General features: G+C 58.6%; 49 protein-coding genes and 1 pseudogene (1 of these 50 cut by a window edge). 24 read left to right on the top strand and 26 right to left on the bottom strand.

Annotated elements, in window-relative coordinates; all coding sequences use genetic code 11:
• From BN1129_RS15865 to BN1129_RS15875, 3 genes and pseudogenes are all read right to left on the bottom strand, one after another.
• Window positions 1-1403 (bottom strand): annotated as a pseudogene (locus BN1129_RS15865) (PqiB family protein); the annotation flags it as partial.
• A 146-nt stretch (window positions 1404-1549) separates the two neighbouring features.
• Window positions 1550-2158, bottom strand: a complete 609-nt coding sequence (locus BN1129_RS15870; RefSeq protein ID WP_042037763.1) for a paraquat-inducible protein A — start codon at window positions 2156-2158, stop codon at window positions 1550-1552.
• Window positions 2136-2768 (bottom strand): paraquat-inducible protein A, encoded by a 633-nt coding sequence (locus BN1129_RS15875; protein WP_042037764.1) that lies wholly within the window; start codon window positions 2766-2768, stop codon window positions 2136-2138. The genes BN1129_RS15870 and BN1129_RS15875 overlap by 23 nt, the downstream gene beginning before the upstream one ends.
• A 148-nt stretch (window positions 2769-2916) precedes the next feature.
• On the opposite strand from BN1129_RS15875, the gene prpB reads away from it, so the two are divergent.
• The 3 genes from prpB to BN1129_RS15890 are packed head-to-tail and all read left to right on the top strand — an operon-like array spanning window position 2917 to window position 6399.
• The gene (gene prpB, locus BN1129_RS15880) at window positions 2917-3804 is read left to right on the top strand and encodes a methylisocitrate lyase (protein WP_042037765.1); all 888 of its coding nucleotides are present in this window, start codon (window positions 2917-2919) and stop codon (window positions 3802-3804) included.
• An 11-nt stretch (window positions 3805-3815) separates the two neighbouring features.
• Window positions 3816-4943 (top strand): bifunctional 2-methylcitrate synthase/citrate synthase, encoded by a 1128-nt coding sequence (gene prpC / locus BN1129_RS15885; protein WP_042037766.1) that lies wholly within the window; start codon window positions 3816-3818, stop codon window positions 4941-4943.
• A 10-nt stretch (window positions 4944-4953) separates the two neighbouring features.
• Window positions 4954-6399, top strand: coding sequence for a bifunctional 2-methylcitrate dehydratase/aconitate hydratase (locus BN1129_RS15890; RefSeq protein WP_042037768.1), 1446 nt, complete (start codon window positions 4954-4956; stop codon window positions 6397-6399).
• Between the two features lie 74 nt (window positions 6400-6473).
• Here BN1129_RS15890 and BN1129_RS15895 read toward each other — a convergent pair whose 3' ends face one another.
• Complete coding sequence (locus tag BN1129_RS15895; protein ID WP_042037770.1) at window positions 6474-7214, bottom strand: DUF8198 family protein; 741 nt, start codon at window positions 7212-7214, stop codon at window positions 6474-6476.
• A 214-nt stretch (window positions 7215-7428) separates the two neighbouring features.
• On the opposite strand from BN1129_RS15895, the gene BN1129_RS15900 reads away from it, so the two are divergent.
• Window positions 7429-7806 (top strand): polyhydroxyalkanoic acid system family protein, encoded by a 378-nt coding sequence (locus BN1129_RS15900; protein WP_108535639.1) that lies wholly within the window; start codon window positions 7429-7431, stop codon window positions 7804-7806.
• Window positions 7807-8110: 304 nt separating this feature from the next.
• Entirely contained in the window at window positions 8111-9541 is a 1431-nt protein-coding gene (locus tag BN1129_RS15905) for a wax ester/triacylglycerol synthase family O-acyltransferase (RefSeq protein WP_042037772.1), read from the top strand.
• Window positions 9542-9621: 80 nt separating this feature from the next.
• Here BN1129_RS15905 and BN1129_RS15910 read toward each other — a convergent pair whose 3' ends face one another.
• The 4 genes from BN1129_RS15910 to BN1129_RS15925 form a co-directional block, all read right to left on the bottom strand.
• Complete coding sequence (locus BN1129_RS15910) at window positions 9622-10422, bottom strand: tetratricopeptide repeat protein (protein WP_042037774.1); 801 nt, start codon at window positions 10420-10422, stop codon at window positions 9622-9624.
• 13 nt (window positions 10423-10435) lie between these two features.
• Window positions 10436-11104 (bottom strand): TetR/AcrR family transcriptional regulator, encoded by a 669-nt coding sequence (locus BN1129_RS15915; protein WP_042037776.1) that lies wholly within the window; start codon window positions 11102-11104, stop codon window positions 10436-10438.
• Between the two features lies 1 nt (window position 11105).
• Window positions 11106-12290 carry a patatin-like phospholipase family protein gene (locus tag BN1129_RS15920; protein ID WP_042037777.1) on the bottom strand — a complete coding sequence of 395 codons (1185 nt, stop codon included), beginning with the start codon at window positions 12288-12290 and terminating at the stop codon, window positions 11106-11108.
• Between the two features lie 93 nt (window positions 12291-12383).
• Window positions 12384-12965 (bottom strand): phasin family protein, encoded by a 582-nt coding sequence (locus BN1129_RS15925; RefSeq protein ID WP_042037778.1) that lies wholly within the window; start codon window positions 12963-12965, stop codon window positions 12384-12386.
• A gap of 247 nt (window positions 12966-13212) precedes the next feature.
• On the opposite strand from BN1129_RS15925, the gene BN1129_RS15930 reads away from it, so the two are divergent.
• Window positions 13213-15183 (top strand): SDR family oxidoreductase, encoded by a 1971-nt coding sequence (locus BN1129_RS15930; RefSeq protein ID WP_042037779.1) that lies wholly within the window; start codon window positions 13213-13215, stop codon window positions 15181-15183.
• Between the two features lie 36 nt (window positions 15184-15219).
• Here BN1129_RS15930 and BN1129_RS15935 read toward each other — a convergent pair whose 3' ends face one another.
• On the bottom strand, window positions 15220-16116 hold the full coding sequence (locus BN1129_RS15935) for an esterase/lipase family protein (RefSeq protein ID WP_042037780.1): 897 nt from the start codon (window positions 16114-16116) through the stop codon (window positions 15220-15222).
• A 172-nt stretch (window positions 16117-16288) separates the two neighbouring features.
• Here BN1129_RS15935 and BN1129_RS15940 point away from each other — a divergent pair, with 172 nt between their 5' ends.
• The 4 genes from BN1129_RS15940 to fabA all read left to right on the top strand — a co-directional run bounded on the left by BN1129_RS15940 (window position 16289) and on the right by fabA (window position 21024).
• Entirely contained in the window at window positions 16289-16609 is a 321-nt protein-coding gene (locus BN1129_RS15940; protein ID WP_042037781.1) for a YebG family protein, read from the top strand.
• A 292-nt stretch (window positions 16610-16901) separates the two neighbouring features.
• Entirely contained in the window at window positions 16902-18179 is a 1278-nt protein-coding gene (locus tag BN1129_RS15945) for a tyrosine-type recombinase/integrase (protein WP_042037856.1), read from the top strand.
• Window positions 18180-18405: 226 nt separating this feature from the next.
• On the top strand, window positions 18406-20382 hold the full coding sequence (locus BN1129_RS15950; RefSeq protein ID WP_042037784.1) for a Lon protease family protein: 1977 nt from the start codon (window positions 18406-18408) through the stop codon (window positions 20380-20382).
• 81 nt (window positions 20383-20463) lie between these two features.
• Window positions 20464-21024 (top strand): 3-hydroxyacyl-[acyl-carrier-protein] dehydratase FabA, encoded by a 561-nt coding sequence (fabA, locus tag BN1129_RS15955; protein ID WP_042037785.1) that lies wholly within the window; start codon window positions 20464-20466, stop codon window positions 21022-21024.
• 84 nt (window positions 21025-21108) lie between these two features.
• Here the strand turns inward: fabA and rmf are convergent, their stop codons facing one another.
• The 15 genes from rmf to BN1129_RS16025 form a co-directional block, all read right to left on the bottom strand.
• Window positions 21109-21288 carry a ribosome modulation factor gene (gene rmf, locus BN1129_RS22720; RefSeq protein ID WP_005315693.1) on the bottom strand — a complete coding sequence of 60 codons (180 nt, stop codon included), beginning with the start codon at window positions 21286-21288 and terminating at the stop codon, window positions 21109-21111.
• A gap of 159 nt (window positions 21289-21447) precedes the next feature.
• The gene (locus BN1129_RS15960; RefSeq protein WP_042037786.1) at window positions 21448-23082 is read right to left on the bottom strand and encodes a DUF3466 family protein; all 1635 of its coding nucleotides are present in this window, start codon (window positions 23080-23082) and stop codon (window positions 21448-21450) included.
• Between the two features lie 8 nt (window positions 23083-23090).
• Window positions 23091-25001, bottom strand: coding sequence for an ATP-binding cassette ATPase Uup (gene uup, locus BN1129_RS15965; protein ID WP_042037787.1), 1911 nt, complete (start codon window positions 24999-25001; stop codon window positions 23091-23093).
• Window positions 25002-25073: 72 nt separating this feature from the next.
• Window positions 25074-25304 (bottom strand): glutaredoxin family protein, encoded by a 231-nt coding sequence (locus BN1129_RS15970; protein ID WP_042037790.1) that lies wholly within the window; start codon window positions 25302-25304, stop codon window positions 25074-25076.
• Window positions 25304-27481 carry a bifunctional 23S rRNA (guanine(2069)-N(7))-methyltransferase RlmK/23S rRNA (guanine(2445)-N(2))-methyltransferase RlmL gene (gene rlmKL, locus BN1129_RS15975; protein WP_042037791.1) on the bottom strand — a complete coding sequence of 726 codons (2178 nt, stop codon included), beginning with the start codon at window positions 27479-27481 and terminating at the stop codon, window positions 25304-25306. The genes BN1129_RS15970 and rlmKL overlap by 1 nt, the downstream gene beginning before the upstream one ends.
• A 727-nt stretch (window positions 27482-28208) precedes the next feature.
• Window positions 28209-28712: a hypothetical protein gene (locus BN1129_RS15980; RefSeq protein WP_042037792.1), complete on the bottom strand. Its 504-nt coding sequence runs from the start codon at window positions 28710-28712 to the stop codon at window positions 28209-28211.
• A 262-nt stretch (window positions 28713-28974) separates the two neighbouring features.
• Window positions 28975-29511 (bottom strand): cell division protein ZapC, encoded by a 537-nt coding sequence (locus BN1129_RS15985; RefSeq protein ID WP_042037794.1) that lies wholly within the window; start codon window positions 29509-29511, stop codon window positions 28975-28977.
• Window positions 29512-29598: 87 nt separating this feature from the next.
• Entirely contained in the window at window positions 29599-30609 is a 1011-nt protein-coding gene (gene pyrD / locus BN1129_RS15990; protein ID WP_042037796.1) for a quinone-dependent dihydroorotate dehydrogenase, read from the bottom strand.
• A gap of 46 nt (window positions 30610-30655) precedes the next feature.
• The gene (locus tag BN1129_RS15995) at window positions 30656-35497 is read right to left on the bottom strand and encodes an NAD-glutamate dehydrogenase (protein ID WP_042037797.1); all 4842 of its coding nucleotides are present in this window, start codon (window positions 35495-35497) and stop codon (window positions 30656-30658) included.
• Window positions 35498-35775: 278 nt separating this feature from the next.
• Window positions 35776-35997 carry a DUF2835 family protein gene (locus BN1129_RS16000; protein ID WP_042037798.1) on the bottom strand — a complete coding sequence of 74 codons (222 nt, stop codon included), beginning with the start codon at window positions 35995-35997 and terminating at the stop codon, window positions 35776-35778.
• 119 nt (window positions 35998-36116) lie between these two features.
• Window positions 36117-38741, bottom strand: coding sequence for an aminopeptidase N (gene pepN / locus BN1129_RS16005; RefSeq protein WP_042037799.1), 2625 nt, complete (start codon window positions 38739-38741; stop codon window positions 36117-36119).
• Window positions 38742-38878: 137 nt separating this feature from the next.
• Window positions 38879-40894, bottom strand: coding sequence for a carboxy terminal-processing peptidase (gene prc, locus BN1129_RS16010; RefSeq protein ID WP_042037801.1), 2016 nt, complete (start codon window positions 40892-40894; stop codon window positions 38879-38881).
• Window positions 40895-40902: 8 nt separating this feature from the next.
• Entirely contained in the window at window positions 40903-41535 is a 633-nt protein-coding gene (proQ, locus tag BN1129_RS16015) for an RNA chaperone ProQ (RefSeq protein WP_042037804.1), read from the bottom strand.
• Between the two features lie 101 nt (window positions 41536-41636).
• Window positions 41637-42095 (bottom strand): GAF domain-containing protein, encoded by a 459-nt coding sequence (locus BN1129_RS16020; protein ID WP_042037805.1) that lies wholly within the window; start codon window positions 42093-42095, stop codon window positions 41637-41639.
• Between the two features lie 110 nt (window positions 42096-42205).
• On the bottom strand, window positions 42206-42664 hold the full coding sequence (locus BN1129_RS16025) for a hypothetical protein (RefSeq protein WP_042037806.1): 459 nt from the start codon (window positions 42662-42664) through the stop codon (window positions 42206-42208).
• A gap of 282 nt (window positions 42665-42946) precedes the next feature.
• Here BN1129_RS16025 and ccoN point away from each other — a divergent pair, with 282 nt between their 5' ends.
• From ccoN to ttcA, 11 genes are all read left to right on the top strand, one after another.
• Window positions 42947-44371 (top strand): cytochrome-c oxidase, cbb3-type subunit I, encoded by a 1425-nt coding sequence (gene ccoN, locus BN1129_RS16030; protein ID WP_042037808.1) that lies wholly within the window; start codon window positions 42947-42949, stop codon window positions 44369-44371.
• A gap of 16 nt (window positions 44372-44387) precedes the next feature.
• A complete protein-coding gene (ccoO, locus tag BN1129_RS16035) occupies window positions 44388-45002 on the top strand; it encodes a cytochrome-c oxidase, cbb3-type subunit II (RefSeq protein WP_042037809.1) in 615 nt (204 codons plus the stop codon).
• Between the two features lie 12 nt (window positions 45003-45014).
• Window positions 45015-45194 (top strand): CcoQ/FixQ family Cbb3-type cytochrome c oxidase assembly chaperone, encoded by a 180-nt coding sequence (locus BN1129_RS16040; protein WP_042037810.1) that lies wholly within the window; start codon window positions 45015-45017, stop codon window positions 45192-45194.
• Window positions 45194-46171, top strand: coding sequence for a cytochrome-c oxidase, cbb3-type subunit III (gene ccoP, locus BN1129_RS16045; protein WP_042037811.1), 978 nt, complete (start codon window positions 45194-45196; stop codon window positions 46169-46171). The genes BN1129_RS16040 and ccoP overlap by 1 nt, the downstream gene beginning before the upstream one ends.
• A 129-nt stretch (window positions 46172-46300) precedes the next feature.
• A complete protein-coding gene (locus tag BN1129_RS16050; RefSeq protein WP_042037814.1) occupies window positions 46301-46789 on the top strand; it encodes a FixH family protein in 489 nt (162 codons plus the stop codon).
• Window positions 46790-46882: 93 nt separating this feature from the next.
• Complete coding sequence (locus BN1129_RS16055; RefSeq protein WP_042037857.1) at window positions 46883-49279, top strand: heavy metal translocating P-type ATPase; 2397 nt, start codon at window positions 46883-46885, stop codon at window positions 49277-49279.
• 145 nt (window positions 49280-49424) lie between these two features.
• Entirely contained in the window at window positions 49425-49613 is a 189-nt protein-coding gene (gene ccoS / locus BN1129_RS16060) for a cbb3-type cytochrome oxidase assembly protein CcoS (RefSeq protein ID WP_042037815.1), read from the top strand.
• Window positions 49597-50283, top strand: coding sequence for a sulfite exporter TauE/SafE family protein (locus tag BN1129_RS16065; RefSeq protein ID WP_042037816.1), 687 nt, complete (start codon window positions 49597-49599; stop codon window positions 50281-50283). Before ccoS ends, BN1129_RS16065 begins: the two co-directional genes overlap by 17 nt.
• A gap of 68 nt (window positions 50284-50351) precedes the next feature.
• Entirely contained in the window at window positions 50352-51107 is a 756-nt protein-coding gene (locus BN1129_RS16070) for an FNR family transcription factor (protein ID WP_042037817.1), read from the top strand.
• Between the two features lie 130 nt (window positions 51108-51237).
• On the top strand, window positions 51238-52185 hold the full coding sequence (gene uspE / locus BN1129_RS16075; protein ID WP_042037818.1) for a universal stress protein UspE: 948 nt from the start codon (window positions 51238-51240) through the stop codon (window positions 52183-52185).
• Window positions 52186-52267: 82 nt separating this feature from the next.
• A complete protein-coding gene (ttcA, locus tag BN1129_RS16080; protein ID WP_042037821.1) occupies window positions 52268-53176 on the top strand; it encodes a tRNA 2-thiocytidine(32) synthetase TtcA in 909 nt (302 codons plus the stop codon).
• Between the two features lie 79 nt (window positions 53177-53255).
• Here the strand turns inward: ttcA and BN1129_RS16085 are convergent, their stop codons facing one another.
• Window positions 53256-53936: a DUF2987 domain-containing protein gene (locus BN1129_RS16085; protein WP_042037823.1), complete on the bottom strand. Its 681-nt coding sequence runs from the start codon at window positions 53934-53936 to the stop codon at window positions 53256-53258.
• 72 nt (window positions 53937-54008) lie between these two features.
• A complete protein-coding gene (locus BN1129_RS16090) occupies window positions 54009-54746 on the bottom strand; it encodes a DUF2189 domain-containing protein (protein ID WP_042037824.1) in 738 nt (245 codons plus the stop codon).
• Window positions 54747-55337: 591 nt separating this feature from the next.
• Between BN1129_RS16090 and rbsD the strand changes: the two genes are divergently transcribed.
• The 3 genes in view from rbsD to rbsC are tightly spaced (at most 21 nt apart) and all read left to right on the top strand, a layout consistent with a single transcriptional unit that may run on beyond the window.
• Window positions 55338-55757 (top strand): D-ribose pyranase, encoded by a 420-nt coding sequence (rbsD, locus tag BN1129_RS16095; RefSeq protein ID WP_042037825.1) that lies wholly within the window; start codon window positions 55338-55340, stop codon window positions 55755-55757.
• A 21-nt stretch (window positions 55758-55778) separates the two neighbouring features.
• Complete coding sequence (rbsA, locus tag BN1129_RS16100; RefSeq protein WP_042037827.1) at window positions 55779-57314, top strand: ribose ABC transporter ATP-binding protein RbsA; 1536 nt, start codon at window positions 55779-55781, stop codon at window positions 57312-57314.
• A protein-coding gene (rbsC, locus tag BN1129_RS16105) for a ribose ABC transporter permease (RefSeq protein WP_042037828.1) crosses the window boundary here: on the top strand, window positions 57311-57671 show its beginning. 605 nt of this gene lie beyond the right edge of the window; only the first 361 of its 966 coding nucleotides appear in the window; it begins with the start codon at window positions 57311-57313; the stop codon falls past the right edge of the window. Before rbsA ends, rbsC begins: the two co-directional genes overlap by 4 nt.

The raw sequence follows: 57671 nt of genomic DNA on the forward strand, positions 1-57671 counted from the left end.
CCCCCGCCGATCCAGGCGCTGGCCGGACTGGTCTCCACCTTGATACCGCTGAGATCAGCCTCGATCTGCAGCGGCGCCGCCCGATAGAATCGGGCCCGTGCCAGCAGATGTTGATACTGGCTGTTGACCACCAGAGCGACGCTGGCATTGCCCTTGGCATCCAGAGTCAGCTGACTGATCTGGCCTACCGGCAGCCCCTTGTACCAGAGCGGCGCCCCTTCATTGAGCCCCGCCAGATCGTCGGCCTGCAGAGTGACCCGGGTGCCACTGACTTGATCCTTGCTGCTCAAGGTCATGGCCCTGACCCTGTCACCTTCCACGTAGTCAAGGCGAATGGCCGGGCCGGCCAGCAGGCGATCCGCATGTTTGAGGCCGGCGGCACCGAAGGAGACAGTCTCCCAGACGAGGCGACTGTTGCCGGTGATCCGAAATGCCTGTTCAGGGTTGATCAACGCCGTCACCACCCGACCCTTGTCGGTCAGGCGAACGGGGTCAACCCGGCCAATCTCGATCCCTTCGAAAAGGATGGGCATTCCCTCCTTGATGGGCAGATCACCGGCCACTATGTCGATCCGCTCGCCACGGGCCGCTTCGGCCAGCCCCTTGTAGAGGATGAAGGTCTGGCCTTTCTCCGGCTCGGGGGAGGCTTTGGGGGAGTCAAACGCTATGCCGCCGCTCAGTATGGAGGTAAGGCTGCCGGCCTCCACATTGACCCCGGCCAGGCTGAAGGAGCCTTTGATGCCACTGATGTTCCAAAAGCGGGTATCGGCCTTGATGAGGTGTTCGAAACGCGGCTCGATCACCAGATCCAGGATCACGTTCTGGTTGTCCTGGCCGAGACGGGTGTTGATGACACTGCCTACCTCAATACCGCGGAAATAGAGTTTGGCGCCGATCCCGATAGATCCCAGCGAATCGGCGGTCAAGTGCAGCATGCGCCCCTGTGCCTGATAGCCGGGGGGAGGGCCATCCAGCGCATCAAACTCCTCTTCCAGCGGGTTGTTCTCCCGACCGGGTTGCAGATTGATGTAGTTGCCAGAGACCAGGGTATCCAGGCCCGAGATCTCGGTGAGTGATGCCTTGGGGCTCACCAGCCAGAAGTCGGACCCCTTGCGGATAAGCGGCCGGGCACGACTGTCAATCTTGGCCAGCACGGCTATCTTGCGGCCGTCCTCGGCCAGCGCCAGCTCCTGCACCACACCGATAGCCACACCCTGATAGCGCACCTGGGTCTTGCCCGGCAAGATGCCATTGCCCTGGGCAAAGTTGATGCGAATAAGTTGGCCACTGCTCGCAAACTGCTGGTAGACGAAGCCACCTGCCAGCAAGAGGGCAATGGCGGGCAACAACCAGACTGGCGACAACCAGCGACGCTTCTCAATGACGGGTTCAGCCCCGATCATACCGACTCCTTAATTGGCTGACATAAACAGCAGTTCAGATACAAACACATCACCGCCTGCGCGTTGCCTTGCGACAGTGCTGGCGGTTATTCACTATTCGGGGCATCCCCATCCCAGGACAAGCGGGATCTGTGTTCACCAGACCATCAACGGGCCGCCTTGTCCCAGAGCAAGCGGGTATCCAGCATGCGGGCCGACATCATGGTCAGCACCACCACACCGGCAAACGCCGTGGCGCCGGGTCCCGCCCGTACATTGAGCAGCACGCCGCGATCCACCAGCGCCACCATCAGCGAGATGACGAACAAGTCCAGCATGGACCAGCGGCCGATGAAGTCGATGATGCGATACATGATGAGCTGACGCTTGCGCCGCACCGGCGTGGTTCGCTGCAACTGCCAGCAGATCCAGCCCAGCCCCAAAATCTTGCCCACCGGCACTATGATGCTGGCAGTCAGCACTATGGTGGCGATACCCGACATCTTGCTGCGGTAGAGCATCATGATACCGCTGAAGATGGTATCGGACTGCAATAACCCCTTGTTGTAGAAATGGGTGATGGGCAACAGGTTGGCGGGCAGCAACATGAAGGTGGCCAGCGCCAGCAAGCCCCAGGACCAGGCCAGGGAGTGGGGGATACGAACCTGCAACCTGCTGTGACAACGGGGGCAGACGCTGCCCGCCTGATAGCGCACCAGCAGGCCACAGGTGTGGCAGCGGCAAAGCCCCAGCTCACGAGCGCTGGTCTGGGACATGATCCGGCTCCTCCAGTGGTACGCGCTCCCAGTAGGGGGCAGGATCGAACAGGATCAGCAGCGTCATGTTGAGCAGCATCAGGATCCCCAAGCTCAGCAGGCCGCCGCCGAGGCGCACATCGGCGATGTCGATCAGCTTGAACAGGGCGACCAGCAGGCTGACCATGTAGACCTCCAGCATGGCCCAGTGACGAAATACCTCCACGGCTCTTAAGGTCGGCGCCAGTATGTGCCAGCGCTTGGCAAGGCCGGAGGCCAGTGCAAAGATCCCCAGCAGCAAGCCTACCGGCGCCAGTACGGCGCACCAGAATACCAGCCCCGCCACCCAGAATTCGTGCTCGACCATCAGTACCAACATGCCCTTTAACAAGTTTGCGTCCGAGTTCACCCCGGCCAGACGCAGGTAGATGAGCGGTTCGAAGAAGGCAGAGGGCAGCAGCAAGAACCCCGTGATGGTCAGGGCCATCAACTGGGAGGAGCGGAAGGCATAGCGTCCATACAGATGCTGATGACAGCGGGGACAGTGAGCGTGGCGGCGCAGGGGCAATAACTTGCGTTCGATCAGCAAGTCGCAAGCCGGGCAGACGATCACGGGATTGGGATCCGACATTACGATTCAATCTGTTGAAGGAATTGGTGAAATTTACCCTAAAACCCGCGCCCTGTCTTGCCTGACGCCGTTCTGCCACGAAAGTATGATTGACGTTAACGTAAACGTGATATTAGATAGTCAGACCAGACAAATGAAAGGAGTCATGATGTCCAGCCTTACCCCCTCGGCAGGCCTGCGTTTTCGCACCGCCCTTGCCAACGAACGGCCCCTGCAGATCGTCGGCACCATCAATGCCTACATGGCCCTGATGGCCGAGCGTAGCGGCTTTGCGGCCCTCTATCTCTCCGGCGCCGGGGTGGCCAATGCCTCCTATGGCCTGCCGGATCTCGGCATGACCTCCCTCAATGACGTGCTGATCGACGCAGAAAGGATCACCGCTGCGACCAAGGTGCCCCTGCTGGTCGACATCGACACCGGTTGGGGCGGCGCCTTCAATATCGCCCGCACCATTCGCGCCTTTGAACGCGCCGGTGTCGCCGCCGTGCACATGGAAGATCAGGTGGCCCAGAAACGCTGTGGCCACAGGCCCAACAAGGCGGTGGTCTCGCAGGAGGAGATGTGCGATCGCATCAAGGCGGCGGTGGATGCCCGTCAGAACGGGGAGTTCGTCATCATGGCGCGCACAGATGCGCTGGCGGTGGAGGGGATTGGCCCGGCGCTGGAGCGCGCCGCCGCCTACGTGGCCGCCGGGGCAGACATGATCTTCGCCGAGGCGGTGACCGATCTCGGTCAGTATGACCGCTTCAAGCAGGCCGCCGGGGTGCCCATCCTCGCCAACATGACTGAATTCGGCCAGACAGCACTGTTTGACAAGGCCGAGCTCGCCGAGCACGGCGTCGACATGGTGCTCTACCCGTTAAGCGCCAGCCGGGCGGCCAATCAGGCCGCGCTCAACGTCTACCAGCACATTCGCCAGGATGGCCACCAGAGAGCCGTCGTGGACACCATGCAGACCCGGGAATCGTTATATGACTTTCTCGGTTATCACCATTACGAGCAGACACTGGATCGTCTGTTCACATCCAGGGATTAGGAGGCAAGGTTATGGGACAAGAGAAGCCATTGGGCGGCGCCGGCCTGCGGGGTCAGAGCGCGGGGGAAACCAGCATCTGTACCGTGGGCAAGAGCGGCACAGGACTCACCTATCGCGGCTATGACATCAAGGAGCTGGCGGATGGCGCCCAGTTCGAGGAGGTTGCCTATCTGCTGCTCAAGGGCGAGTTGCCCAGTGAACAGCAACTGCTGGACTACAAGCGCGAGCTGCGTCGCCTGCGCATCTTGCCCCGTGCCCTGCTGGAGGTGCTTGAGCTCATTCCCGCCAATGCCCATCCCATGGATGTGCTGCGCACCGGCTGCTCCATGCTCGGCGATCTGGAGCCGGAAGAGGGCTTCGAGCACGAACATGAAGTGGCCGATCGGCTGCTGGCCGCCTTCCCTGGCATCCTTATTTATTGGTACAAGTTCAGTCATGAAGGGGTGCGTATCGCGCTCGATACCGACGAGGAGTGCATCGGTGGCCACTTTCTGGCGCTCTTGCACCAGAAGGCGCCGAGTGAGCTGGAACGCCGGGTGATGCATGTCTCCCTCATTCTCTATGCCGAGCACGAGTTCAACGCCTCCACCTTCGCGGCCCGGGTCTGTGCCTCGACCCTGTCCGATCTCTTCTCCTGCGTGACCGCCGCCATCGGTACCCTGCGCGGCCCGCTGCACGGCGGGGCCAACGAAGCCGCCATGGCGATGATCGCCCCCTGGCAGGATGAGGCTCAGGCCAGGGGCGAGCTGCTGGCAAAACTCGCGGCCAAGGAGAAGATCATGGGCTTTGGCCACGCCGTCTATCGCACCTCGGATCCGCGCAACGTCATCATCAAGGCGTGGTCGGCCAAGCTGGCCGAGGCGGCGGGGGACACACGCCTCTACCGCGTCTCCTGCGAGGCGGAGACGGTGATGTGGGAGGAAAAAGCACTCTTCCCCAACGCCGACTTCTTCCATGCCAGCGCCTATCACTACATGGGGATCCCGACCAAGCTGTTCACCCCCATTTTCGTCTGCTCTCGGGTCACCGGCTGGTGCGCCCACGTGATGGAGCAGCGCGAGCACAACAGGATCATTCGCCCGAGCGCCGATTACGTCGGCCCGGCCCCCCGTCATTTCGTCTCCCTACAACAACGATAAGGAAATCACGATGTCCGCCAACGTCGACGTCAACCACAGACCCGAGCCCGATCAGGTGCTGGTCGATATTGCCGATTATGTCTGCAACCACCCCATCACCAGCCAGGCAGCCCTCGATACCGCCCGCTACTGCCTGATGGACACCCTGGGCTGCGGTCTGCTGGCGCTGCGCTTTCCCGAATGCACCAAGCACCTGGGCCCCATAGTCCCCGGTACCGTCGTGCCCCATGGTGCCCGGGTGCCCGGAACCCAGCTCTGCCTCGATCCGGTCAAGGCGGCCTGGGACATCGGCGCCATCATCCGCTGGCTCGATTACAACGACACCTGGCTTGCCGCCGAATGGGGCCATCCTTCCGACAACCTGGGGGGTATTCTGGCGACCGCCGACTGGCTGTCGCGCACCCGCGTGGCCGAGGGCAAGGCGCCGCTGACCATGGCCGATGTGCTGACGGCCATGATCAAGGCTCACGAAATTCAAGGGGTGCTGGCGCTCGAAAACTCCTTTAATCGGGTTGGCCTCGATCACGTGGTGCTGGTCAAAGTCGCCAGCACCGCCGTGGTGACCCACATGCTGGGAGGGAGTCGGGATCAGGTGATCGATGCGGTCTCCCAAGCCTGGGTTGATGGCCAGAGCCTGCGTACCTACCGCCACGCGCCCAACGCGGGCTCTCGCAAGAGCTGGGCGGCGGGGGATGCCACTTCCCGCGCGGTGCGTCTGGCGCTGATCACCATGAGCGGCGAGATGGGCTATCCCGGCGTATTGAGCGCCCCCAGGTGGGGCTTCTACGACGTGCTGTTCAAGGGCAACCAGTTCGCCTTGCATCAGGGCTACGGCAGCTATGTGATGGAGAACGTGCTGTTCAAGATCGCCTATCCCGCCGAGTTCCACGCCCAGACCGCGGTGGAGTGCGCCATGAAGCTGCATGGTCAGGTGAAGGGACGGCTGGACGAGATCGACCGCATCGAACTCACCACCCATGAATCGGCCATTCGCATCATCAGCAAGGTGGGGACACTCAACAACCCGGCCGATCGGGATCACTGCCTGCAGTACATGGTGGCAGTGCCGCTGATTTTTGGTCGCCTTATCGCCGAGGATTACGAAGATGGCATCGCTGCCGATCCCCGCATCGACGGGCTGCGCGGCAAGATGGTGGTGCAGGAGGACAAGCGCTACAGCCGCGAATATCTGGAGGCGGACAAGCGATCTATTGCCAACGCCATCCAGATCTTCTTCAAGGACGGGTCTCACACTCCTAAGGTAGAGGTGGAGTACCCGGTCGGCCATCGTCGCCGTCGGGAGGAGGGGATCCCGCTGTTGGTAGAAAAATTCCAGCATAACCTGGCCACCCGTTTCCCGGCCAAACGGGTACAGGATATCCTCGCCCTCTGCCAGGATGGCCAGCGGCTGGCCGGCACGCCGGTCCACGCCTTCATGGATCTGCTGGTGATCTGATCCGCAGGTTTCCCCCAGTAACAGAAGCGGGCCACACGGACCCGCTTTTTTATTGCAGTATCCAGCACCACCTGTCAATCCAGCACGCTGGCATCCCCATCAAACAACGCCGCCATGATGGCGCTTTCCCGGCTGGCGATGGTGTCCAGAAACTCATTCGCTTTCCCCATCTGATGGCAGACCCGATAGCCACGGTCGACAAACGAGAAGAGCTCGCCAAGGCCTGCCAGATGGGCCGGTCCCGACATCAGTTTGAGGGTGGTGCCAAGGAAAGGCTTGCGGGCCAGCCTGTCCAGGGTGAGCCCCAGTTCGGTGACCAGGGTTATCTGATGGGCGCGCCGCTCGGGTTCACCCACCTCCCGATAGGCGAGGGCATACGCCTCTGCCGTCAGCTGATGGATGGCACCACTGCGACGTAGCGCCACCACCATCAGGTAGTCGAGCTCCTCGGAGAGGGCATCGAGTTCGATCGCCTGCGCCAGCACCTTGAGCCCGGACTCCGGCAGGAATCGCTCGGCGGTGGGCATCACCCGCATCACGTCCGCATCGCGGCGGGCACAATCGCCAGGACCATAGAGATCCGTCAGGAAAAACGCGGCCGCCGCGCCATAGCGTTTGCTCTTAAGCAGATCGCCGTGGGTGCGGCCCAACCGATCCGCCTGCCACTGGCGCAAGCTGTCCCTGTCTTGTTGGTCTTCCGGGTGGGTGCGCATCTGTTCACGCAGGGAAGCAACCCGGTTGAGCTGGCGATAGAGCCGCCCCAGGGTACTCTCGTCCGCTTGCGGGTCATCGGCTATGTGTGTCTCTTGGGTCATATGCTGCTCTCTGGTGACCTGCACCGAATGGCCTGGCGGCTAGATAAAACGAGGGCATGAACCCTGAAGGGGAGGCGGGGCTGCCACTCAGGTACGCCTTTGCCTGTTAGTGTAACGCGAGCGGGAATGAGGAGAAAAGCATGGAGCATTTACTCAACCGTCTTTGTTAAGTGAGTCCCAATTATGTTGCAAATGGCTTTCACTTGTTTGATTCATGTGTTTAATATCAGTAAATGTTGTCACCGCTCAGAGAGTTAGCATGTTTCTATACGATCCCCTTGTCGGCAGCAGCCTGTCGACCATCAAGGTCAACCGCCAGCATCCCTTGGGATTAGCAGGGGTACGGCTCGCCGCCGAAGCCATCGCACAGGACATGAGCGAAGAGTACGAACTCGACTGTGAGTGGGAAGATGAAGAGGAGACCCGGCTGATGTTTCGCGGCGCCGGGGTCAATGGCTTTCTCTGCCTGACCGACAACAGCCTGCAGCTGGAAGTGCGCCTCGGCCTGATGCTGCTGCCGGTACGCAGCGTGCTGGAACAGGAAATCCTCGAATATGTCGATCATCGCCTGCCTTGTCCCTGTCAGGGATAACCCGGGGCAAGAATTCAAATATTCACTTAATACCGTCGCCGACAATAGCTGCGAATTAGCACCTTTGTATATTAATTGAACGACACATACCCTCCGGATAACAATAAATCGGGAGGGTATGCACGGGCTGATTATGTGTTCTGCGATAAAATATTCATGGCGCTACGTGTCGTTCTGTCCAGACAGAAAGAATTAATCGAAGCGTATTGGCACCAACATATAGGACTCCTGTTTGTTCGCCATCGATAATGTGGTTTTCATAAGAAGGCCGCGGACAAATAAGCGAAACGGTAGGGAAAATACCATGTCACCCTGTGAACTTATCTCCTGTGTCGATACCGCCTGGCTGCGGATGGACAGGCCCAACAATCTGATGCAGATCGTCGGCGTGCTGATGTTTGATGGTCAGTTGGACGAAGCCCAGCTGCGTGCCAGCCTTCTGTACACTCTGAGCGTGCAACCCCGTTTTCACCAAAAAGCCAGCCTGGAGGGGGGAGAGTACTACTGGCGCGACGATCCCGATTTTGATCTTGACCAGCATCTCAAGCGGGTGATCCTGCCGGGCAAGGCAGGCAAGGAGGAGCTGGAGCGGCTGGTGGCCGATTTTGCCTCCACCCCGCTCAACCACCAGCGCCCCCTGTGGGAGATGCACCTGGTGGACACCTCCCTCGGTGGGCAGGCGCTGGTGGTGCGTTTTCATCACGCCATGGGAGATGGCTTCTCCCTGGTGCGCGCCCTGCTTACCATGATGGATGACAGCCCGACCCCGGCGCCACGTCCGCAACCCGAGCCGATTACCGGCGATCATGACGACGACGAGCAGGACATCCATCAAGGCAGCCGTCTGCTGCGGGCCGGGCTCAAGCTGACCGGTACCCTCTGGTCCAAATATGTCGAGGTACTGACCCATCCCACCAAGGCAATGGATTACCTCAAGACAGGCCGGGATGTGACCGCCGAGCTCTACACCATCGCCACCCTCTCCGACGATGCCAAGTCCCGGTTGAAGGGGGAGACAGGCAGCGCCAAACGGGTGGCCTGGTCTGAACAGATCCCGCTACCGGACGTAAAAGCGGTAGGGCGGGTGCTCGGCTGTTCGGTCAACGATCTGTTGATCGCCGCCACCGCCGGGGCATTTCGCCACTATCTGCTGGCACAGGGGGACGAGGTCGATGACATCGAGATCCGCACGCTGGTGCCCGTCAATATGCGCGCGCCCGACGACAAGGGGGCCCTTGGCAACCGCTTCGGGCTGGTGGCCCTGGACTTGCCCATCGACATAGCGCACCCGCTGCAGCGGCTCCATGCGGTGCGGGATCGGATGCAGGCGCTGAAATCCTCCCTGCAACCGGCGGTGGTGCTGAATCTGCTGGAGGTGATGGGCATGGCCCCCAGAGCGGTGCAGCAACAAGCCATCGACATTCTGTCGGCCAAGGCCAGCGCCGTCATCACCAATGTGCCCGGCCCCCAGCAGACCCTCTATCTGGCCGGTGCCCGCCTGCGCCAGCCCCTGTTTTGGGTGCCTCAGGCCGGTGACATTGGCGTCGGCGTCTCTATCCTCTCCTATGACAACAAGGTGCAGCTCGGCCTCATCACCGACAAGAAGCGGGTGCCGGACCCTGAGCTCATTGCCCTGCGCTTCGCTGTGGAGTTCGAGCAGCTGCTGTTGCTGGTGCTGATGGAGCCGGATCTGCTCTACGATCCCGAGATGCTGGATCAGCTGCTGCACGGCTGAGCCGCTCTGGCACGCCACCCGACATGAAACAAAGAGGCCAACCCTGGGGTTGGCCTCTTTCATTGCGCAGCACCGCCGGGCTATTCGTCCTCCAGCTCCTCACGGGCGGCTTCCACATCGAGCCGCTCCATGGCATCCACCGGCGCGCACTCGGCCGCCTCGCCGTAGAGCGCCTCGGCGGCCGCCATCTTGCTCTTGCCATGCATCATCACCATGGCGTTGGCGTACTCCATGCGAGCGATGGCGGAGTGGGGGATGATGGCCAGCGCCGCCTTGAAGTGACGATCGGCCTCCTCCTTCTTGGCGCCATAGGTGATGCTGCCTATCATGGCACCCAGTTTGTCGATGATCTCCGCATGCCAGGCGCCGAAGGCGATGTGTGCTTCCGCATGGTCGGGCGCCAGCGCCAGCGCCTTGTCCAGACTGGTCTTGATCTTGTCACCTATGCCGAGCGAAAGTGCCTTGGAGACCGAGATCACCTGGCTGTAACGACCCAGCGCGAGGGCGTGAAAATACCAGGCGTTGGCATTGTCGGGCTGGCGCTTTTGCAGTCTTTCGGCGTTGCTGGCCGCCAGTTCGAACGCCTCCCGCTTGGCATACTTGTCCTCCAGCAGGTAGCTGGCATGGATCACCAGCGCCTTGTTCACCACGTTGAGGCCAGCGTCACCGGCCTCCAGGCCCAGCGTCACCGCCTGACCAAAATCGCCGGTATGGTAGGCACGCCAGGCAGCCTGCACCTGTTTGTCGGCAGGCCAGGGCTCGGCATCCCCCTGATGCAGGCGGGCCCAATGTTGCTTGAGACCGGCCCCCGCATAGTCATAGGCCGCTTCCGGCCAGGGGAACTGGGTGAAATCGGACAATTTGGGTTGTGAAGTGGTCATGTTGTTCTCCCTGTTAAAAATCGGAATCCTGTTCGCTCGTCGCAAGAGACGGGCGGTAATGAATGGCGATAGCATCCAGATGGGCACGGGCATTGGGATGTAGGCGAGGTGCCACCAGCTGCATCACCTGAAACACCCCGAGGGCAATGTCAGCATCGGCACGCGGGTGCAACGCCCGCTGATAGGAGATCCAGAACGTACCCACCAGCGCGATATTGGCCGCCAAGGCACCGATCTGGGCGTCGCTGCCCAGCAGCAAGCCACTGCCGGCCAGGCTGTGGCAGATGGCGGTGGCGGTCTGTTCCTTGCGCCGTAGCAGGGCCGAGAAGCGCAGCTCCACCTTGTGATTGCCGCTCATCAGGGTGCTGATGTCGTAATAGAAGAAGCGGTACTTCCAGATGAGTTCGAACATCAGGTGCAAAAAGAACCAGATGTCTTCCGTCTCGTCCAGCGGGGGGGTGACTGTGTCGAGCAGATGGGCCATTTCCTGTTCGAACTCGCCGAACAGGGCGTTGACTATCTCTTCCTTGTGATGAAAGTGGTAATAGAGATTACCCGGACTCATCTCCAGCTCGGCCGCGATGGCGGAGGTGGTGACGGTCGGCTCGCCCAACATGTTGAACTGGGCGAGGGCGGTGGCCAGGATCCGCTCCCGCGTCCGCCGCTTTGGTTTGCTGTCCATGCTACTCCTTCGAATGGCGACGACCCTTGCCGCCATAGCGGCGGGTCAGCCAGTGTTGCAACCGGGTCAGTGAGATATCCAGCGCCGCCACAGAGCCGGTGCCCGGAGTCAGCAGGGAGCGCTGCTCATCGGCCAGCGCCCCGAGATCCAGCTCGAGGCCATGTTTGGCGAGAATGGGGCCGAGCTCGGCCCGCCGCTGCCACAGATCCTGACGGGTATGCTGGAAGGCGTGCTCGCACAGATGGCGCCGATCCCGGTAACTGAACACATTGGTAAAGAACATCTCGCCATCGGCCGGGGAGGGCTCAAACAGCAAGGCATCGGCCTGTGGATACTGGTGCTTGTAACGATCCATCCCCACGTGCATGCGCGAATGGATGATGGCGCGAAAGGTCTGGGCCAGCACCACCGGCAAGCCACTCTCCACCAGACTGGCGGGGTATTCACTCGCCATGCCAGCATCAAACGGTACCAGCGGGTTGATGCAGAACACCAGATCGGCCCCTTCCTGCAGCGCCACCGAGGCGTGCAGCGTCTTGATGAGGGCCCCGTCCACGTAGTAGCGGCCATTGATCAGCGACGGCGGAAAAAGACCGGGCAGGGCGGCAGAAGCCTGCACTGCCGCCGAAATGGGCACCTGATCCAGCCCAGGGCTGCCAAAGGCGACCGCATGGCCGGTATCGAGCTCGGTGGCGATGACAAACAGACGGCTCTTGAGTTCACGAAAATCGTTGCTGCGACCCCGGCGAGAGAAGAACTGGGTCAGGATCCGGTCCACCCCGCGACTGTCGAACAAACCGGTCGGGATCGCCTTGGACAAGCCTTGTAAGGAGCCAAGCAGGCTCTTGTGCCAGGGGGCTGAGAGGTAATCGGCCAGACATGCCCAGGCCAGTGGTGGCAAGGAGGAGATCCGCTTCGCGTATTCCCCGAAGGCGGGACGCAGCAGAGTGGAGGGATCAAAAAATTCGCCGCTGTCGTCGCTGAGCAGGATCCGCACCAGCTTGTCGGGGGAGATGCCATTGGCCAACGCCGAGGCGATCACGGCCCCCGAGCTGACCCCCACATAGATGTCAGCCTGTTCGAAACGTAGCCCCTTGATGCTGTCGGCCAGAGCGGCGCAGGCTCCGATCTCGTAAATCCCTCCCAGAGGGCCCCCTCCGGCGAGGGCAATCGCAATCGTGCTCATGACATGGCCTCCCTTCTCAAGCAAAACCGGCCCAGCAAGAGGGCATGGGCCGGTGGGTTATGATGCAAGGCCAATCAGGCGTTGCCAGGCAGATCAGAAGAGGGCTGTCTCGCCTTTCTCCTTGACCTCTTCCACTACGCTCTTGACCTCAGTCGCCAATGCCTTGACCTCTTCTTTCACCTTGGCGATGGGCGCTGCGGCAGCTTTCTGCACCGGAGCTTTCTTGACGACGGGTTTCTTGGCCGCCGCAGCAGCAGCCGGTTTGGGCTCCGCGGCTGGCACGTCCTCTTCATCCTGCGAATCGATGAGTTGTTGCACCACCTCGGTCAGCTCGGCCATGCGCTTGGAGAGCTTGTCGATATCCTTGCGGGTCGGGATACCAAGGCTGGCGACGGCACGGGCCACACGATCTTCGAACACCTGCTCCAAACGGCCCCATGTGCCTGTGGTCTTGTCCGTCATGGCAGCGATCTTCTCGTCTGCGCTCTGACGAGTACGGGTCTGCAATGCCTCGCCTTCCTGTACCAGGGCTTCGAAGATCTTGCCCCCTTCCTCTTGCGCCTTGGCGTAGGCGCCCAAGCCCGCCAGCCAGATCTGCTGGGTGGATTCCTTGATGGTTGAGGTGAGCTGGTTGTCGGTCACCGAGCTTGCCAGCGCTTTCAATTTCTTGGCCATGATTGTTTCCTTACTGGTGAGTGAGATATAGGTAATGACGACAACCTTGGTACATTCGTTGTGGCATTACTGAGCTTTCATCCTCAGTTTATGGCGAAAAAATAGAGGGTTCTACCTAATAACGGAACAGCCAGTCGTGGTAATTTTGGTCTGGGTCACGAAGATGATGTTCAAATGAACATTTCCATTTGAAGCGTGATATATCTAACGACAACTAACAGCCCAATCAGTAAGGGAAATAAATACCATGGACTATTTCATCACGGGGGGCAGCGGTTTTATCGGCCGCCGGCTGATTAAAAAATTGCTGCAGCGCCCAAATAGCCGTGTGCACTTTTTGATGCGCGCAGCCCATCTTGAGCGGATACCCGCTCTGCTGGACTACTGGGGCGTCGACGCGCAGCGCGCCATTCCGGTCGTCGGGGACATGACCCATCCGCAACTCGGCGTGAGCGTGGCCGAGCAGGAGCCGCTCATCGGCCAGATCGATCACTTCCTCCATCTCGCCGCCATCTATGATCTCAACGCCAAGGCGGGCATTCAGCAGCAGGTCAATGCCGAGGGCACCCGTCAAGCCTTGCAACTGGCCGAGCGACTCGGCGCCCGCTGCTTCCATCATTGCAGCTCCATCGCGGTGGCAGGCCTGTTCGACGGCCTGTTTAGGGAAGACATGTTCGATGAGGCCGAGCACCTCGACATGCCCTATTTCCAGACCAAGCACGAGGCCGAAGGCATAGTGCGCAAGGAGAGCACCATCCCCTGGCGCATCTACCGGCCCGGTATAGTGGTGGGGGATGCCAACACCGGCGAGATGGACAAGGTGGATGGCCCCTATTACTTCTTCAAGACCATCCAGAAGTTACGCCGCATGCTGCCGCCCTGGATGCCCGCCATCGGGGTCGAAGGAGGACGCATCAACCTGGTGCCGGTCAACTTCGTGGTGGATGCCATCGATCACATCGCCCACCAGGAGGGAGAGGACAACAAGGCGTTCCACCTGACTGACTCCCATCCGATGCGAGTTGGCGACATGCTGAGCACCTTCGCCCGCGCAGCCCATGCACCCGAGCCCGCCATTCGCATCAATGCGGCCCTGTTCAGCTTCATTCCCCGCCATCTGATGACCATGCTGATGGCGCTGACGCCGGTGCGGCGTATTCGCGATGCGGCGATCGCCGATCTCGGTCTGCCCAAGGATATCTTCCGGCTCATCAACTATCCCACCCGCTTTGACAACCGCGAAGCCCAGCGGGTGTTGAAAGGGACCGGCATCGAAGTGCCCCCACTGCACAGCTATGCCTGGCGGCTGTGGGATTACTGGGAACGTCACCTCGACCCCGAGCTGTTCATCGATCGCACCCTGCGTGGCCGGGTCGAGGGCAAGGTGGTGCTCATCACCGGCGCCACCTCCGGCATCGGCAAGGCCACCGCAAGAAAGCTGGCCGAGGCGGGAGCAACCGTGCTGACCATTGCCCGGGACGAGCACAAGATTGCGCAGACCCAGGCCGAGTTTGCCGAGCTGGGCTTGACCCTGCAGGTCTATCAGGGGGATCTGGCTGATCTCGCGCAGGGGGAGGCGATCACCCGGCAGATAGTGGCCGAGCATGGCGGGGTGGACATCCTCATCAACAATGCTGGCCGCTCCATCCGCCGCGCCATCGAGGACTCTTTCGAGCGCTTCCACGATCTGGAGCGCACCATGCAGCTCAACTACTTCGGCACCCTCAAGGTGATCATGGGGGTGCTGCCCACCATGATCGAGAAGAAGAAGGGCCATATCATCAACATCTCCTCCATCGGGGTGCTGACCAATGCGCCGCGCTTCTCCGCCTACGTGGCGTCCAAGTCGGCGCTCGATGCCTGGGTGCGTACCGCGGCGTCCGAGTTTGCCGACAAGGGAGTCAACTTCTCCATCATCAACATGCCGCTGGTGAAAACCCCCATGGTGGCGCCGACCAAGGTGTATGAGCAGGTGCCCATGATGACGCCGGAAGAGGCCGCCGATCTGGTGTGCGACACTATCATCAACAAGCATGTGCGGCTGGCCACCCGTCTCGGGGTATTTGGTCAGGTGATCCATGCGCTGGCACCACGGGTGGCTCAGGTGATCATGAACACCAGCTTCCGCACCTTCTCGGATCCGAAAGCGGGCGGCGAGTCCAAGGCCTCAGCAGATCAGATGGCAGTATCGACCCTGATCAAGGGCATTCACTTCTGATATCAGAAAGCGTGAAATAAACCGGGGCCTGAGCAATCAGGCCCTTTTTGTTTGTAGCCGGGGGCGAGCGAGCAGGGTCAGCAGCAGGGCCGTGGTGCGGCGCGAGTAGATGAGGGAGAGATGGCCAAGGGCCGAGATCTCGATGTCCTCCATGCCTTCCATGCGCTGACGGGACTGGGGCAGCACAAAGTTGTCATGACTGGTGCGCACCGAAATCCCGGGCACACATAGCGGCACTGCGGCGAAACGCTGCAGCCATCCGGAGCCGGGCTCCATCTCCCGTGCATTGTCTCCAAGACCCATGGCAGCCAGCTGGCTGCCCTGATGCGGGGTCGCCAAGGTGATGAGTTGCGCCACCTTGGCCCCACCGGCCAGGGCCAGGTAATCACGGCACACCAGCCCGCCCATGCTGTGGCCAATCAGCACCAGCTGAGCGGCGCCGGTGGCGGCCAGCACCTCATCGATGCGCCTGGCCAGCAGGGGGACCATGTCATCGAGATGACCGAAGGGAGGGGTCAGGGTCACGGTAGCGACCACGTGACCGGCAGCTTCCAGGCGGGCACGCTGCAGCCGCCAGATCCCGCGACTGCAGCCGTAACCATGTACCAGCAACAGGGGCAGGGGAGAAGGGCGGAGCCTGTCAGGCGCCATCAGCAGCCGCTCAAACGGCAGCAACCCAGTGAAGGTGAGCAGATAGGCGAACATCTCCCTGATCACCATGTGCAGCCAGGCACGCAGACCGATGGCGGGAACAGGGTAGAAACGGGAGAAACCCCAGGTCAGCAATACCACCAGGCAGCGCAGCCCTAATAGCGCCAGCACCACAAACAGCAAGGAGAGCAGGGGAGAGAGACCAATGGCCAGATGAGCGATGCCCCCGAGGAGCGTCACTTCGACCAGCAGCAGTATGAGCAGTTGTCTTGTTATCGTCATGAGCCCATCATCCGACTTGCGTCAAGTGGATGTCAAATGACCCTTTCATCAATGTGATAACGGCCGCGTAATGGGTCAGACCACCATGATAAAAGCCCCTTGGGCAGGGTTATTTGCAATACTGTATATCCATACATATACTTGTGTTCACTATCATGAGGAGGACGCCACTATGGCCGTTGAGATCAAATATGTTGTCGTGCGTGGGGGAGTGGAGAAGATGACCTTTGCCAGCAAGAAAGAGGCAGATGCCTATGACAAACTGCTGGATACCGCCGATGAGTTAATGACCCTGCTGGCGGGGGCACCTGTTACTCTCGAACCCGAACAGCAGGAGAGCCTGGCCTTCTACCTGGCCGAACAGCGTGATGTACTGCAAAACGTGCTGCGCGGTGGCAAGGGGCAGGGGAGCCCCAAAGAGGAGCCACAACAGGCTGCAGAGAAGATCGATGCCGACAAGCCCAAGGGAAAATCGCTTAAGAGCGTGGCCTGAGGGGCGCAGGAGGGATGCCGGGTTAACCTTATCCCAAGGGAGCCCTTGAAAACCATTCACATATGTAGCATTAAAAATCATTTTTACGGCTATTTACCCCGAGAATTTTCCAACAGAGGTGCATATCCATTGAATAGCGTCAGAATGGGGTGCAAACCGGTTGCAACGGACGATCCAGCCTCATACACGTCCTGATTATTCGTCACACAGTGATGCCGATAACCCCATTTATCGGCATCAACTTTTGAGCGAGGCTACCGGCCTCCATCCCATGAACCAAGCAAGCACCACCATGACCTCTATATTACTTCCGCCCGCCATGCCGCTGTTTGATGGCCTGGCTCACCTGGAGGCGGGCAATCCCCAAGTCAATCAGTATCTGGCCAACCTCAGCCTGAACAACGTACCCGATGCGGGGCTCGTCTACGAACTGGCGGTCGACTGGCTGCTGGAACAACGCCACAACGAGAACAACTACAAAACCTACCGCAGCGAGTTGACGACATTTCTGCACTGGTGTTTCAGCGCGCTGGCTATCAGCCCGAAAGATCTGACCCGGCGCATCATGATGCGCTACCTCGACTACTGCCAGGCACCGCCAGAGCAGCTGATTGCCTACCGCAACGTGGCGCAGTTCATTCTCGACAAGGAGTGGGGAGAACGGCTGCCCAACCCCTTGTGGCGACCGTTTCTTGGCAAACGGGAGCTGGGCCGCGAACTGCCATACCGCCTCAGCGAGCAAGCAATGAAAACCAAGCTCGCCATCCTGTCAGCCTTCTTCCAGTTTCTGATCCAGGAAGAGTACATGGACAGAAATCCGGCACTGCTGCTGCAGCGAGTCAAGCGACCGGTCCAGCAGGAGCCCGATGATCAGGGCCAGGCCTTCAGCGAGCTGCAATGGTCTTACGTCATGCAGGCGGCCGACCGACTGGCAACCGGATCACCGGATCAGCACGAGCGCAGCCGCTTCCTGATAAGCCTGATGTACGCCTGTTATCTGCGCATTTCGGAAGTGGCCGCCAGACCAGGCTTCACACCCGTCATGGGCCAGTTTCGCCGCGATGGTAAAACCGGCGTCTGGGGGTATTACATTCCACGCAGCAAGGGTGGCAAGCGGCGCACAGTGGCGGTATCCCATGCCTTGCTGGCGGCCCTAGAGCGCTATCGGATCTTCCTGGGGTTGTCGCCATTGCCGGCACCCAATGAGCAGACGCCGCTCTTTGTGCGCCACAAGGCCGCCGCACACGGCCGGGAACAAGGCGAACTCAATGCCAATCTCGGGATCCGCCAACTGCGTGAACTGGTCATGACGGTCATCCAGACTGCCGCTAACCTGGCTGAGCAAGACGGTTTTGCCCAAGACTCAGCCGAAATGCGCAACCTGACCCCGCATTCCATTCGCCACACCGGCATTACCCACGACATCAATCTCAACGGGCGGCCGCTATCCCATGTGCAGGCCGATGCGGGCCATGACAGCATAGACACCACCTCCAAGTACCTGCACACCGGCAACAGCGAACGCCACGAAAGCGCCAACCACAAACCGCTAGACCGACTGCACGAATGAACAGGCAAAAAATGAGAGATAACAAGTTAAATGGCATGCCAAGTGGCCAACCGAATAGCCAGAATCTGCAGCCTGATAAACCAATATCTGGCACCTCGTTCTGTCCAACAAACTACAACCGCGCATAATGCATATTATGTTAAATATGATATCTTGTTTCCTGTTCCCACTAATTGAACTGTGTATAATGGCAACAATTGATCCTATCTCTGACCGGATGTCTTAAGTGGCTGAATTAACATCAGAACAACTAAAACCCGCTTTTTCGATTGAACAGTTCACTGCCCTCAGCAAGATCGAACCCATACCTTTCGCCGCCTTGCAACCCAGAGCCATTTCTGGCATCAAACGTCTCGCCAGTTTTGATGGCGACTGCCCGGTCATGCTGCTCAACGGCTTCCCCGGTGCGGATTATGAAGGTGTGTGTCAGACGCTGATTGCCGCCTCAAATGGCAGGGATGGTGACCTGTTCGATCTCTGTTACACGGAGAACCTGAACAACCCGTTCAAACCGATCTGGTTGCGTCTGCAGCCCGGTAGCGGCGTCGAGTTTTGTGAAATGGTTGGCGAACTACTCAAGCTGATGAGCCACCATCTGGATGCCGAGCGCCTGGTCACCCGCATCATGCGCAAGCAGAACAACGACCCCAAGATCGATGACTTTCTCTCCGATCTGGCGGCTCATGTTGCCCAGGGACTCGAGTTCCAGCATCCCGTGCTGATCAACCTGCTGATCCATCATGAAGAGCAAGAAGCCCCTGTGATTTATGGCCGGGATCTGAACTGGGATACCCTGTTTGGTTCCATCAACTATCAGACAGAGCAAGGCTCAGTGTATGCCAACCAGCATCTGCTTGAACCTGGCCTGTTACGCCAGGCCAACGGTGGCTATCTTATTCTGCAACTCGACGAGTTGTTGGATCAGCCCCACCTCTGGTTCAAGCTCAAAAATGCCATCCAGAAAGGCGAACTGGACTGGAACGCCTATCAGGAAGGCAAAACCCTGACCCCCTTCTTCACCCCCGAAGCGACCCCTATCCGGCTTAAGCTGATCCTGGTTGGCGATCGCCTAGAGGTATCCGAGTTCCAGATGTTGGACAGGGACATGTCCGAGCGTATCTTTCTGCGCGCGGATCTGGTGTCAGAAGTCAATATTGAGGAAGACTTGCCAGAGTTCCTGCAATACCTCGCCTGGATCCGTGAACGCTGGGCTCTGCTGGACTTCACCCCGGCGGCCCTCGCTGCCCTCTGTCGTCATGCCAGCCGCCTGTGTGACCATCAGGAGTGGCTCTCTCTATCCGAGATCCAGCTTGGTGCCATCATGCGCATGGCTGACAGCCTGGCCCGCGAGATGGAAGCCGACACCGTGACCGATGAGCATATCCGGTTGGCGCAGGAAGAGCAGGACTACCGCCTCAACTACCTGGTGGAGCAATCTGATCAGGGTGTCATTGATGGCCAGATCCTGCTGCAAACCGATGATGAGGAGATTGGTCAGATCAATGGCCTCTCCGTCATTCAAGTCTCGGGCCACCCTTATGATTTTGGCGAACCGGTACGTCTCACCGCGACCGTGCACTTGGGCGATGGCGACATTGCGGATGTCGAACGAAAAGCGGAGCTGGCTGGTCATATCCACGCGAAGGCGATGATGATCATCCACGGTTATCTCTCCAACAAGTTTGGTGCTGAGACCCCCTCGCCGCTCTCTGCCAATCTGGTGTTCGAGCAGTCCTACCACGAAATCGATGGTGATAGTGCCTCTCTGACCGGCCTGTGTGCCCTGCTCTCCGCCCTCGCCCGCCAGCCCATCTATCAGCATTTTGCCGTTACTGGCGCCGTCGATCAGTTCGGCAATGTGCAGGCGGTGGGAGGTGTGAACGAGAAGATTGAAGGCTTCTTCCGGGTATGCAAGATCCACGGCATCACCGGTAAGCAAGGCATCATTCTACCGGGCACCAACATCCAGCAGTTGAACCTCTCCGACGAGGTGATTGCCGCCGTCGAGGCAGGTCAGTTCCACATTCATCCAGTGGATCATGTGGAAGAGGCTATCGAGTTGCTGACCGGCTGCGTGGCGGGTGAACCGGATATGCCGGATACCCTGTTCGGTCGAATTCAGCAGCGCCTGGACGAGCTCAATGGCACGGCGTTCAAGGGGGGCTTGCTCCGTCGCCTGCTGGGCCGGTTGTTCGGCTTATAATAAAAGAAGTGATCGGAGTTGTTTAGCGAACAAGTGTACGCTAAATTGGCTCGGCTTTGACCCATATGAAGGATAAACAGCGTGACCCTAGACAATACCGCCATTGATGCCCGCCTTTCCCTGTGTGAACAAGGTAAAGACTCGTTTACCCGTGAAGAGTTGCTTGCCTGCAGCCGTGGCGAATTATTTGGTGAGGGTAACAGTCAGCTGCCCGCCCCCAACATGTTGATGATGGATCGCATCGTCAAGATCAACGATAACGGTGGCGAGCATGGCAAAGGCGAGATCCTGGCAGAGCTCGATATTACGCCGGACCTCTGGTTCTTCGATTGCCACTTCCCGGGTGATCCCGTGATGCCTGGCTGCCTGGGGCTGGATGCCATGTGGCAACTGGTCGGCTTCTTCCTCGGCTGGAAAGGTGGCCCGGGTAAAGGTCGTGCTCTGGGTGTGGGCGAAGTGAAATTCACTGGCCAGATCCTGCCGACCGCCAAGAAAGTGACCTACAAAATCACCTTCAAGCGTGTGATTAACCGCAAGCTGGTCATGGGGATCGCCGATGGCGTGGTGGAAGTAGATGGCCGCCCCATCTATAGCGCCACCGACCTGAAAGTGGGCCTTTTTAAAGATACCACCGCATTCTGATCAACTGATCCAGTGGTAAGACAGAGATAACGTAAAGGGGCCGCGATGGCCCCTTTCCTTTTGTAATGAGTGATGAAGTACCTACTACTTCATGAAGAGGCCTGAGCCCCGCCCTTCCATGGCGTCACGCCAACCACCAAGCCAATGCCCTCTGGCATCCAGACATTGATACGGACATGCTTCTTTCTGTTTGCCGACAACGCCAGCCTGATAACCACGAGCACGAGCTCTTTCCAGACGGTCCCGTTTCTGTCTCTTCATCATCTACGACCCTCTTCGTGGAACAAAAAAAGCGACCAATTTTTCATCGGTCGCTTTTATCTTTACCCCACAGAGTGGACAGGGTCAAACAAAAAATTCCATGCTATCCGGTCATTGTGACACAAGACACTGAACCACATTAATTTTTAGTGACATGCCTTTTTATCGTTGGTAACGGCGCAGCCAGGTAAACGGCAGAGCCAGCAGAGTCAACCAGAACAGGCTGCCACCACCGCTGCCGCCATCCTGGCCAGTCTGGTTATTGACCGGCGCATTGGCAACCAGGTAGTTGGCAGGTTCATCGTTTTTGAAATCTTTCACAACCGGTGCCAGCTTCACGCTGACCACAGTAGCATTGCTGCGGTTGTTGAGATCGCTCTCGCTGTTGTAGCGATAAGCCGTCGCCGCCACGGTACCATTTGTGCTGATGCCGCTGGCATAAACGATGTGATAGTAGTAGCCGTTCTGGGCACACTGCTTGGCACCGGCATCGTCCAGACCACAGATGAGGTCGTTCAGATACCAGTTGTTGCCGGTCGCCGCGTTGAGCAGGAAACCTTCCTGCATGCGGTTGGTACCATTGACCACGGGTTGGGTCTGGTGACGAGAATCACGCCAGCCAACGACCATATTGTGGTTGTTGATGGCAGCCGCTTCTGAGCCTGCACCGCTGATTGGGCGGTCTTGTAACGGCACACTCGCCGTCTGTTGGGTGTTCAAGTTGAACACAAACATCTCGACCGGGCGGTTCTGGCCCTTGTTGATGCGATAGAGCTGGTTGCCAATCACATAACCGTTGTCATTGACCCCCACAGCCCAGCTGTGTTGCAGCTTGGCGTCATCCTTGCCCGGCTCGCCTTCGGCCAGCGGTATGATTTTGGTGGTGCCCACCTTGCTGTTATCCAGATCCAGCGTCCAGTATGCCGCCAGGTTGCGGCCATCCAGGTAGTTGGTACCTATCTCGCCGGTAGAGGAGTAACCCACCCCGTACAGGCTGCCGTTGAATTCACCAACGGCGAGCGCGGAGGCGGTCTGCACCACCTCGTTGCGACCACGGGCATATTCATTGGCCTGGACCAGCTTGTTGAAGGTGCCGGCGCTGTCGAGCAACCAGAAGCTTGCCTGGGTGTTGAGTCCCGGGCAGTAGCGATAGTCACCATACTGACCATCGTTACCGGCGAAGCACCAGTTATAGGGCTCGGAATTGACGGCGATGTTCTTGCCGGTGGCCGCGGTGCCGGTCACCAGATACTGGCCATTGTCCAGCTTCTTGATGCTGGTCGGCACGCTCAGACTGTGGCTGCTGGCACCATCCTTGAGGTTGACACTGTTGCCGTCATTAACGACGGCAAATGCGGTGCGCAGCTTGCCATTCATCTTGTAACCGACCTGAGTACCAGGCACGTCACCCAGTGCAGTCACCAGACCGTCAACTTCACTGCGAACGACATAACCCACGTTGCTGCGTTGATCGACAGCATCCAGGAAATCACGACGCCACTGGAAGGCGAAGTTGCTGTTGTCGCTCCAGAAGGCGCTGCAGACCGAGTTGGAGAGCATGCAGCCCTGCTCAAAACGGAAACGATCGACCAGGAAGTCGGCAAACTGCACGGTCGAGAAGTGCTCGGCCATGTTGTTTTTGGTGTTGATGCCGATGAGCCCGTTGCCATCGGCACTGATCCCGCTGGCATATCCCTTGTCAGACCCGTCGACAATGGTGAAAAAGGGGCTTTGTGCCACCTGGGCATGCAGGCTGGCGCTGACCAGAATGGCCAGCATGGATAATTGCTTTTTCATCTACTTCCTTAGTCCTGATGTTTCAACGCTTCCAACTCCTCCCAACGGGAGAAGGCTTGTTCCAATGCAGCCTCTGCTGCATTCAGGGCATCCAGTTTGAGCTGGGTTTGATCGCTCGGCAGGGCGAAGAAACCGGGATGGTTTACCTCGGCCTGCAGGGCATCAAGCTCCGTCTCCAGCTGTTCCAGTCGTGCAGGCAGATTATCCAGCTCCAGCTGCAACTTGTAAGAGAGTTTTTTGGTTTTTGTGACCACCTGGCTCGCCACAGCGGCAGACTCTGGCGTTTTGGCCTGCGCCACTTTCGCCGCCTGCTGCGTGCTTTGCAAGGCACGGGTCGCCATCATGTCGGCATACCCCCCCACGTAATCACTGATACGGCCATCCCCTTCAAACAGCCAGCAACCAGTCACAGTGTTGTCGATAAACCGACGATCGTGGCTCACCAGCAACAGGGTGCCAGGATAGTCTGCCAGCAGCTCTTCCAGCAGTTCCAGCGTTTCGACATCCAGGTCGTTGGTTGGTTCATCGAGGATCAGTAAATTACTGGGCTTCAAGAACAATTTGGCCAACAGTAAACGGTTTTTTTCGCCTCCTGACAAGGCTTTCACCGGGGTACGTGCCCGCTTGGGTTCAAACAGGAAGTCCTGCAGGTAACCCAGAATGTGGCGGGAACGACCGCGTACCATCACTTCCTGCTTGCCCTCCCCCACGTTCTCCATCACCGTCTGCTCGGGATCGAGCTGATCACGATACTGGTCAAAGTAGGCGACTTCCAGCTTGGTGCCGCCCTTGACCAGGCCACGGCTGGGGTCGAGCTGACCAAGCAGTAACTTGATAAGCGTCGATTTGCCGCAACCGTTGGGGCCCACCAGAGCAATCTTGTCGCCGCGCAGCACTTGCAGATCCAGCCCCTGGAACAGGGTACGATCGCCAAAGTCGAGCCCCAGCCCTTCGGTTTCGAACACCAGCTTGCCGGAACGATTCACATCGTCCATTTGCAGCTTGGCCTTGCCCTGCAGCTCGCGACGCTGGGAACGCTCCATTCGCATGGCCTCGAGGGCACGAACACGCCCTTCGTTGCGCGTGCGGCGCGCCTTGATGCCCTGACGCACCCACACCTCCTCCTGGGCCAGCTTGCGATCGAATTCGGCGTTTTTCAGCTCCTCGACCCGCAGCCACTCCTCTTTACCCAGCAGGTACTGATCGTAGTTGCCAGGCCAGGAGGTGATCTCGCCGCGATCCAGGTCGATGATCCGGGTCGCCAGCTTGTGGATAAACTCCCGATCGTGAGAGATGAAGACGATGGCGCCGCGAAAATCCTTGAGGAACTCTTCAAGCCAGTTGATGGCTTCGATGTCCAGGTGGTTGGTCGGCTCATCCAGCAGCAACAGATCGGGGTCACAGGCCAGTGCCCGGGCCAGTGCGACTTTGCGCAACCAGCCACCGGAGAGGCTATCCAGGGTCGCGTCGGGATCGAGGTTCAGCAGGGTCAGCACCTGGCTGATACGGGTTTCGAACTGCCAGCCATTCTGATAATCGAGCTGTTCTTGCAGCTCGCTCATGATGCGAATGTTGGCATCGCTGGGATCGTGGGCCAGCTCCATGGAGATATGGTGATACTGCTTGAGCAGCTCGCCGACACCAGCCAGCCCTTCGGCCGTGTAGTCAAACACGGTCAGATCGCTGGAGGCGGGCGGATCTTGCTCGAGGCGAGTGACCTTCAGATCCTGCTGTTGCACCATGCGGCCATCATCGAGCGGCAGTTCGCCGGCGATGACTTTCATCAGGGTGGACTTGCCTGCCCCGTTGCGCCCGACCAGACAGAGACGCTCACCGCGCTCTATGCTGAGCTCGGCATTGTCGAGCAACGGGAAGTCACTGAACGACAAGCAAGCGCCGTGCAATGTTAAAAGAGCCATTTTCGTTCCTTATTTCATATGAAAAAACGGGCGACAGACTGGGCCTGCTCCCGTTTCATCGTCAAATCAGCATTAATCCTGACGTGCAATCCAGGCCTTCAACTCAACCCGTGTGAAGGGCCAGCCCAGCTCACGCCCTGCCTCATCCCGCAGCACCGGAATGCGCACCCGATAGGCGGCAAGCCACTGGGCATCGTCCATGATGTCGCACTGGCGAGTCTGGGCAGCCAGTCCGGCCTCTTCCACCAGCCCCCATGCTTGTTCGCACAGATGGCAGCCATCGGTGTGAAACAGGGTCAGCATCAAGCTTCTGCTGGCGCCTCGGCGTGGGTGATGATCCAGCAGTTGTGGATATGCTGGTTACGCTCGAAGTCCTTCGGTCGGGTCTGCTGGGTGATGTTGCGAGCCTTAAGACCTGCGGCCTCAAGGCCAGCCAGATCCATCTTGAAGTGGCGCTTGTTGTTGGAAAACACCAGGGTGCCATCGACCGCCAGCAGACGCTTCAGGTGCTGCATCAGCAGCAGGTGATCGCGCTGTACGTCGAAGCTCTCGTCCATCCGCTTGGAGTTGGAGAACGTCGGCGGATCGATAAAGATGAGGTCGTACTGCTCATCCGCTTCCGACAACCACTTCAGGCAATCGGCCTGCACAAACTTGTGCTGACGGCCCACCAGCGAGTTGAGCCGCATGTTGTCCTGCGCCCAATTCAGGTAGGTGTGGGACATGTCGACCGTGGTGGTCTCGCTGGCACCGCCAAGACCTGCGTGCACAGTGGCACTGCCGGTATAGGCGAACAGGTTCAGGAAGCGTTTGCCCTTGGCCATCTGACCCAGCATGCGGCGAGTCTGACGGTGGTCGAGGAACAGGCCGGTATCCAGATAGTCGTAGAGGTTGACCCACAGACGGGCACCGTACTCCTGCACTTCCATCCGGTGCTGCTCGGCGGCGAGCTTCTGATACTGCTGTTTGCCCTCCTGACGCTCGCGCACTTTCAGGATCACCTTTTCGCCGTCCATGCCGGTCACCTTGATGGCGGCCTGCACCATGTCGAGCAGACGCTGGCGGGTCTTCTGAGCGGGGATGTCCTTGGGCGCGGCATACTCCTGCACCACCAGATAGTCCTGATAGCGGTCGATGGCGGCGTTGTATTCCGGCAAGTCGGCGTCATAGAGGCGATAGCAATCGATGCCCTCTTTGTTGGCCCACTTCTCGAGGGTTTTAAGATTTTTGCGCAGACGGTTGGCAAAGTCCTGCGCCACCTCTTTTTGAGATGCCACGGAGTCCAGTGCAATCTGGTAATTGCGCAGCTGACACTCGAGCGCCCCGTTGAACAGACGATATTGCTTGTCGGCACGCAGACGCAGGCAACTCAAGAGCTCGGGCGAGGCAGAGAGAATGGAAACGCGCCAGCCCTGGAAGCTACGACGCAGGGCATCGCCGAGAGCCTGGTGCACTTCCAGCAGCGCCGGGAATTCGCCAAGACGCTCGCCATAGGGCGGGTTGGAGATCAGCATGCCGACCTGACGAGCCTCCCCTTCGACGCTAGCCATCGGCAAGGGGTTATCCAGTGCACTGACTTCGGCCTGCTTGAAGGTAATCAGGTGCGCCACCCCGGCCGCCTTGGCGTTATCGCGGGCCTTCATCAGCACGCGGGGGTCGGCATCGCAGCCAAACAGCTTCACTTCGCAGCGCTGCATGCCGCGCTTGGCGCGCACCTGGGCTTCCATCATCAGGCTCTGCCACAGCTCGCTGTCGTGTTGCAGCCAGCGATCAAAACCGAAGCGCTCGCGGCGCAGGGCCGGCGCCATGTCGGCAGCAATGAAGGCCGCTTCGATGAGCAGGGTACCTGAACCGCACATGGGGTCCATCATGGGCTCACCGGCCCAGCCGCTACGGGCTATCATGGCGCAGGCCAGGTTCTCTTTGAGCGGCGCTTCGCCTGTGCCCTGACGATAGAAACGCTGGTGCAGCGCCGGGCCTGACAAGTCCAGCGTGATATTGGCCTTGCCTTTGCCCAGGTGCGCCATGATGCGGATATCCGGCGACTTCTTGTCCACATCCGGGCGCACGTGACCACGCTTGGTGAAGCGATCGACGATGGCATCCTTGATTTTCAACGCGCCGTACTGGGTATTGCGAATGGCGGGGTTGGTACCGGTAAAGTCCACCGCTATGGTGGAGGTACCGGAGAAGTGCTCTTCCCAGGGGATGGTGTGGGCGCCCAGATAGAGATCCAGATCGTCGTTCATCTGGAATTCGGACAGCACCAGCACGATACGGGAGGCAAAACGGCTCCACAGGCAGGCCTTGTAGCCGATCGCCAGTTCGCCTTTAAAGTGGGCGCCAGCCACGGTCTCACGGACCTGCTCTGCGCCCAGGGTGGTCAGCTCATCGGCCAACAGGTTTTCCAGCCCCTTGGGGCAGGTTGCAAAAAATTCTTTCATCACGCTCACGGGGAACCCATAAAAATAGTGCCGCATTATACCTTAAGAGCCGATCCGGAGCAGCAAAAGCTTGGTGATGACGCCAGAAACAGGGCGTTTCTCCCCGCCCATTCCGCCATCCCTTGATACCAGGTCAGCCATGCCAGACATCCGATGATGCCTTGGGCCAGGCCAGCTGATGGGGTGACAGGGCATCGCCGCACACTCGCGGCAACCTGTGTCGAGCAACAACACTCTTGCCAGCAGGCAAATATCATCGACATCCGTGACGCAGCGAATATAAACACATCATGACTGCCATATTTGACAGGCGCCAAACAAGGCTCTCTGAGTTATTGTCCTTGCGACAAAGCATGTACTTTCGTTACCCCGTGTTTTGCCCTCCCGTTATCGTCCGTATACAGGAGGGCTATTTTTTACTGTCCGCTTCCCCCATTTGTTAAACTGCCAGACTGTCATATCTATCAGGTTTCAGGCACCACCATAAGCCTTAGACTAGTTTGGTGGCTGGAATAACAGCTTATCCCTCCTGTAGAGTGTTTTTCAGCCCTCTCATCTTCTTGATGCGAGGGCATTTTTGTTAGCTGCATTAGAGTATGAAAATAATGCTGTTGGCCACAATCGACATCTGGATTGAAAAACTTGCTTGCTTTGGATGATGTCACTGGATACTTATCATTCGTGCTCTATTCAGACTGACTTGGCCATAGCCAAATATAAGAAACCCGCATCTCGCGGGTCTTTTATAGCCAGAAAAATGGCATCAAATTGCCCAACGCAGACCGAATGATGTCACCGCCACGTGTTTTCTGCCGGGCACATTATCCAGCCTGGGGGCATACCCGATTTCCAGAGCCAGATTTTTATACCCCAGGCTGACTACCGGCAATACCGCAAAGCCATTGATGCCTGAGCCATCAAGATAACCAGCCTGCAGCCCCAGACCGGCGAAGAAGCTCTCGGTGAGATACCACTCCTTGCGATACATAAAGCCTGCATAGACCGCAAATTTTTCGTAAGAGTCCTCATAGCCACCACCACGCAATGAGAGTTTGCCGGTATCGCTATCCCCCAGAAAAACCCAATCTACCCCAAGGCCCGGGTTGATATTGTTGAAGTCACAGGTTTTTCCGTGCGGTCCTTTTGCCGCTTGGCAATCACTGTGGATTGATGCTCCATAGATGAGGACCGACAGATCTTCTGTCGCAGAGACTGTGAAAGGCAGAAATAATAAACTACTGGTTAGTAGATACTTGTTTATTGTCATGAGTCGTTTCCCTGATCATGTTGCTGACACGTATCAACCGGATACACATCTATTACACAGCACAATTTCGAGACTACGGTGTTTACAGGTGAGCCTCAAGTGGCACAGCTCACATTTACAGGGTTAATAGCGGTGAACGAGAAAAAATATCAGTGTGACCAGGCAGGAATTGTCATGTTGCATTCATAATGAAGAGAAATACCCTGAGTCAGGATGACATCAGGTTATTTTTCCCCCTCCGACAGAAGACAAGAGCGAAATATCACCCCACCTGACGGTATTGTGTCTGGGCCGGTACTCTGGCGATCATGCGGTTGTTCATGACCTTGATCACCCCGAAACGGGGCAGGATCTTGCTGGCGGTCAACATCAGATCATCCGTCAGATTCAAACAGACACTGGCCTGTTCACCCGCCTCGATCACCATGAATTCCCCCTTGCCATGAAGGGTGTTCATGCACACCAAGGCTCCGGTCTCAGGAATAATAAAGGGATGCACTTCACCAAAGAACCAGCTTTGCGGCATCATGGGTTTATAAAAGCGACTGACAGCGATGGCATTGAGTACCAACTGGACCTGATGGGGGGTGCTCCAGTCGAGTTCGACAGCCTTGTCCATCAACTGATAATAGAGGGCAGCATCGTCCACGCAAAAAGGCTGGGTAGTGAAGGAACAGGGTACAAGCTGGCGCCCTTTATATTCGGTAGCGAATATCATGCGATCGGATAAATCCAGCATCAGACGATCATGATGAGCATCATAATGCCACTGCCAATTGTCATTGGGTTGGATACACATGGGGGCGCCCTTACTGAAAGTCGTTACTCGACTTTATTCCATGTCGAGAATTTCAGCAACTTTAAATAAAGGGCACCCATTTATTTCTTAAATATGGGTCACAATCTCTTTGACCAGACTCGGGCCTTTATAAATAAAGCCGCTGTAGATCTGGACCAAACTGGCACCCGCTGCCAGCTTCTCCCGCGCTGCCATGGCGCTGTCTATGCCCCCCACCCCTATGATGGGCAGTGCGCCGTCCAGTGCCTTGGCCAGCTGACGGATCACCTCTGTGCTCTTGTGCTGCAACGGACGCCCACTGAGGCCACCCGCTTCACCGGCGTGGGGCATGTCATAGATCATCTCCCGCTCCAGGGTAGTATTGGTGGCTATCACGCCATCGATCCCGTTTTTGATCAAGGACGCGGCCACCTGATTAATTTCATCCAAACTCAAGTCCGGCGCAATTTTAACGGCGAGCGGCACGTACTTCTTATATTGGGCAGCCAGCTCCTGCTGACGAACCTTGAGCGCGGCCAGCAACTCATCGAGTGCATCGCCGTATTGCAGCTGGCGCAGACCTGGGGTATTGGGGGAAGAAATATTGACGGCAATATAGCCGGCATGATCATAAACCTTGTCCATGCAGATCAGATAGTCGTCTTTGCCCTGCTCTATCGGAGTGTCCTTGTTCTTGCCGATATTGATGCCGATGACACCCTGATATTTGGCTTTCTTGACCTGGGCGACCAGATGGTCAACACCCTTGTTGTTGAATCCCATCCGGTTGATGATCCCCTCTGCCGGAATAACCCGGAACAGACGAGGTTTGTCATTGCCACTCTGGGGCTTGGGGGTCACTGTACCTACTTCAATAAAGCCAAACCCCATGGCACCAAATGCATCGATACACTCCCCGTCCTTATCCAGACCCGCAGCCAGTCCGACCGGATTGGCAAAATAAAGCCCCATGACAGTGACGGGGCGTTTGGGCAGTGAATGGCGGAAGAAACAATCCAGTGGCGTACCGAGAAGGCGGGGCAAATATTTGATGGAGAGATCGTGTGCCTGTTCAGGATTGAGCTTGAACAAGAAATGCCTGGCGAGGGGGTACAACATTTTTGCTCCTTAAAAAAGCCCCGGCAACTGGCCGGGGCTTTAGGGGTTATGCCGAGGTTCGGCAATTCAACTGGAGCAGGTTCAACTCTCGCAAGGCCACCGAGAACTTGGCGAACTCGTGGGTGCTCGTGGTCTTGAAGTCGGCCAACATATGGGTCCAACGGGACAAGAGTTGCTCATGCTCCGAAATCCAGTCGGCCAGTATGGTAGCGCATTCTCCCTGATCTTTGCACCCTTCCAGTACCACAGATGTGAGACTGCGCTGCTGCCAGTCCAGATCTTCACGGAAGGAGGCCCGTGCCATCGCCTGCCAGTGGTTGCCCACCGGCTGATGGTTGATCTGCTCGAGGAACCAGTGCAGATCGAGCTTGGCACCGAGGCGATAGTAGACGTTGGCGGCGCGCAATATGTCGGTCTTGTGCTCCGCGGCAATCTGTGCCAAGTCCAGGCTGGAGAAGAGGCTGCTCATATGGACCACCTGACGGGCGATGGCATCCGGCACCTGCTTGGCCACCAGCGCAGCGACTGCCTGCTGGTGCTCGGCGACCTCGCTCTCGTCCATCACCTCGTAGAGGTGGGTCGCCAGGGTCTCGAACGCCGGGCGGAAGAACGCGATGTTCTCAGCGATGCTCCAGCTGCGATTGCGGGCACGCAGGAACCAGCGGGTGGCGCGGCGCACGATGCGGCGGCTGTAGAACATCAGTTCGAGCTGGATCTGGGCATCCACCTGGTTGTCGCACCCTTCGATGTCACGCCACAGGGCCCCCAGGCCAAACACCTCGCGGGCCATGGCGAAGCAGCAGGCCACTTCGGCCACCGAGGCGCCTGTCTCGTCCTTCATCCGGCTGGCGAAGTTGAGCCCCATGTCATTGACCAGCATGTTGGCCACCCGGGTCGCAATGATCTCGCCCCGCAGCGGATGCTGGGCCAGCTGGGCACCGAACTGCTGCTGCAGCTTGGTCGGGAAGCTGGTGACCAGCATGTTGGCCAGGAAGGGCTCCTCGGTGACCTCCGGGCAGTTGAGCTGCTCCTTGAGCACCATCTTGCCGTAAGCCACCAGCACCGCCAGCTCGGGACGGGTCAAGCCCTGCCCTGCCGCCATCCGCTCGGACAGCTCCTCATCAGAGGGCAGGAACTCCAGCCCCCGATCCAGCTTGCCTTCGCGCTCCAGCCCCTGGATAAAGCGTTGCTGCTCCTTGAGCTGCTCGGTACCCCGGAAACTGGTGACCGAGATGGACTGGGACTGGCGGTAGGCGTTGGTGATAACAATCTGCGCCACGTCGTCGGTCATCTCATAGAGCATCTGGTTACGCTGCTTGAGGGTCAGATCGCCAGCGGCCACCAGCTGGTTGAGCAGGATCTTGATGTTGACCTCGTTGTCGGAGCAATCCACCCCGCCCACGTTGTCGGTAAAATCGGTGTTGATACGACCGCCCTGGCTGGCGTATTCGACACGGCCGAGCTGGGTAAAGCCCAGGTTGCCACCCTCACCGACTATGTGAGCACGCAGATCACGACCATTGACCCGCAGCACGTCGTTGCTGCGATCCCCCACTTCGGCATCGCTCTCGCGAGAACTCTTCACATAGGTGCCGATGCCCCCGTTCCAGAGCAGGTCCACATTCAGGCAGAGCAGCGCCTTGATCAGCTCGTTCGGCGCCATGCTGGCCTTGTCGGTACCGAGCAGGGTCTGGATCTGCGGGCTCAGCTTGATGGACTTGGCCGAGCGCAGGAAGATGCCGCCCCCTGCCGAAATGAGGTCGCGGTTATAGTCATCCCAGCTGGAACCCGGCAGCTCGAACAGCCGTTTGCGCTCGACAAAGCCCTTGGCCGCATGGGGCGTAGGGTCGATGAAAATGTGCATGTGGTTGAAGGCGCCCACCAGCCGGGTGTGCTCGGAGAGCAGCATGCCGTTGCCAAACACGTCCCCCGCCATGTCGCCGATGCCCACGCAGGTGAAATCGGTGGTCTGGCAGTTGATGCCGATCTCACGGAAGTGGCGCTTGACCGACTCCCAGGCGCCGCGCGCCGTGATACCCATCTTCTTGTGGTCATAACCGACCGAGCCGCCGGAGGCGAACGCATCGCCGAGCCAATGACCATATTCCTGGCTTATCTGGTTGGCGATGTCGGAGAAGGTAGCGGTGCCCTTGTCGGCCGCCACTACCAGGTAGTAGTCATCCTCGTCGTGGCGTACCACGGATGTTGGCGGGATCACCTCCCCCTGGATGATGTTGTCGGTCACATCGAGCAGACCACGGATGAACAGGCGATAGCAGGCCTTGCCCTCCTCCTGGATGACGGCACGGGCCGCCCCCACCGGCATCTGTTTGCAATAAAAACCGCCCTTGGCACCGACCGGCACTATCACTGTGTTCTTCACCTGCTGCGCCTTGACCAGACCCAGCACCTCGGTACGGAAATCTTCCTTGCGATCGGACCAGCGCAAACCACCACGGGCCACCTTGCCCCAGCGCAGATGCACCCCTTCCACCCGAGGTGAATAGACGAAGATCTCGAATTTCGGCAGCGGCAGCGGCATGTCGGTGATGCTGGAGGGTGCCAGCTTGAAGGAGACGTACGGCTTGACCTGACCGTCCTTGTCCAGCTGGTAGTAGTTGGTACGCAGGGTGGCGTCGATCATCTCCACATAGCGGCGGATGATGCGATCGTCATCCAGGTTCGCTACCTGATCCAGCTTGGCGGCCAGCTGCTCGTGGAGCTTGGCCTGTACCTTGGCATCCTGTTTGCCAGCCGGGTCGAGGCGCTGCTCGAACAGGGTGAACAGCAGCTGGGCGATGTCGGGATAACGGGTGAGCGTCTCTTCGATGTAAGACTGACTGAAGGAGACACCGGTCTGGCGCATGTACTTGGCGTAGGCACGCAACACCGAAACCTGACGGCCGGTGAGGTTGGCACCCAGGACCAGACGGTTGAAACCGTCATCTTCCAACTCCCGGCTCCAGACGGCCGCGAATGCCTGCTGGAAGCGCTGTTGGCTCTGTTCCAGATCAAACGGCTGATCGCCACGTAGCAGCATGGAGAAATCGAGGATCCAGAACACATCCCCAGCAGGGGTACGGACCTGATACGGGGTCTCGCCAATTACCCGCAGCCCCATGTTTTCCAGCATGGGCAGCACATCGGAGAGGTGAATGGGTTCGGTGCGGTGGAACAGCTTAAGGCGGACCCGGCGATCGTTCTCTTCCTCCTGGGCACGGTAGAACAGCATGCCAAGGGAATGGGTTTCACTGAGATTGTCCAGCTCAATGATGTCGGCCACGGCGGAGCCCGGCAATACATCTTCCTTGTAGGCACGGGGGAAGGCGGTGCTGAAACGACGACGCAGGGCATTGCCACGGGCCTCGCCATAATGGGTCAGCAGCACGGAGTCGAGTCGATCGTCCCAGCTGCGGGCCGCTTCAATCAGGTTGTTCTGCACTTCGTTCACGTCCACATCCACGTTGTTATTGTTGACCCGTACTATGTAATGGGTCCGCGCCAGCACGCCTTCGGAGAAGTAGACGTTGAACTCCACCTCTTCGCTGCTGCCGAAATACTTCTGCAGGATCTGCTGGGTCTTGACCCGCAGCGCCGTGTTATAGCGCTCCTTGGTGACATAGACCATGCAGGAGAAGAAACGACCGTAGAGGTCGCGGCGCACGAACAGCCGCAGCATGTCCCGCTCCTGCATCTCCAGCACGCCGAGACCGGTGGCCAGCAGCTCCTCTTCGCGCGCCTGGATCAGCTCATCGCGGGGATAGGTTTCCAGCACGTTGAGCAGGGCCTTGTAGGCGTGAGAGCCCTTCTCATGACCGGACGAGGCCATGATGCGCGCCAGCCGGTGGCTGATGAGCGGGATCTGGGTCGCACTGGTGTTGTAGATGGAAGAGGCATAGAGACCGATGAAGCGATCCTCCCCCACTACCTTGCCGTGCTCGTCAAAACGCTTGATGCCGATGTAATCCACATAGGCCGGACGGTGAACCCGGGACTTGCTGTTGGACTTGGTGAGGATCAGCAAATCAGAGCTCAGGGCCGCATGACGGGCACTGGCCGGCATGTTGCCAAGGCGCTGCCGCTCATCCTTGATGGAATTCTTCATCAGTCCCAGGCTGGAGTCCGACAACGGCAGGATCTCGTGATCCCCTTCCACCGCCTTGACGTCGTAGCGGCGATAGCCCATCAGGGTGAAGTTGTGGGCGGCCACCCACTTGAGGAAGGCAACACAGGAGGCGACATCCTCCTTGCTGACCGGGTTCTTGCGCTTGGGCAGCTCGTCAATGATCTCGTTCAGGCGACCCAGCATGGGCTGCCAGTCGCCGACCGCCAGGGCCACTTCACCGGCAACCGAGTTGAGCTCGGTGGCCAGCGCCTCCATCTGGTCGTCACTGGTCAAGTGATCGATCTCGATAAGGAAGGCGGTTTCGACCGATGTCTGCCCTGCCGTGTTGTCGAGATCCAGAATGGCGCTGATCTTGCCATCCGCACCACGGATCAGGTGCAGCGGCTGGTGCAACATCATGTGGGCCGTGATGTTGAGGCGCTTGAGGGTCATGCGGATGGAGTCCACCAGGAAGGGAGAGTCCTGCAGTATGATCTCGACGATGGTGTGGGGAGACTGCCAGCCGTGGCGGGTCAGCTCGGGATTGTAGACCCGGATGTAGGGCTCCGTGCTGGTACGCTGGTTGAGCGCATTCCACAGGCTGAGCGCGGCGCCGTAGAGATCGCTGTCATTGCGATCATGCAGATCGGTGCTGGCCATGTTGCCGTAGAACTTGGCAACGAAGCATTCGACCAGGGAGGCACTCTTCTTGGGCAACTTCTGATGGATCAGGCTGAGAACGTTTTCGAGCAGAACTGAGGTAGGGGCGTCTTTCAATGCCATTGCTATATTCCTTATCGGACGACATTAACCACCGACGGAAAGACATCCACCCTGGATGCCCACCGGTACAGAGTTGCTGCGCAGTGTAATGTCTTGGATCAAGGAAGGCGAGAAAAGGTGATAAGGAGATGTTAAAAACAAGGGGCAGATCACGGCTTGAGCTGTGAAAAATTTTGCCAATTTGGCAAAAAACAGAAAATCCCACTGGATGATCACGGATTTACCAGATAGATAGTGATTGAAAGCAGATAATTACTCGGGATCCTGTTCAGATTTTGTTAATTTATGCGTTCCAGGCTGATAAAGCGATAATCATCCTGGGTGTTCAGCCGAAAATAGCCGTATACACCATTGATAGCGACGAATGGCCGGATTTTTTCCAAGGCCAACTCTATGGTCAGGCCCTGCTCGGTACGCACCACCAGCCGTCTGGCATGGCCCTGATACATCAGCATGATCTCATCGCTGTTGAGCGACAGCCGGAAAGTAAACTGCTTCACTGTGACTCCTGATAAAAAACACCTATGGACGGCCACCACAGAGCGATCGCGCCGGTGCCTTGACATCCTGCGCGACAAACAGGGCAGGAGAGCCGGCTCCCCTGCCCTGCACCACTCGATTACTGCTGCAACGCCTTGCTTATCTTTTCGAACAGATCCCGTGCCAGCCCGTCCAGGTTGAACAGCCGGAGCAGCTCTGCGCGGATCAGCGCCTTGCGTGCCTCATCCAGTCGTTTGAACTGGATGAGCGGGGTGATGAGGCGAGACGCCACCTGAGGATTGACTTCGTTGAGCTCGATCAGCAGATCGGTCAGGAAGCGGTAACCACTGCCGTCGACAGCGTGGAACTGCACCTGGTTGTTCATGGCAAAGCTGCCGATCAGCGCACGCAGCCGGTTCGGGTTGCGAATGCTGAAGGTGGGGTGGGCCATCGCCTGGCGCACCTCGACCAGCACGTCGGCGGCAGGTTTGCTGCCCACCAGCCGCAGCCAGTTGTCCAGTACCAGTCCATCCCTGGCCCACTTGCCCTCGAAGTCCGCCAGCAAGGCTGCCCGACATGGCAGCAGATAGCCGTTGGCCACCTGCAGCGCCGCCAGGGTATCCGTCATGTTGTCGGCATCCGCATACTGCTCGCGCACCAACGCATCGGCATGCCCGGAATTCAGTGCCGCCAGATAACCGAGCACCACTCCTTTGAGGGTCCGTTTGGCCATATCGGCGTGCACCACCTGATAACCGGTCAAACGCAAGCGCTGGTAAGTGGCCGTCAGCCTGGCCCCGAACGCCTGCGCCAGCGAGGTGTGAATGGTATCCCGCACCTGATGGATGGCATCGATATCGGCCACCTCGAACAGCTCGGCCAGGGTAGCCTCCCCCGGCAGCGCCAGGATCTCCGCCTTGAGAGCCGGGTCCAGCTCGTCATCGTCCAGAATGGCGACAAAGGCAGCCAGCAGGGTCTGGGAGAGCTCAACCCCCTGCCCGTGCTGGACCCGCGCTACCCCGCCGATGACCGCCTTGTTGATCAGCATCTGGGCTGCATCCCAGCGGGCAAACTCGTTGCGGGCAAAGCGCATCAGAAAGGCGAGCGCTTCATCGCTGTAGTCGTAGTGCAGCTTGACCGGCGCGGAGAAGTCCCGCAGCAGGGAAGGAACCGGCTTGACCGGCACCTGATCGAACACTAAGGTCTGCTCCTCGTCCAGCACGTCGAGCACGTTACCGATGGCCTTGCCCTGATATTGCAGCGCAATGACGGCACCTTGTTCGTCATAGAGTTCGATGTCCAGCGGGATGTGCAACGGCAGTTTTTGCGGCTGCTCCTGAGTCGGCGGGGTGTGCTGGCTCACATGGAGGCGATAAACGCCGCTGGCGGCATCGTACTCGTCAGTGACGGTCAGCTCCGGCGTGCCGGACTGGCTGTACCAGCGGCGGAAACGGCCGAGATCCACACCGGAAGCATCCTCCATCGCCTGCACGAAATCATCGCAGGTGACCGCCTGGCCATCGTGGCGCTCGAAGTAGAGCTTCATCCCGGCTTGGAAGTTGGCTTCCCCCAGCAGGGTGTGCAGCATGCGGATCACTTCCGAGCCCTTCTCGTAGACGGTCAGGGTGTAGAAGTTGTTCATCTCTATCACCACATCCGGGCGGATGGGGTGTGCCATGGGACCGGCGTCCTCGGCAAACTGCGGACCGCGCACGGTACGCACATTGTTGATGCGGTTGACGCCGCGTGAACCCAGATCGGAGGAGAACTCCTGATCCCGGAACACGGTCAGCCCCTCTTTGAGGCTGAGTTGGAACCAGTCACGGCAGGTAACGCGGTTGCCGGTCCAGTTGTGAAAGTATTCGTGGCCGATCACCCGCTCGATGCCGTGGTAGTCGACGTCGGTAGCGGTAGCCGGATTGGCCAGCACGAACCTGGAGTTGAAGATATTGAGTCCCTTGTTCTCCATGGCGCCCATGTTGAAAAAGTCCACCGCCACGATCATGTAGATGTCGAGATCATATTCGAGGCCGAAGCGCTGTTCGTCCCAGCGCATGGAGTGGATAAGGCTCTCCATGGCAAAACCGGCGCGGTCCAGATTGCCCTTGTCGACGAAGATCTCGAGGGCGACCTTGCGGCCGCTTTTGGTGGTGTAGTGGCTACGCTCTACATCGAAATCACCGGCCACCAGCGCAAACAGGTAGCTCGGTTTGGGGAAGGGATCCTGCCACTGTACGAAATGGCGGCCGCCATCGAGCTCACCGCTGTCGACCTTGTTGCCATTGGAGAGCAGGAAGGGATATTTGGCCTTGTCGGCAGTGATGCGGGTGCTGTAGCGCGCCAGGATGTCGGGCCTGTCCAGGTAATAGGTGATCCGGCGGAATCCTTCGGCCTCACACTGGGTGCAGTAGGCATCGCCAGACTTGTAAAGTCCTTCCAGGGCAGTGTTGGCGGCAGGGTCCAGCAGGGTAACGACTGTCAGCACGCATTCGGCCGGCAGGTTGAACAGCGTCAGGCTGCTCTCCCCCTGCTCATACTCTTGATAAGGCACACCATCCACACTGACACTGTGCAGGGAGAGTCCCTCCCCATCCAGTACCAGCGGCGCATTGTGTTCACCGTTGCGACGCAGACGGGAGATGGCGGTGACCTGGGTCAGCGGCTCCTGCAGTTGAAAATCGAGATCTATGCTGTCGATCCAGTAGAGCGGAGCCTGATAATCCTGGCGATATTTGGCCGTCATGGCCTGGGAGTGATCGGTCATTATTGTTTGCTTCCACGCTTGTAATTGACGTGTCAGAGGCTGTCACAACCGGTTGGCAGGGTCAAATAGTTTGCATTCAGCCAAAAGAAAGGGCGACCTGAGTCGCCCTTGTATACATGCCTTTTCACAAACCAACGTCAGCCCTGCTTGCTGAGTCTGGCCAGATCCGCCGTGATATTGGCCGCTTCGATCAGATACTCGTCGGGGGCTTCAAAATCCGCCGGCAACTCGTCGAGACTCTTCACCGCAGGCTTGCCAAGGCGAGCCAGGCGCTCATTGGTGCGCGTCAGCGCCTTCTCGTCCTGTTTGGCCTGATCAGCCAGACGCTCCGCCTCGTTGAGGGAGACCGACTTCTTGTCCTTCTCCTCCTTGTAGTCGGCGATGTCCTGCATCACATAGGCAAACTCGGGATCCTTGGTGATCCGGGCATCGTGCGCCGACTGTAGCTTGGGCAACACACTGGCGAAGTTACCGAGCTTCTCGTAGCTTGCTGAGGCTATCTTGTCCCACGGCAGCGCATTGAACTCACGGCTCTCGCCCGTCTCTTCCGGGGCGACCGCTGTGGGGAAGCGGATGTCAGGTGCCACGCCCTTGTTCTGGGTGCTGCCACCGTCGATCCGGTAGAACTTGGCGATGGTGTACTGCACGTGACCCAGTGGCTGCTCGTAGAAGTCATAGACCTTGGCGAGGCTGCGATGCTGCTGCACAGTGCCCTTGCCGAACGAGTTTTCACCCAGGATCAGGGCGCGGCCATAATCCTGCATGGCAGCAGCGAAAATCTCGGAGGCCGAGGCGCTGTAGCGGTCAATCATCACCGACATGGGGCCGCCGTAGTAGACGTTGCCATCGTCATCGCCATTAACCGTGATGCGGCCCATGTGATCACGAATTTGCACCACGGGACCGCTGGCGAAGAAGAGACCGCTCAGGGCAGAGGCTTCGGTCAGCGCACCACCGCCGTTACCGCGCAGATCGATGATCAGACCATCGATATTCTGCTTGTTCAGGCTGGAGAGCTCCTTGATCACGTCGTCGTGCAGATTGACGTAGAAACTCGGGATCTCGATGACGCCAATCTTCTTGCCTTCGGCGTTAATCACCTTGGACTTGGCGGCTCTGTCTTCCAGGCGCACCTTGTCGCGGGTCAGCTCGATCTGCTCGGTCTTGACGGTCGCGCCTTTACCGCGCTGGATCTCCAGCTTCACCTTGCTGCCTTTTGGCCCCTTGATGAGTTCGACCACGTCATCGAGACGCCAGCCGATCACATCGACAATCTTGCCATCGTCCTGCCCTACCCCGGTTATCTTGTCATCAGGCTTGAGGTGATTGGACTTGGCGGCCGGGCCACCCGGTACCAGGGAGCGAATCACGGTGAAATCATCATCCGCCTGCAACACGGCACCTATGCCTTCCAGCGAGAGGTTCATCTCGGTGTTGAAGCGATCGGCATTGCGCGGGGAGAGATAACTGGTGTGCGGCTCGATGGCACGGGCGAAGGAGTTCATGAATAGCTGGAACACGTCCTCGCTCTCGGTCTGGGACATCCGCTTGATGGCATTGTTGTAACGCTTGCCAAGCAACTCCTTGATCTCGGGCCACTCCTTGCCACTGAGCTTGAGGCTCAGGGCATCGAACTTGACCCGCTGACGCCACAACTCGTTGAGTTCTGCTTCGTCTTTGGGCCAAGCCACCCCTTCCCGATCAAAGATGTAATTGTCGGGCTGGGTAAAATCGAAAGGAGTATCGAGCAGTTTGAGGGCGTATTCGAACCGCTCATAACGCCGCTGCTGACTCAGATTGAACATCTCGTAGGCAGGTGCCAGCCGTCCTCTTTCGAAGTCGGTGTCAAAACCGTTACGGTACTTTTCAAAGCGGCTGATATCAGAGGCCAAAAACAGGTTTCTGCTGTAATCCAGATTCTCCAGATACTTGTCGTAAATCACGGAGGAAAAGGTATCGTCCAGCTTGAACTGCTTGTAATGCGAGCGGGTAAACAGATTGGCAATTCGCTTGCTAGCCGTAGCATGTTGGCTCTCTTGAGCCAACACAGGCAAATCACTTTCCTTGAGCACCGGCTCGATGGCCTGTGCAAGCCCGGCAAGCGCCAGGCTACAGGCAACGAGGGAAAAACGAATTACGCCATGCTTCAACATTTGTCTCCTTAGAGAACCAGATGCTCAAATTTGACCCGCAGCATCATGCCGGTCTGCAGTTGGACCTGAACGTCATCCTTGGTCACTTCCTTGATGGTCGCCGGTACAGGAGACTTGCCCAGCACGACCCTGACGCCTTGATCCACTTTCAGATTAGCAGCATCGACCTTCACCAGCGGCGCATCGGCAACGGGGGCCTTGGGTGCGGCTTTGGGCTTGTCAGATTTGGCGACAGCATCAGCCTTGCGCGGGGCAGGACGACGGGGCTGCTTGGCCTTCTCTTCTTTAGTATTGGTACGACGGCTGGCAAAGACGCGTTCTTTGCTCTCTTTCAGGGCTTGCTTGGCATGTTCGATGTGCTCTTCGGTGAGCAGTTCACCCGGATTTCCGTCCAGATCGACACGGGCCTGGCCAGCCTTAAGGCCATGCAGGTAACGCCAGCTGGAGGTGTATTGACGCAGTGCAGAGCGCAGCATGGTCTTGGATACTCTGGCGTCGTCAGCAAGACGCTCGGCCAAATCCTGGAAGATGCCAATCTTGAGTGGCTTGGCCTCTCCTTCAGCGATGAAGCAGGCCGGGAATTTCTCGACCAGGTAGGCAACGATCTCTTTACTGTTCTTCAGCTTCTCAGTGTTTTCCATGTATAACCTTGGCTTTCATATAAACGCGCGGGCACGCCCGAGCACAACAAAGGCCCCATTATAGAGAGCTTGGGGCCTTTTGCGAACCATCAAGCAATGACTTAGAGCATGCTTTCCAAAATTTGCACTGTTTCTTCCAACCCAATCCGGTCTTCTGCGTCAAAACGGTTGAAAATTGGGCTATCGATATCCAGCACGCCAATGATCTCGCCACCACGGCGCACCGGGATCACGATTTCCGAGTTGCTGGCGCCATCGCAAGCGATATGCCCTTCAAATTGATGCACATCGTCAATGAGCTGGGTTTGCCCCTCAGCAACCGCAGTGCCGCATACCCCACGGCCGACCGGAATACGTACGCAGGCCGGTTTGCCCTGGAACGGACCGAGCACCAGGGTATCTCCCTGCAACAGGTAAAAACCCACCCAGTTGATCTCGGCCAGCTCCTGATTAAGCAGCGCGGACAGGTTGGCCAGATTGGCAATCAGATCGGTTTCCCCCTCCAGCAACGCCTTGGCCTGCTGGTTGAGGGTGCGATAAAACGGTTGTTTTTCAATCATGATTAAATGAACTTCACTCCCTGATAATCTGTGCAAGGTAACGCCCTGCCTGAAAATTTCAAATCTATTTTCACCTTTCCCCTTCTCCTTTTCTTCATAAAGGCAGCCATTCAACGACTGACCGAGAGTTCCAACTGCTGGCGCTGGCCATTGTTCCACTCGATATTGAGCAGCCAGACCATCACTGCCGAGGTGCAGGAACCCACCAGGGTCGACCCCTGCCAGCCGCGATCTGCAGGCTCGAAACTGACCGGTATGGTGCCCATGAACATGTCTCGTCCCTCCAGCCAGGCTTTCACCGGTTTCAAGGCGGGATCCCCCCCCTGAAGCAGTATCACGAAGTCATGTTCGGCCTGCACCGGCAAGGAGGCGACGCTGACGGTCATCGGTTTGTCGCCCACCAACAGGCTGCAGGAGGCGTGGGACAGATCACAAATCTGATCTTTTTCTGTCCCTGCCACCGCCGTCTGCCCCCCGCCAAACCAGGTTCGATAAGCAACCAATCCGAGCAAAATGGCCAGAACGATCGCCAAGTGGGCAATTTTGCGTGAAGTGAGTCTCTCTTTCATGAAAAAACAACCTTTTAAGATGCCTTAAAAATGACATTTTCGTGATCTCGCGCAAGGTAAATAATTGAGCAGGCGAGACCAGTCGGAGCCAAATATATCACTGTTTATACTGTTATTTTACCTGTCACTTCAGTATCATTCCCAACGAATTTTCATTTAGCTACTTTTTGCTTTTCCTTTTATTAACAGTTGTTAACGGAAGGTTGGCAGTAGCCAATGATGTCGGTCCATGTCACTGGACAAAAAATCAAACAACAGCAGCATCGGAAGCGGAATACAACGATGAGCCATATAACTAACCATCCTGAGTACAACTACACCGTTGTTCGCCAGTTCACCGTCATGACGATTGTCTGGGGAATTGTCGGCATGTCGGTTGGCGTACTGATCGCAGCCCAGTTGATCTGGCCTGCCCTCAACTTCGAGACCCCGTGGCTGACTTACAGTCGTCTGCGACCCCTCCATACCAACGCAGTGATCTTCGCCTTCGGCGTCAGCGCACTGATGGCCACCTCGTTTTACGTGGTGCAACGCACCTGTCAAACCAGACTGTTTTGTGGCCCCCTGGCGACCTTCGTTTTCTGGGGCTGGCAGGCAATCATCCTGTCTGCCGCCATTTCGCTGCCGCTAGGATATACCACCTCCAAGGAGTACGCAGAGCTGGAATGGCCGATCGATATCGCCATCGCCATCGTCTGGGTCGCCTACGCCGTCGTTTTCTTCGGCACCCTGGTCAAACGTACCACCTCCCACATCTATGTGGCGAACTGGTTCTTTGGCGCCTTCATCATCACGGTGGCCGTGCTCCACATCGTCAATAGCATGGCAGTGCCGCTTTCCGGCATGAAGTCCTACTCCATGTATTCCGGTGTCATGGATGCCATGGTGCAGTGGTGGTATGGGCACAACGCGGTAGGCTTCCTGCTGACCGCCGGCTTCCTCGGGATGATGTACTACTTCGTGCCCAAGCAGGCGGGTCGTCCGGTTTACTCCTACCGCCTCTCCATCGTGCACTTCTGGGCGCTGATCTCCCTCTATATATGGGCCGGTCCGCACCACCTGCACTATACCGCGCTGCCTGACTGGGCCCAGTCGCTGGGCATGGTCATGTCCCTGATCCTGTTCGTCCCCTCCTGGGGTGGCATGATCAACGGCATCATGACCCTCTCTGGCGCCTGGCACAAACTGCGTTATGACCCCATTCTGCGCTTCCTGGTCGTGTCCCTGTCGTTCTACGGCATGTCCACCTTCGAAGGCCCCATGATGGCGATCAAGACGGTCAACGCCCTCTCCCACTACACCGACTGGACCGTAGGTCACGTCCACTCAGGCGCACTGGGTTGGGTTGCCATGGTATCCATCGGCGCCGTGTATCACCTGATCCCGAACCTGTTCGATCAGGGTCGCATGTACAGCATCCGCTTGATCAACGTGCACTTCTGGCTGGCCACTGTGGGCACCGTGCTCTACATCGTATCCATGTGGATTTCCGGCGTAATGCAGGGTCTGATGTGGCGTGCGGTCAACGACGACGGCACCCTGACCTACAGCTTCGTGGAATCGCTGCAGGCCTCTTATCCCTTCTACTTCGTGCGCTTCCTGGGTGGCTGCTTCTTTGTCACCGGTATGTTGCTGATGGCCTACAACGCCTATCGCACCATCACTGCGCCCAAGGGTTCCCTGGAACCTGTCGCACAGCCAGCATGATTGAAGAGGTCAACGCATGAGCAACAAAAACCGTCACGAGATCTTTGAAAAGAGCGTCCCCATGCTGGTGGTCGGCATCATATTTGCCATCAGCCTGGGGGGCCTGGTCGAAATCACCCCCCTGTTCTTCCAAAAGCAGACCACTGAGCCGGTAGAGGGCCTCCTGCCCTACTCTGCCCTGCAGATGGAAGGCCGCGATATCTTTATCCGCGAAGGCTGCTCCGTTTGTCACAGCCAGATGATCCGTCCGCTTCGCGCCGAAATTGAGCGTTACGGCCACTACTCGGTCGCGGGTGAAAGCGTGTGGGAGCACCCCTTCCTTTGGGGCTCCAAGCGTACCGGCCCGGATCTGGCCCGTGTGGGCGGTCGCTATTCAGACGACTGGCACCGCGCTCACCTGATCAACCCGCGCGATGTGGTACCCGAGTCCAACATGCCGTCCTTCCCCTGGCTTGACACCAATGTCCTGACCGGTGAACTGACCGGGAAGAAACTGGCGCTGTTCCGGGATCACTTCGGCGTGCCTTACAGCGACGCTGACATCCAGGGTGCAGCTGAAGCCGTTAAGGGCAAAACCGAACTGGATGCGCTGGTAGCCTATCTGCAATCACTGGGTCATGCCCTGAAATAAAGGAGTCAGGATATGGATTACGGCACATTTCGCGGCCTTTATACCCTGCTGTTGATGGCCATCATTATCGGCATCATCGTCTGGGCATACAGCAAGCGCCGCAAGGCCTCTTTCGACGAGGCTGCCAACTTGGTGTTTGCCGACGACGAGCAACCCGGTGCTGATAACAAGAACGCAGGAGCGAAACAATAATGAGCACTTTGTTTAGCATTTTTGTGACCGTCCTCAGCCTGGGGACCATACTTGGCTGCTTCTTGCTACTGGTGTGGTGCTTGCGCGACAAAATGGGCGTGGAGGAGGGCAAGTCCATGGGACACTCCTTCGACGGTATCGAAGAGATGAACAACCCGCTGCCGAAGTGGTGGACCTACATGTTCTTCTTCTTCATCGTCACCGGTCTGCTCTATCTGCTGGCCTTCCCGGGGCTGGGTAACTGGAAGGGTCTGCTGGCCTGGCAGAGCTCCAACCAGGATGTTCGCTCGCTGGCCGAGTCCAAGGCTGCGGCGGCTTCCGCCAAGGCTGAAGGTCGGGCGGTGGAGTTTGACCGCGAACTACTCAAGGCTGACGAGATCTACGGCGCCAAGTTCCGAGAGCTGGCCTATCAGGCCGATGGCAAGACCTATCGCGCCATTGAAGAGATCGCCGCCGATCCAGAAGCGCGCAAGGTGGGTCAGCGTCTGTTCCTGCAGAACTGCTCCCAGTGCCACGGTTCCGATGCCCGCGGCGGTCGCGGTTTCCCGAACCTGACCGACAGCGAATGGCAATGGGGTGGTCAACCGGATCAGATCAAGACCACCATCATGGACGGTCGTCATGGTGTGATGGCGGCCTGGGGTGAAATCCTCGGCAAGGATGGCGTTCAGGAAGTGGCCTCCTATGTGTTGAGCCTCTCCGGTCGCAAGGTCGATCTGGTGGAAGCGAAGAAAGGTGAAGCCCGCTTTGCTATCTGCGCAGCCTGCCACGGGGCCGATGCCAAGGGCGGTATCGCCGTCGGGGCACCGGATCTGACCAACAACATCTGGCTGTATGGCGGTTCCCGTCAGGTGGTCGAGCAGACCATCACCCACGGTCGTCACGGCGTCATGCCAGCCTGGAGGGATATTCTGGGTGAAGACAAGGTGCACCTGCTCGCCTCCTACGTTTATAGTTTGTCCCACAACAACATGTAAAATAAGCAGTAACATGTGATAAGCACGTGATTACTCAGCAAAAAGCCTCGACTCTTCGAGGCTTTTTGTTATCTTGTGTTGGCTGGAAAGCCTCCATTCTGTTAATCATACGTTTCGGTAGCACTCACTATGTCCCAACCCTGGTATCGCCAATTTTGGCCCTGGTTCATCATCACCCTCCCGGCCGCCGCCGTGATCGCCAGCATCAGCACTGGCATCATCGCCAGCAAGGATGGCGTCAACCTGGTCGCCGAAGACTATTACAAGCAAGGCAAAGAGATTAATCAGGACCTGAGCAAGTTCCGTCGCTCCGAAGCCCTCAACATTCACATTGCGCTGGAAGTGAATGACAAGGAGCTGACCCTCAAACCCCTCTCGGGAGAGATTGCCCCAGGTCAGGCCCTCTACCTTTCCCTGTTCCATCCGACCCTGGCCGGCATGGACAGCGAGCACATGGTGACGGCTGACGCCAGCGGCGTCTATCGCCTGCCGCTCGATAAACCATTGAATGGGAAATGGCATATCCGGGTCGATGCCCTCAATCACGAGTGGCGTCTGCAAGAGACGGTCCAGCTCCCGACCAAGGCGCCTGTAGAACTCGATCCCAAAGGACGTTAAGCCATGACTGGCGGTTTTCACCCTGGCGACGCAGCTTCCCGCCAGCACGCCCCGTGCCTCGATCGCTCACCTTGCCTCCCGGGGCAAGACGCCATCAACGCCTGTTTCCATTGCGGTGAGCCGGTTCCCGCCGGCAGTCGCTATGCACTCGAGATCAAGGGCATAGTCCAACCCATGTGCTGCCCCGGCTGTCAGGCGGTGGCAGAAACCATCATGGAGTGTGGCCTCTCCAGCTATTACGAGCACCGCACAGCGCCCGGTATCAAGGGTGAACTGGTCCCGCAAGAGCTGGCTGCCCTCACCCACTACGATCTGACCGAGGTACAGCAGGATTTCGTCACCGACAGCGGCACGGGCAGCCACAGGATGCGCGAGATCCTGCTCAGCGTGGAAGGGCTAACTTGCGCCGCCTGCGCCTGGCTCATCGAGCGTCATCTGACAGGCCTTGCCGGCCTGCATTACATCAACGTCAATACCACCACGCACCGTGCGCGCATCAAGTGGGATCCGGACCGGCTTGCCTTGAGCGACATCCTCAAGGGGTTCGCCAAAATAGGCTATCGTGCCTACCCATTCCAGACCCACACCCAAGAAGCGCTCTATGCCAAAGAAGTGCGCAGCTACATGTTCCGGCTGGCACTGGCGGGCTTAGGGTCAATGCAGGTGATGATGTGCGCCGTGGCGCTCTACATGGATCTCTTCATCAGCGTCGAGGATGAGTTCATGGTCTACTTCAAGTGGATCAGCCTCTTGCTCTCAACCCCCATCATGATCTATTCGGCCCAGCCATTTTACGTGGGAGCCTGGCGCAGCCTGAAACAGGGCTACCTCTCCATGGACGTGTCGGTATCGCTGGCACTGATTGGCGCCTTCGTCGCCTCCATGTGGGCCACCGTCTTCAACACCGGTGAGGTCTATTTCGACTCCATCACCATGTTCGTCTTCTTCTTGCTGCTGGGACGTTTTCTGGAGTTACGGGCCCGGCGCAAGGCGTCCGAGTCCAGCTCCAACCTGGCGCGGCTGGTGCCTATCATGGCCACGCGCATCGATGAAGATGGCGAGCATGAGGTGGCAGCCAAGATGCTGCAGGTAGGAGACAGGATACGGGTACTGGCTGGCGCCACCCTGCCGGCCGATGGTCTCATCGTCGAGGGACAGGCAAGCCTTAATGAATCCATGCTGACCGGTGAACAGTTGCCGCTGCTCAAGCAGGTGGGTGACAGCGTTTATGCCGGTACCATCAACACGGATGCACCGCTCCAGATCCGGGTCAGCCACCGTATCGAGGAGTCGCGCATCGCCCAGATCATGCGACTGCAGGATCATGCCCTCGATGACAAACCGGCCATCGCACAGATGGCGGATCAGCTGTCGCGCCACTTTATTCTGGTGCTGCTGATCATTGCGGCGGCGGTCTGGACCTTCTGGCACTTCCATCAGCCGGAGCAGGCCTTCTGGGTCACCCTGGCCGTGCTGGTTGCCACCTGCCCCTGCGCCCTGTCGCTGGCTACGCCGACCGCGCTCACTTCGGCCACCGCCAATCTGACCCGCAACGGCATCCTGCTGCGCCGTGGCCATGTGCTGGACGTGCTGACCAAGGCTAACCGGATCGTGATGGACAAGACAGGCACCCTGACCACGGGCAACATCAGCCTGATCAGCACCACGGCGCTGGCCGAGCTGAGCGAGGCCCAGTGCCTCTCCATCGCCCGCGCGCTGGAAGCCTACTCAGAACATCCCATCGCCCGCGCCTTTCGCAGCAAGGCGGCGGACGAAGCCGTGTTGCTGGCGGCAAGTGAGGTGACGCCCGTCATAGGTCACGGCATTCAGGGCAAGATCGCAGGCCAGCATTACCGTATCGGCAGCGCACGCTGGCTGTCCCTGCCCGCCGGGCAGACGGCCAGCCAGGGCCTTGCCATCTATTTGGCCGATGAATCCAGGCTGCTGGCCCGTTTCATCCTGGCAGATACATTGCGCCCGGATGCCAGGGCGCTGATCCAGGCTTTCAAGGCCGCCGGTCTGCAGACCACCATACTCACGGGTGACAGCTCGGCCCAGGCCGACGAGGTGGCCCGCGAACTCGGGGTCGATGAACTGGTGAAAGGGGTCACGCCGGATGGCAAGCTGGCCTATCTCAAGGAACATGAGGCCCGCGGCGATATCAACATCATGGTGGGGGATGGCATCAACGATGCCCCGGTACTGGCCGGAGCCCACGCCTCGTTCGCCATGGCGGGCGGCACGGATCTGGCCAAGAACAGCGCCGACGCCATCCTGCTGGCCGATGACTTGAGCCGCTTGCTCGGCGCCAGAGTGCTGGCAATGCGTACCCGCAAGATCATCATCGAGAACTTCAGCTGGTCCATCGGCTACAACCTGCTGGTGCTGCCGCTCGCGGCCAGCGGCTGGTTGCCACCCTATGTGGCGGCGGCGGGCATGTCTCTGAGCTCCCTCATCGTGGTCACCAACTCCATGCGGCTCAATCGCTGAGCCATGGGCGCATGCATACGCACGATAAACACACGATAAAAAGGAGCCCGCGTTTGCCGGGCTCCCCACCCCCCCTCCAGAGAATCGCCGGGTCCCTGGCCACCAACGGATATATCATGACCACTCTCATCGCAAGGCTTGCACCATGAACATCATCTTCGTCCTGATCCCCATCGCCATCCTGTTTGTCATCATCGCCGGCGCCCTCTTCTTCTGGGCCATTCGCTCCGAGCAGTTTGAAGATCTCGACCGCCAGGGCTCCAATATCCTGTTCGATGAAGACTGCCCCGCCCAGAAAACCAGCGAGCATACATCCGATGACCGCCAGCCTTGATCTTATCGGGGCCCTGCTGGTGGGGCTGGCGGGTTCAGGCCACTGCATCGGCATGTGTGGCGGCGTCTCGGCCGCGCTCTCCATGGCCATCCCCCCCGAGCAACAGCACTTCTGGGGCAGGCTCGGTTACCTGCTCAACTACAACCTGGGCCGGATCCTCAGCTATGTGTTAGCCGGAGCTCTGGTGGGAGGCCTGCTGGCCACAACCAGCGAACTGGGTGCAGGCAAGCACGCTATCGCCGGCTTGCGGCTGGTGGCCGCGCTCTTGATGATAGCGCTCGGTCTCTACCTCGCCGGCTGGTGGCAGGGCATATTGCTGCTTGAGCGCATAGGCGCCCGACTCTGGCCTCACATCAAACCGCTGGCGGGCAAGTTTCTCCCCTTCACCTCGGCCTGGCAGGCCTTTCCCTTTGGTATGGTGTGGGGCTGGCTGCCCTGTGGCCTGGTCTACTCCATGCTGACCTGGAGTGCGGCGGCGGGTTCCGCCGGTAGCGGTGCACTCATCATGCTCAGTTTCGGTATAGGGACCCTGCCGACACTGTTTGCACTGGGGGGGCTGGCAGACCGCCTGCGCTACTGGCTGACACTGCGCAGTTTGCGCCAGGGCGGTGCTGTTTTGCTCATCGCGTATGGGCTTCATACGCTCTGGATAGGGATTGCGTCCTTTTGAAACCCTATCCAAAACGGATGAGTTGATGGTAAACTTGTTTGATATAAATCAATTATTCGTATGAGCCTATGATCCCGGAAAAGAAACCTGGCAGACGTATTCAGAGCGGTGGCTGTGCAATTCATTGCCAGGATTGCAGCATCAGCCAGCTCTGCATTCCCTTCACCCTGAACGACAGCGAACTCGATCAGCTCGACAGTATCATTGAGCGAAAGAAGCCGATCCAGAAGGGTGAGGAGCTGTTCAAAGCAGGCGATGAGCTGAAATCGCTCTACGCGATCCGTTCCGGGACCATCAAGTCATACACCATCACGGAACAAGGCGATGAGCAGATCACCGCCTTCCACCTCGCCGGTGATCTTGTTGGTTTCGATGCTATTCATAAGCATGCCCATCCCTCCTTCGCCCAGGCGCTGGAAACGGCCATGGTGTGCGAGATCCCGTTCGACGTGCTCGACGAGCTCTCCGGCAAGATGCCCAAGTTACGTCAGCAGATCATGCGACTGATGAGCAACGAGATCATGGGTGATCAGGAGATGATACTGCTGCTCTCCAAGAAAAATGCCGAAGAGCGCCTCGCCGCCTTCCTGCACAATCTGTCGGTGCGTTTCTCCGAGCGTGGCTTCTCCGCCAAGGAGTTTCGCCTCTCAATGACCCGCGGTGATATTGGCAACTACCTCGGCCTCACCGTCGAGACCATCAGCCGTCTGCTTGGCCGCTTCCAAAAGTCCGAGCTCATCAGCGTCAAGGGCAAGTACATTACCGTGCTGGATCATGTGGCCCTCGGTATCATGGCTGGCGCCACCCGTCCTCCCAGCGGTTAATCTCCCTTTGTTGCCGGATCGGTTTACGCTGAATTTTGATCCGGCACACGTCTCCTTCCCTCCTCCTGAGCTAAGCTGTAATGGCTAAAGGTCTGCCATAATTGGTATTTTTGCAAAGGAGGAGGAGAACATGGTCAAGTACCGAAAAATCCTGGTCGTTATCAACCCGGAAGAAGAGCGGCAAATTGCCCTCGAACGTGCGGTCAAGGTGGCTGAGCTGGATGAAGGCGCTCAACTGACCCTGTTGCTCACCATTTACGACTTCTCGTACGAGATGACCGCCATGCTGTCGGTGGACGAACGGGAAGAGATGCGCCACGGCGTGATCGCCCAGCGCCGTGAATGGCTCGACGATATTCTAACCCCCTACCGTGCCAAGGGGCTGGACTGCGAGATCAAGGTGGTCTGGCACAATCGTCCCTTCGAATGCATCATTCAGGAAGTGCTGGAGAACCGCCACGATCTGGTGGTCAAGGCGACTCACCATCACTCGTTTCTGCAAACCTTCATCTTCACTCCGACCGATTGGCACCTGCTGCGCAAGTGTCCCTGCCCCGTCCTGCTGGTCAAGGAGGGCCACTGGCAACGGGGCGGCAACATCATAGCTGCCATCAATTGTTCCAGTGACGATCAGGAGCAGAAACTGCTGAACGAGCGGATCACGGAGGAAGGGATCGCCATCGCCGAGCTGCTCGGCTCCAACCTCTACCTGGTCAACACCTATCCCGGCACCCCGGTCAACGTGGCCATCGAACTGCCCGAGTTCGATCCCAACGCCTATAACGATGCCATTCGCAAGCACCATGAAAGCCTGCTGCTGAGCCATGCCGACAAATATGGGATCAGTCATCTGTGGACTCGGGTGGCGGAAGGTCTCCCGGAAGAGGTGTTGCCCGATCTGGCCGATAGCCTGCATGCCACTCTGATGATCATGGGCTGCGTCGGTCGCACCGGCCTCTCTGCCGCCTTGCTCGGCAATACCGCCGAACATGTGGTGGATCGTCTCGCCTGCGACATGCTGATCCTCAAACCCGCCGATTACAGCAGCCCGGTAGACCGCCGGCGCAGTCAATCATAAGACGCCTTTCTTCCTGGCATCTTGCCCTCCCCCGGGACATGGCTATAATAACGCGCTTATTTGTGTCCCGGGTTTTACGAGCATGCTAGAAGAGCTGAACGCCAAAGATAAATACAGTTTTAACAAACTGCAGAAGCGCCTGCGGCGCAACGTAGGTCAGGCCATTGCCGACTTCAACATGATTGAAGAGGGCGACAAGATCATGGTGTGCCTGTCCGGTGGCAAGGACAGCTTCGCCATGCTCGACATCCTGATGAGCCTGAAGGCAAGCGCCCCCATCCATTTTGATCTGGTTGCCGTCAACCTGGATCAGAAACAACCCGGTTTCCCCGAACACGTGCTGCCAGAGTATCTGGCCACCCTGGGCGTTGACTTCAAGATCGTCGAGGAAGACACCTATTCCATCGTCAAGGACAAGGTGCCGGAAGGCAAGACCACCTGCGCCCTCTGCTCCCGTCTGCGCCGTGGCATTCTCTATCGCACCGCCCAGGAACTGGGTTGCACCAAGATTGCCCTCGGCCATCACAGGGACGACATACTGGAGACCCTGTTCCTCAACATGTTCTACGGTGGCAAGCTCAAATCCATGCCGCCCAAGCTGGTGAGCGATGATGGCAAGAACGTGGTGATCCGCCCGCTGGCCTACTGCAAGGAGAAAGACCTGGTGCGCTATGCCGAGGTCAAGGCCTTCCCCATCATCCCCTGCAACCTGTGCGGCTCCCAGGAGAACCTGCAGCGTCAGGCCATCAAGCAGATGATGCAGGATTGGGATCGCCGCTTCCCCGGCCGGATCGAGACCATGTTCACCGCCATTCAGGACGTGATCCCGAGCCACCTGCTCGATCACAAACTGTTCGACTTCAAGAGCATCAACCGTGACTCCGGCATCATTGATGGCGGTGACAAGGCGTTTGATCCGCCTGAACTGCCCAAGGCGCCGCTGCTGGACATCGACGAGATGGACATGCTGGATGTGATTGAAGTGCGCTAAGCACGATAGACTCTCGCCTGCAGCAACAAAAAAGGAGCGCCTGGCGCTCCTTTTTTTATCTCACAGGCAAGCGGCTGGCTCACTCCTTATGCAGCCAGGGGGTCAACCGCAGTATATCACCCTGCAGTTGCAGCGTGCCCGCGGCGAAATCCGCCAGTTGCGCGTTGCTGAGCAATAGCTGCCCCCCTTGCCAGGAAAGCGGTTGCTGGCGGGCACCATCGACGAGATAGGCGGTGCCAGTCGGCTGTATCAGAGTCACCCGCACGCCCGCCATCTCGGGCAGGAAATACTTGCCAACCATGCCAGCCAGCTTACTCAACAGGGCTTGCATATCCTGCTGACGCCTGACCACCTCAGCCACCTTGAGATCCCACTGGCTGCCTGACACGGGCTGCACATCGGCCATCACTTGCACTGACAGATCGCAGGCCGTGTGTTCGTCGGTCAACCCCACCACCACGCTCGCCTTGTCCAGATTGAGATCGTCGTCGTAGGGCAGCCGCAGCTCGCTGTCTACCGTCACCTCGGCGGCCACGTCCCGATCCAGGGTCGAGACCCGAGCCGAGGTGAGCAGGCAGCGCTGGCCATTTTGCTGATCGGTCAGATAAAAGCCCAGCCTGGCGTGACCAAACTCCCCCTTGGCGAAGGTCTTCATCTGGCTGTAGAAGGTGCTGTACTGCAGATCCAGTGAAGGCTGCGCCAACCCCAGGGTGGGCAACAGCAGCAAGCCTGCCGCAGCCCCAAGTCGAGTCCTCTTCATATGCCATCCTTTTGCATTGCGCACTCATGATGCGCTGAAATATGCCTTTGCCATCGTCTGGCCTCAGACTCGCTAGGCATTGAAATGATCGGGGCCTTCGCTCACTTCCGTCACTTCGACCGCGACCCCGCACACATCCCGATAGAGGATCCCCTTGCAGTTGAAGTAGAGGGGGGCCACCCAGATAAGGCCCAATCCCATGGGGATCAGCGCCAGGAAAAACAGTACCAGCATGGCACCGTGCAGCAACACTATGCTGGGCCAGCCGCGGGCAAACAGCTTGAGCGACACCAGAATGGCCTGCACCGGCGACAAGCCGCGCTCCAGCACCAGCGGCACCGAGAACACCAATCCCATGCCGATCAACGCAGACGGGATGAAGGCCAGCACAACCGGCAGGCCCACCAGTTCAAACAGGGGGCCAAACAGGCTGGTGAGCATACTGCCGAGCAGACTCAGGCTGCCGAGACGCAGGAAGTGGCGAAAGAAATCGAAAACCTGGCTCGGGCGGGCACGCACACCGACCGACTGCTGCAATCCCAGCATGTCGAGGGACGAGGTCATGGGCGACATCATGATGGTGATAAGCAGGCTCAGCACCAGGGCTATGTCCATTCCCCCCTCCTGATTGAGGTGGGGGGCCAGCAGGGTATTGCTCAGCAATATCCAGATGGCTGTGACACCGACGATGGCCAGCAGCAGGCCGAAACCGGTGCGCCGCGTCTGTTGCCAACTCTCCTGCAATACCCCCTTGAGGTCGAGACGATATCCCTGACTCAGGGACTGTTCGAGGGAACCACCGATCCGCATTTTATTACTCAATTGACTATCCAACATCAGAGAAATCACTATTCAGGGAGCACATTATAGCGATTTGACCCGGCATGCGTAGCCGTTTTTCCCCTTATCTGCTGGCCAAAAAGTCTTTGATTTCATAAGGGGCCACCATCGCAGTCAGCACAGCTTCCGTCCGGATCTGATCACCACGCCAGTATGATGCTACCCATCTGCATCAGCCGTCTGGTGCAGTCGTGGGGGTGACCTCTCTGCCTTGGCCCGCCGCGGCGATGAGCGTTGGATGCTAGAAGGTGCCGCAAACACATGCGCGATGGCGTGGCCATCGGCGAGTTCCCCAAGGGGGCGACCCACTATCAACAGATGTGGGCACGCCCCGGTGTGCAGCAAGCCCTCTGATCCCGCGACCTGTGGGTCCAAGTGCTCTGTCTGGCACCCTTTTTCCCTTCCCTATCCTCTGCATTGAGATCGTTTTCACATTTCTACCCTCTCACAGTGGATCGATCGCGCCTTAGGGCCTATCTTTTTCACATGACGCAACCGGTTGCGTAACCGGTTGCCTAGATGAACATCAGATATGCGGACGCGAGTCTGCCGAGGTGCTGTATGAAACGAGGCGTATTGCTCAATGCTCCCCTGAGCGCACTGGTGGCAAAGCTGGGCCACACCGACGAGATCACGGTCTGCGATGCAGGCTTGCCCATTCCGGCAGGCCCTGAGCGGATCGATCTGGCGCTGATGGCGGGCACCCCCAGCCTTGCAACCGTGCTGACCGCCCTGCTCACCGATCTGGTGGTGGAGAAGGTGATCATGGCGAGCGAGATCAAGCAGATCAGCCCCGCCGCCCATCAGGCACTGGTCGAGCAGATAGAGGCGCACGCCGCTGCCCAAGGCAAGCCCATCACCATCGAATACTGCCTGCACGAGGCGTTCAAGACCCGCTCCCGTCAGAGCAAGGCGATCGTGCGCAGCGGCGAGGTCACCCCCTACGCTAATATTATTCTCTGCGCCGGTGTGGCGTTTTAAGCCTCGTCAAGGAAGCTGCAAATGAGCACAACCTCCTCCTCGCCCCTTTCTCCCATTCTGGAGCTCACCGGGATCGTCAAGACCTTCCCCGGTGTGCGCGCCCTCGACGAAGCGGGTCTGCGGGTCTATCCGGGCCAGGTGATGGCCCTGCTCGGCGAAAATGGTGCCGGCAAATCCACCCTGATGAAGGTGCTGACCGGCATCTATCAGGCCGATGCGGGCAGCGTCAGCTACCGCGGCCAGCCGGTCCATTTCAAGGGCCCCCGCGACTCCCAGGATCAGGGGATCAGCATCATCCATCAGGAGCTGAACCTGCTGCCGGAGTTGTCGATTGCCGCCAACATCTTCCTCGGCCGCGAACCGCGTACCCGTTTTGGCAACATCGATCACCCGCAGTTGCGCGAGCGCGCCAGCGGCCTGCTGGGCCGACTCGGCGTCAAGCACGGGCCGGATACAAGGCTTGGGGATCTGTCGATTGGCGAACAGCAGATGGTGGAGATTGCCAAGGCACTGTCGTTCGATGCCAGCGTCATCATCATGGATGAACCGACCGATGCGCTGACCGACACCGAAACCGAGCAGCTGTTTGTGGTGATCCGCGAGCTGCGCCAGCAGGGTTGCGGCATCGTCTACATCTCTCACCGTCTCAAAGAGATCTTCCAGATCTGCGACCGGGTCACCGTGCTGCGCGACGGCAAGTGGATAGGCGAGAAGGCGGTAAGCGATCTCGATGAAGACAAGATCATCGAGATGATGGTGGGTCGGCGGCTGGAAGAGCAGTACCCGCGTCTTGCGCGCGAGCTCGGCCCTATCAGCCTGCAAGTGAAAGCACTGGCCGGTCCCGGTGTGCGCGGGGTGAGCTTCTCCCTGCGTCAGGGGGAAATTCTGGGCTTTAGCGGCCTGATGGGGTCAGGGCGCACCGAGCTGATGAAGCTCATCTACGGTGCCAGCCCCATCAGCGCCGGTGAAGTGGAAGTGGACGGCCACGCCCTGGTACCACGCAGCCCGGCCGATGGGCTGGCTGCGGGCATCGCCTATATCTCAGAAGATCGCAAGGGCGATGGGCTGGTGCTGGAACTCTCTGTGCGCGAAAACATGAGTCTGTGTGCCCTTGGCGAGTTCATCAGCCACGGCAAGATTGACGGCAAGGCCGAACGCCAGGCGGTGAGCGACTATGTGCGCCTGTTCAATATCAAGACCCCGAGTCAGGATCAGCTGATAAAGCTGCTCTCCGGCGGCAACCAGCAGAAGGTCGCTATCGCCAAGGGGCTGCTGACCCGGCCCAAGGTGTTGATCCTCGACGAGCCGACCCGCGGCGTCGACGTGGGTGCCAAGAAGGAGATCTATCAGCTCATCAACCAGTTCAAGAAGGAGGGGATGAGCATCATCCTGGTCTCCTCCGAAATGCCGGAAGTGCTCGGCATGAGCGATCGCATCATGGTGATGCACGAAGGGCGCATCAGCGCAGAGTTCAACACCCGTGACGCCAATCAGGAGAAACTGATGGCGGCGGCAGTCGGTAAACAGTGGCAAGCAGAGCAAGAGGCATCCCAATGACAACCCAACCCCTTTCCCGCCGCGGCATCATGAGCAAGGCCTGGTGGATCGAGAACAAATCCCTGGTCGCCCTGCTGGTGCTGATCGGCGTGGTCTCGGCCTTAAGCCCCAACTTCTTCACCGCCGACAACCTGCTCAACATACTACGCCAGACCTCGGTCAACGCCATCATGGCGGTCGGCATGACGCTGGTCATCCTCACTGCCGGTATCGATCTCTCGGTCGGCTCGGTGCTGGCCCTGTGCGGCGCGCTGGCAGCCACCATGGTCGCCATGGAGCTGCCCATCGCGCTGGTGGTGCCCCTCACTCTGGGAGCAGGAGCCCTGCTGGGCGGCGTCAGCGGCCTCATCATTGCCA

The sequence above is a fragment of the Aeromonas popoffii genome (assembly GCF_000820025.1).
GTDB lineage: Bacteria > Pseudomonadota > Gammaproteobacteria > Enterobacterales > Aeromonadaceae > Aeromonas > Aeromonas popoffii.

Excerpts from the sequence above, each read along its gene's own strand:
- BN1129_RS15870 (WP_042037763.1), bottom strand. The coding sequence starts at position 2,158 with ATGTCCCAGACCAGCGCTCGTGAGCTGGGGCTTTGCCGCTGCCACACC.
- BN1129_RS15875 (WP_042037764.1), bottom strand. The coding sequence starts at position 2,768 with ATGTCGGATCCCAATCCCGTGATCGTCTGCCCGGCTTGCGACTTGCTG.
- prpB (WP_042037765.1), top strand. The coding sequence starts at position 2,917 with ATGTCCAGCCTTACCCCCTCGGCAGGCCTGCGTTTTCGCACCGCCCTT.
- prpC (WP_042037766.1), top strand. The coding sequence starts at position 3,816 with ATGGGACAAGAGAAGCCATTGGGCGGCGCCGGCCTGCGGGGTCAGAGC.
- BN1129_RS15890 (WP_042037768.1), top strand. The coding sequence starts at position 4,954 with ATGTCCGCCAACGTCGACGTCAACCACAGACCCGAGCCCGATCAGGTG.
- BN1129_RS15895 (WP_042037770.1), bottom strand. The coding sequence starts at position 7,214 with ATGACCCAAGAGACACACATAGCCGATGACCCGCAAGCGGACGAGAGT.
- BN1129_RS15900 (WP_108535639.1), top strand. The coding sequence starts at position 7,429 with ATGTGTTTAATATCAGTAAATGTTGTCACCGCTCAGAGAGTTAGCATG.
- BN1129_RS15905 (WP_042037772.1), top strand. The coding sequence starts at position 8,111 with ATGTCACCCTGTGAACTTATCTCCTGTGTCGATACCGCCTGGCTGCGG.
- BN1129_RS15910 (WP_042037774.1), bottom strand. The coding sequence starts at position 10,422 with ATGACCACTTCACAACCCAAATTGTCCGATTTCACCCAGTTCCCCTGG.
- BN1129_RS15915 (WP_042037776.1), bottom strand. The coding sequence starts at position 11,104 with ATGGACAGCAAACCAAAGCGGCGGACGCGGGAGCGGATCCTGGCCACC.
- BN1129_RS15920 (WP_042037777.1), bottom strand. The coding sequence starts at position 12,290 with ATGAGCACGATTGCGATTGCCCTCGCCGGAGGGGGCCCTCTGGGAGGG.
- BN1129_RS15925 (WP_042037778.1), bottom strand. The coding sequence starts at position 12,965 with ATGGCCAAGAAATTGAAAGCGCTGGCAAGCTCGGTGACCGACAACCAG.
- BN1129_RS15930 (WP_042037779.1), top strand. The coding sequence starts at position 13,213 with ATGGACTATTTCATCACGGGGGGCAGCGGTTTTATCGGCCGCCGGCTG.
- BN1129_RS15935 (WP_042037780.1), bottom strand. The coding sequence starts at position 16,116 with ATGACGATAACAAGACAACTGCTCATACTGCTGCTGGTCGAAGTGACG.
- BN1129_RS15940 (WP_042037781.1), top strand. The coding sequence starts at position 16,289 with ATGGCCGTTGAGATCAAATATGTTGTCGTGCGTGGGGGAGTGGAGAAG.
- BN1129_RS15945 (WP_042037856.1), top strand. The coding sequence starts at position 16,902 with ATGACCTCTATATTACTTCCGCCCGCCATGCCGCTGTTTGATGGCCTG.
- rmf (WP_005315693.1), bottom strand. The coding sequence starts at position 21,288 with ATGATGAAGAGACAGAAACGGGACCGTCTGGAAAGAGCTCGTGCTCGT.
- BN1129_RS15960 (WP_042037786.1), bottom strand. The coding sequence starts at position 23,082 with ATGAAAAAGCAATTATCCATGCTGGCCATTCTGGTCAGCGCCAGCCTG.
- uup (WP_042037787.1), bottom strand. The coding sequence starts at position 25,001 with ATGGCTCTTTTAACATTGCACGGCGCTTGCTTGTCGTTCAGTGACTTC.
- BN1129_RS15970 (WP_042037790.1), bottom strand. The coding sequence starts at position 25,304 with ATGCTGACCCTGTTTCACACCGATGGCTGCCATCTGTGCGAACAAGCA.
- rlmKL (WP_042037791.1), bottom strand. The coding sequence starts at position 27,481 with ATGCGGCACTATTTTTATGGGTTCCCCGTGAGCGTGATGAAAGAATTT.
- BN1129_RS15980 (WP_042037792.1), bottom strand. The coding sequence starts at position 28,712 with ATGACAATAAACAAGTATCTACTAACCAGTAGTTTATTATTTCTGCCT.
- BN1129_RS15985 (WP_042037794.1), bottom strand. The coding sequence starts at position 29,511 with ATGTGTATCCAACCCAATGACAATTGGCAGTGGCATTATGATGCTCAT.
- pyrD (WP_042037796.1), bottom strand. The coding sequence starts at position 30,609 with ATGTTGTACCCCCTCGCCAGGCATTTCTTGTTCAAGCTCAATCCTGAA.
- BN1129_RS15995 (WP_042037797.1), bottom strand. The coding sequence starts at position 35,497 with ATGGCATTGAAAGACGCCCCTACCTCAGTTCTGCTCGAAAACGTTCTC.
- pepN (WP_042037799.1), bottom strand. The coding sequence starts at position 38,741 with ATGACCGATCACTCCCAGGCCATGACGGCCAAATATCGCCAGGATTAT.
- prc (WP_042037801.1), bottom strand. The coding sequence starts at position 40,894 with ATGTTGAAGCATGGCGTAATTCGTTTTTCCCTCGTTGCCTGTAGCCTG.
- proQ (WP_042037804.1), bottom strand. The coding sequence starts at position 41,535 with ATGGAAAACACTGAGAAGCTGAAGAACAGTAAAGAGATCGTTGCCTAC.
- BN1129_RS16020 (WP_042037805.1), bottom strand. The coding sequence starts at position 42,095 with ATGATTGAAAAACAACCGTTTTATCGCACCCTCAACCAGCAGGCCAAG.
- BN1129_RS16025 (WP_042037806.1), bottom strand. The coding sequence starts at position 42,664 with ATGAAAGAGAGACTCACTTCACGCAAAATTGCCCACTTGGCGATCGTT.
- ccoN (WP_042037808.1), top strand. The coding sequence starts at position 42,947 with ATGAGCCATATAACTAACCATCCTGAGTACAACTACACCGTTGTTCGC.
- ccoO (WP_042037809.1), top strand. The coding sequence starts at position 44,388 with ATGAGCAACAAAAACCGTCACGAGATCTTTGAAAAGAGCGTCCCCATG.
- BN1129_RS16040 (WP_042037810.1), top strand. The coding sequence starts at position 45,015 with ATGGATTACGGCACATTTCGCGGCCTTTATACCCTGCTGTTGATGGCC.
- ccoP (WP_042037811.1), top strand. The coding sequence starts at position 45,194 with ATGAGCACTTTGTTTAGCATTTTTGTGACCGTCCTCAGCCTGGGGACC.
- BN1129_RS16050 (WP_042037814.1), top strand. The coding sequence starts at position 46,301 with ATGTCCCAACCCTGGTATCGCCAATTTTGGCCCTGGTTCATCATCACC.
- ccoS (WP_042037815.1), top strand. The coding sequence starts at position 49,425 with ATGAACATCATCTTCGTCCTGATCCCCATCGCCATCCTGTTTGTCATC.
- BN1129_RS16065 (WP_042037816.1), top strand. The coding sequence starts at position 49,597 with ATGACCGCCAGCCTTGATCTTATCGGGGCCCTGCTGGTGGGGCTGGCG.
- BN1129_RS16070 (WP_042037817.1), top strand. The coding sequence starts at position 50,352 with ATGATCCCGGAAAAGAAACCTGGCAGACGTATTCAGAGCGGTGGCTGT.
- uspE (WP_042037818.1), top strand. The coding sequence starts at position 51,238 with ATGGTCAAGTACCGAAAAATCCTGGTCGTTATCAACCCGGAAGAAGAG.
- ttcA (WP_042037821.1), top strand. The coding sequence starts at position 52,268 with ATGCTAGAAGAGCTGAACGCCAAAGATAAATACAGTTTTAACAAACTG.
- BN1129_RS16085 (WP_042037823.1), bottom strand. The coding sequence starts at position 53,936 with ATGAAGAGGACTCGACTTGGGGCTGCGGCAGGCTTGCTGCTGTTGCCC.
- BN1129_RS16090 (WP_042037824.1), bottom strand. The coding sequence starts at position 54,746 with ATGCGGATCGGTGGTTCCCTCGAACAGTCCCTGAGTCAGGGATATCGT.
- rbsD (WP_042037825.1), top strand. The coding sequence starts at position 55,338 with ATGAAACGAGGCGTATTGCTCAATGCTCCCCTGAGCGCACTGGTGGCA.
- rbsA (WP_042037827.1), top strand. The coding sequence starts at position 55,779 with ATGAGCACAACCTCCTCCTCGCCCCTTTCTCCCATTCTGGAGCTCACC.